General features: G+C 62.7%; 51 protein-coding genes and 1 tRNA gene (1 of these 52 only partly in view). 36 read left to right on the top strand and 16 right to left on the bottom strand.

All coding sequences use genetic code 11. The annotated features are described in order from the left end of the window. Positions 1-135 precede the first annotated feature (135 nt). On the top strand, positions 136-378 hold the full coding sequence (locus K3136_RS05845) for a hypothetical protein (RefSeq protein ID WP_221431935.1): 243 nt from the start codon (positions 136-138) through the stop codon (positions 376-378). Positions 379-1,055: 677 nt separating this feature from the next. On the opposite strand, the gene K3136_RS05840 is transcribed toward K3136_RS05845, so the two are convergent. The 3 genes from K3136_RS05840 to K3136_RS05830 form a co-directional block, all read right to left on the bottom strand. Continuing rightward, positions 1,056-1,940, bottom strand: coding sequence for an ROK family protein (locus tag K3136_RS05840; protein WP_221431934.1), 885 nt, complete (start codon positions 1,938-1,940; stop codon positions 1,056-1,058). After that, the gene (locus tag K3136_RS05835; protein ID WP_221431933.1) at positions 1,937-3,028 is read right to left on the bottom strand and encodes a glycoside hydrolase family 68 protein; all 1,092 of its coding nucleotides are present in this window, start codon (positions 3,026-3,028) and stop codon (positions 1,937-1,939) included. Before K3136_RS05835 ends, K3136_RS05840 begins: the two co-directional genes overlap by 4 nt. A gap of 90 nt (positions 3,029-3,118) precedes the next feature. Continuing rightward, a complete protein-coding gene (locus K3136_RS05830) occupies positions 3,119-5,593 on the bottom strand; it encodes a TonB-dependent receptor (RefSeq protein ID WP_221431932.1) in 2,475 nt (824 codons plus the stop codon). Between the two features lie 179 nt (positions 5,594-5,772). Between K3136_RS05830 and K3136_RS05825 the strand changes: the two genes are divergently transcribed. The 14 genes from K3136_RS05825 to K3136_RS05760 all read left to right on the top strand — a co-directional run bounded on the left by K3136_RS05825 (position 5,773) and on the right by K3136_RS05760 (position 21,531). Then, positions 5,773-7,107, top strand: coding sequence for an MFS transporter (locus tag K3136_RS05825; RefSeq protein WP_221431931.1), 1,335 nt, complete (start codon positions 5,773-5,775; stop codon positions 7,105-7,107). A gap of 14 nt (positions 7,108-7,121) precedes the next feature. Then, on the top strand, positions 7,122-8,147 hold the full coding sequence (locus K3136_RS05820; protein ID WP_221431930.1) for a LacI family DNA-binding transcriptional regulator: 1,026 nt from the start codon (positions 7,122-7,124) through the stop codon (positions 8,145-8,147). A 243-nt stretch (positions 8,148-8,390) separates the two neighbouring features. Further along, complete coding sequence (locus tag K3136_RS05815) at positions 8,391-9,428, top strand: FUSC family protein (RefSeq protein WP_221431929.1); 1,038 nt, start codon at positions 8,391-8,393, stop codon at positions 9,426-9,428. Between the two features lie 178 nt (positions 9,429-9,606). Beyond that, entirely contained in the window at positions 9,607-10,314 is a 708-nt protein-coding gene (locus K3136_RS05810) for a DUF6629 family protein (protein WP_221431928.1), read from the top strand. A 101-nt stretch (positions 10,315-10,415) separates the two neighbouring features. Continuing rightward, positions 10,416-11,597, top strand: coding sequence for an NAD-binding protein (locus tag K3136_RS05805; protein ID WP_221431927.1), 1,182 nt, complete (start codon positions 10,416-10,418; stop codon positions 11,595-11,597). A 207-nt stretch (positions 11,598-11,804) separates the two neighbouring features. Beyond that, complete coding sequence (locus tag K3136_RS05800; RefSeq protein WP_221431926.1) at positions 11,805-12,425, top strand: hypothetical protein; 621 nt, start codon at positions 11,805-11,807, stop codon at positions 12,423-12,425. Positions 12,426-12,448: 23 nt separating this feature from the next. Beyond that, complete coding sequence (fumC, locus tag K3136_RS05795; RefSeq protein WP_221431925.1) at positions 12,449-13,885, top strand: class II fumarate hydratase; 1,437 nt, start codon at positions 12,449-12,451, stop codon at positions 13,883-13,885. Beyond that, positions 13,882-14,277 carry a succinate dehydrogenase, cytochrome b556 subunit gene (gene sdhC, locus K3136_RS05790; RefSeq protein ID WP_221431924.1) on the top strand — a complete coding sequence of 132 codons (396 nt, stop codon included), beginning with the start codon at positions 13,882-13,884 and terminating at the stop codon, positions 14,275-14,277. The genes fumC and sdhC overlap by 4 nt, the downstream gene beginning before the upstream one ends. 12 nt (positions 14,278-14,289) lie before the next feature. Next, entirely contained in the window at positions 14,290-14,799 is a 510-nt protein-coding gene (gene sdhD / locus K3136_RS05785) for a succinate dehydrogenase, hydrophobic membrane anchor protein (RefSeq protein ID WP_221431923.1), read from the top strand. A 1-nt stretch (position 14,800) separates the two neighbouring features. Next, positions 14,801-16,606 (top strand): succinate dehydrogenase flavoprotein subunit, encoded by a 1,806-nt coding sequence (gene sdhA, locus K3136_RS05780; RefSeq protein ID WP_221431922.1) that lies wholly within the window; start codon positions 14,801-14,803, stop codon positions 16,604-16,606. 31 nt (positions 16,607-16,637) lie between these two features. Continuing rightward, on the top strand, positions 16,638-17,417 hold the full coding sequence (locus tag K3136_RS05775) for a succinate dehydrogenase iron-sulfur subunit (protein WP_221431921.1): 780 nt from the start codon (positions 16,638-16,640) through the stop codon (positions 17,415-17,417). Position 17,418: 1 nt separating this feature from the next. Continuing rightward, entirely contained in the window at positions 17,419-18,735 is a 1,317-nt protein-coding gene (locus tag K3136_RS05770; protein ID WP_221431920.1) for an NAD(P)/FAD-dependent oxidoreductase, read from the top strand. After that, positions 18,719-20,407, top strand: coding sequence for an NAD-dependent malic enzyme (locus K3136_RS05765; RefSeq protein WP_221431919.1), 1,689 nt, complete (start codon positions 18,719-18,721; stop codon positions 20,405-20,407). The genes K3136_RS05770 and K3136_RS05765 overlap by 17 nt, the downstream gene beginning before the upstream one ends. 263 nt (positions 20,408-20,670) lie before the next feature. Continuing rightward, on the top strand, positions 20,671-21,531 hold the full coding sequence (locus tag K3136_RS05760; RefSeq protein WP_221431918.1) for an aldose 1-epimerase: 861 nt from the start codon (positions 20,671-20,673) through the stop codon (positions 21,529-21,531). Here the strand turns inward: K3136_RS05760 and galK are convergent. The 4 genes from galK to K3136_RS05740 are packed head-to-tail and all read right to left on the bottom strand — an operon-like array spanning position 21,528 to position 27,191. Continuing rightward, positions 21,528-22,607: a galactokinase gene (gene galK, locus K3136_RS05755; protein WP_221431917.1), complete on the bottom strand. Its 1,080-nt coding sequence runs from the start codon at positions 22,605-22,607 to the stop codon at positions 21,528-21,530. The genes K3136_RS05760 and galK overlap by 4 nt on opposite strands. Beyond that, positions 22,604-23,611 carry a UDP-glucose--hexose-1-phosphate uridylyltransferase gene (locus tag K3136_RS05750; RefSeq protein WP_221431916.1) on the bottom strand — a complete coding sequence of 336 codons (1,008 nt, stop codon included), beginning with the start codon at positions 23,609-23,611 and terminating at the stop codon, positions 22,604-22,606. The genes galK and K3136_RS05750 overlap by 4 nt, the downstream gene beginning before the upstream one ends. Next, positions 23,608-25,704 carry an alpha-galactosidase gene (locus tag K3136_RS05745; protein ID WP_247711447.1) on the bottom strand — a complete coding sequence of 699 codons (2,097 nt, stop codon included), beginning with the start codon at positions 25,702-25,704 and terminating at the stop codon, positions 23,608-23,610. Before K3136_RS05745 ends, K3136_RS05750 begins: the two co-directional genes overlap by 4 nt. Further along, positions 25,701-27,191 (bottom strand): sodium:solute symporter family transporter, encoded by a 1,491-nt coding sequence (locus K3136_RS05740; protein WP_247711446.1) that lies wholly within the window; start codon positions 27,189-27,191, stop codon positions 25,701-25,703. The genes K3136_RS05745 and K3136_RS05740 overlap by 4 nt, the downstream gene beginning before the upstream one ends. Positions 27,192-27,251: 60 nt before the next feature. On the opposite strand from K3136_RS05740, the gene K3136_RS05735 reads away from it, so the two are divergent. From K3136_RS05735 to K3136_RS05705, 7 genes are all read left to right on the top strand, one after another. Then, positions 27,252-29,114, top strand: a complete 1,863-nt coding sequence (locus K3136_RS05735) for a beta-galactosidase (protein WP_221431914.1) — start codon at positions 27,252-27,254, stop codon at positions 29,112-29,114. Positions 29,115-29,223: 109 nt separating this feature from the next. Further along, the gene (locus K3136_RS05730; protein WP_221431913.1) at positions 29,224-30,633 is read left to right on the top strand and encodes a TolC family protein; all 1,410 of its coding nucleotides are present in this window, start codon (positions 29,224-29,226) and stop codon (positions 30,631-30,633) included. 5 nt (positions 30,634-30,638) lie between these two features. After that, positions 30,639-32,360 (top strand): type I secretion system permease/ATPase, encoded by a 1,722-nt coding sequence (locus K3136_RS05725; protein WP_221432234.1) that lies wholly within the window; start codon positions 30,639-30,641, stop codon positions 32,358-32,360. Continuing rightward, on the top strand, positions 32,357-33,712 hold the full coding sequence (locus K3136_RS05720; RefSeq protein WP_221431912.1) for an HlyD family type I secretion periplasmic adaptor subunit: 1,356 nt from the start codon (positions 32,357-32,359) through the stop codon (positions 33,710-33,712). Before K3136_RS05725 ends, K3136_RS05720 begins: the two co-directional genes overlap by 4 nt. A 125-nt stretch (positions 33,713-33,837) precedes the next feature. Further along, on the top strand, positions 33,838-36,273 hold the full coding sequence (locus K3136_RS05715) for a M10 family metallopeptidase C-terminal domain-containing protein (protein WP_221431911.1): 2,436 nt from the start codon (positions 33,838-33,840) through the stop codon (positions 36,271-36,273). Between the two features lie 25 nt (positions 36,274-36,298). After that, a complete protein-coding gene (locus K3136_RS05710; protein WP_221431910.1) occupies positions 36,299-36,655 on the top strand; it encodes a hypothetical protein in 357 nt (118 codons plus the stop codon). Positions 36,656-36,815: 160 nt separating this feature from the next. Then, complete coding sequence (locus K3136_RS05705; protein ID WP_221431909.1) at positions 36,816-39,557, top strand: M10 family metallopeptidase C-terminal domain-containing protein; 2,742 nt, start codon at positions 36,816-36,818, stop codon at positions 39,555-39,557. A gap of 133 nt (positions 39,558-39,690) precedes the next feature. Here K3136_RS05705 and K3136_RS05700 read toward each other — a convergent pair. Next, positions 39,691-39,782, bottom strand: a tRNA-Ser gene (locus tag K3136_RS05700). 229 nt (positions 39,783-40,011) lie between these two features. On the opposite strand from K3136_RS05700, the gene K3136_RS05695 reads away from it, so the two are divergent. The 4 genes from K3136_RS05695 to K3136_RS05680 all read left to right on the top strand — a co-directional run bounded on the left by K3136_RS05695 (position 40,012) and on the right by K3136_RS05680 (position 44,506). Then, positions 40,012-40,797: a DUF1134 domain-containing protein gene (locus tag K3136_RS05695; RefSeq protein WP_221431908.1), complete on the top strand. Its 786-nt coding sequence runs from the start codon at positions 40,012-40,014 to the stop codon at positions 40,795-40,797. 88 nt (positions 40,798-40,885) lie between these two features. After that, positions 40,886-42,067 carry an amino acid aminotransferase gene (locus K3136_RS05690; RefSeq protein WP_221431907.1) on the top strand — a complete coding sequence of 394 codons (1,182 nt, stop codon included), beginning with the start codon at positions 40,886-40,888 and terminating at the stop codon, positions 42,065-42,067. Between the two features lie 6 nt (positions 42,068-42,073). Continuing rightward, positions 42,074-42,619, top strand: a complete 546-nt coding sequence (locus K3136_RS05685) for a GNAT family N-acetyltransferase (RefSeq protein WP_221431906.1) — start codon at positions 42,074-42,076, stop codon at positions 42,617-42,619. Positions 42,620-42,811: 192 nt separating this feature from the next. Then, on the top strand, positions 42,812-44,506 hold the full coding sequence (locus K3136_RS05680; RefSeq protein ID WP_221431905.1) for a sialate O-acetylesterase: 1,695 nt from the start codon (positions 42,812-42,814) through the stop codon (positions 44,504-44,506). Between the two features lie 61 nt (positions 44,507-44,567). Here K3136_RS05680 and K3136_RS05675 read toward each other — a convergent pair whose 3' ends face one another. Genes K3136_RS05675 through K3136_RS05650 form a run of 6 tightly spaced genes read right to left on the bottom strand, consistent with a single transcriptional unit; the run spans position 44,568 to position 48,456 of the window. Next, positions 44,568-45,194 (bottom strand): riboflavin synthase, encoded by a 627-nt coding sequence (locus K3136_RS05675; protein WP_221431904.1) that lies wholly within the window; start codon positions 45,192-45,194, stop codon positions 44,568-44,570. 15 nt (positions 45,195-45,209) lie between these two features. After that, positions 45,210-46,157: a bifunctional diaminohydroxyphosphoribosylaminopyrimidine deaminase/5-amino-6-(5-phosphoribosylamino)uracil reductase RibD gene (ribD, locus tag K3136_RS05670; RefSeq protein WP_221431903.1), complete on the bottom strand. Its 948-nt coding sequence runs from the start codon at positions 46,155-46,157 to the stop codon at positions 45,210-45,212. 10 nt (positions 46,158-46,167) lie between these two features. Continuing rightward, positions 46,168-46,638, bottom strand: a complete 471-nt coding sequence (locus K3136_RS05665; RefSeq protein WP_221431902.1) for a hypothetical protein — start codon at positions 46,636-46,638, stop codon at positions 46,168-46,170. 32 nt (positions 46,639-46,670) lie between these two features. Further along, positions 46,671-47,393, bottom strand: a complete 723-nt coding sequence (locus tag K3136_RS05660) for a M48 family metallopeptidase (RefSeq protein ID WP_221431901.1) — start codon at positions 47,391-47,393, stop codon at positions 46,671-46,673. After that, positions 47,390-47,848: a YcgN family cysteine cluster protein gene (locus K3136_RS05655; RefSeq protein WP_221431900.1), complete on the bottom strand. Its 459-nt coding sequence runs from the start codon at positions 47,846-47,848 to the stop codon at positions 47,390-47,392. Before K3136_RS05655 ends, K3136_RS05660 begins: the two co-directional genes overlap by 4 nt. Further along, a complete protein-coding gene (locus tag K3136_RS05650) occupies positions 47,836-48,456 on the bottom strand; it encodes an SCO family protein (RefSeq protein WP_247711445.1) in 621 nt (206 codons plus the stop codon). Before K3136_RS05650 ends, K3136_RS05655 begins: the two co-directional genes overlap by 13 nt. A 102-nt stretch (positions 48,457-48,558) precedes the next feature. On the opposite strand from K3136_RS05650, the gene K3136_RS05645 reads away from it, so the two are divergent. From K3136_RS05645 to K3136_RS05615, 7 genes are all read left to right on the top strand, one after another. Further along, positions 48,559-49,140 (top strand): ankyrin repeat domain-containing protein, encoded by a 582-nt coding sequence (locus K3136_RS05645; RefSeq protein WP_221431899.1) that lies wholly within the window; start codon positions 48,559-48,561, stop codon positions 49,138-49,140. Beyond that, complete coding sequence (locus tag K3136_RS05640; protein WP_221431898.1) at positions 49,140-49,811, top strand: COQ9 family protein; 672 nt, start codon at positions 49,140-49,142, stop codon at positions 49,809-49,811. The genes K3136_RS05645 and K3136_RS05640 overlap by 1 nt, the downstream gene beginning before the upstream one ends. A gap of 86 nt (positions 49,812-49,897) precedes the next feature. Then, positions 49,898-50,824 carry a sialate O-acetylesterase gene (locus K3136_RS05635; RefSeq protein WP_221431897.1) on the top strand — a complete coding sequence of 309 codons (927 nt, stop codon included), beginning with the start codon at positions 49,898-49,900 and terminating at the stop codon, positions 50,822-50,824. A gap of 53 nt (positions 50,825-50,877) precedes the next feature. After that, complete coding sequence (locus K3136_RS05630; protein ID WP_221431896.1) at positions 50,878-51,117, top strand: FeoA family protein; 240 nt, start codon at positions 50,878-50,880, stop codon at positions 51,115-51,117. Beyond that, a complete protein-coding gene (gene feoB / locus K3136_RS05625; RefSeq protein WP_221431895.1) occupies positions 51,114-52,961 on the top strand; it encodes a ferrous iron transporter B in 1,848 nt (615 codons plus the stop codon). The genes K3136_RS05630 and feoB overlap by 4 nt, the downstream gene beginning before the upstream one ends. Before the next feature lie 93 nt (positions 52,962-53,054). Next, a complete protein-coding gene (gene ssb / locus K3136_RS05620) occupies positions 53,055-53,588 on the top strand; it encodes a single-stranded DNA-binding protein (protein ID WP_221431894.1) in 534 nt (177 codons plus the stop codon). 23 nt (positions 53,589-53,611) lie between these two features. Continuing rightward, positions 53,612-54,424, top strand: coding sequence for a hypothetical protein (locus K3136_RS05615; protein ID WP_221431893.1), 813 nt, complete (start codon positions 53,612-53,614; stop codon positions 54,422-54,424). Position 54,425: 1 nt separating this feature from the next. On the opposite strand, the gene K3136_RS05610 is transcribed toward K3136_RS05615, so the two are convergent. Both K3136_RS05610 and K3136_RS05605 read right to left on the bottom strand, forming a co-directional pair. Further along, positions 54,426-54,959 carry a YceD family protein gene (locus K3136_RS05610; protein WP_221431892.1) on the bottom strand — a complete coding sequence of 178 codons (534 nt, stop codon included), beginning with the start codon at positions 54,957-54,959 and terminating at the stop codon, positions 54,426-54,428. Continuing rightward, complete coding sequence (locus tag K3136_RS05605; protein WP_221431891.1) at positions 54,956-55,474, bottom strand: ubiquinol-cytochrome C chaperone family protein; 519 nt, start codon at positions 55,472-55,474, stop codon at positions 54,956-54,958. The genes K3136_RS05610 and K3136_RS05605 overlap by 4 nt, the downstream gene beginning before the upstream one ends. Before the next feature lie 174 nt (positions 55,475-55,648). Here K3136_RS05605 and K3136_RS05600 point away from each other — a divergent pair, with 174 nt between their 5' ends. The 3 genes in view from K3136_RS05600 to hslU are tightly spaced (at most 53 nt apart) and all read left to right on the top strand, a layout consistent with a single transcriptional unit that may run on beyond the window. Then, positions 55,649-56,113, top strand: coding sequence for an outer membrane protein assembly factor BamE (locus K3136_RS05600; RefSeq protein WP_221431890.1), 465 nt, complete (start codon positions 55,649-55,651; stop codon positions 56,111-56,113). A gap of 53 nt (positions 56,114-56,166) precedes the next feature. Beyond that, positions 56,167-56,727: an ATP-dependent protease subunit HslV gene (hslV, locus tag K3136_RS05595; protein ID WP_282100037.1), complete on the top strand. Its 561-nt coding sequence runs from the start codon at positions 56,167-56,169 to the stop codon at positions 56,725-56,727. Between the two features lie 8 nt (positions 56,728-56,735). Continuing rightward, positions 56,736-57,671, top strand: the 5' portion of a protein-coding gene (hslU, locus tag K3136_RS05590; protein WP_221431889.1) for an ATP-dependent protease ATPase subunit HslU. The gene runs 363 nt beyond the window's last position; 936 of the gene's 1,299 nt are visible here — the first part of the coding sequence; it begins with the start codon at positions 56,736-56,738; the stop codon falls past the right edge of the window.

Below are 57,671 nucleotides of genomic sequence, written 5' to 3'. Positions count from 1 at the left end.
CGAACGAGTGCAACCGCGGCCGCAGACTGATCGCGAAAATTAATTTACCCTATTGTCGTTGGCATCCTTCTTCTGATCTGGGCACGCGCTACGCGTGCTCGGCGCGACAATTAAAAAATTGGGTGGGAAGGTGCGATGCGGGCCAGGCAGTCCGCAATCGGCGGGGCCATTGGCGGTGCCTTCATTCTGATTGAGATTCTTTTGATCCTACCGGCGTTCGTTGGTGCGAGTATCATCGACTGGATGCTTATCGTGGTTCCGAATCTGATCGACACAGTGCTTTGCATCTTCACGAACGGTCTGATTGCGTCGATCGCAGCGCATGCATTTCATAATGCCATCATCGTTCTCATCATTTTGTTTCAATATGTGAACTGAGGCGCGGCGCGACACGGCAAATTGAGGTCGGATCGGAATGGGCCAGTCTTGTTCAATCCAAAGCGTCCAGAAGCCGCACGGCAAGTGCCTCTGCATTACCGGTCATATCGAGGTCAAAGCTGAGCCAGGCGCGCTGCTGCAAATTGTGGATAAGGAATGCCTTGGCTTCAGGAGAGGCTCCCAGATGCCCGAGTCAAGTTGCTGGCGACCGTTGGCCTTGCACGTCAATGATCAGAACTCCCTAGCCGAAGTCTGCGCTACTGGAGAAGATTGGGATCAGATCGTCCGCTATCGGCGAATTCCCTACTTACGAATAACCCATAGTGGGGTCGTTTGCGGACTGTCGGCTTCCCAACCGCTTGCAGATAAAACCAGACGGTCTCCTAGCGGCCCAAAAATGGTCAATTAGGAGGATTGGCTGAATGATCGCTTCCCACCCACAAGCGGTCACTGATCTTGCCTTTGATGGCTGCCGAAAGCTGACAGAGCTGTGGACATTCGGTCAGTCAAATCCGTAGTATTGGGGGCACTGCCCAGACCTCTCTAGAACAAGCATAACTAAATCAGTTACATAGGTATCATGTGCGGGTCACGTAAGCGCACCACTTTCCGCGAATGGCCGAAAGCAGCCCATCTGCCCAAGCATCCTCGGGGGATGGCTGATGTTGAGGGCGAAGCTAGCTCTGTTCTCCTCGGAGCGCAGCTTCTGCCAGCAGCAAGGTTCCAGTCAGGCCAGCCCTATCGCCAAGCGCGGGAGGGAGGATCTTGTGGTTTTGCCGGCGGGGGAAGTACCCTGCGCCGAGTTCTTCCGCCCGATTCACGATCCGGTCCAGTAGGCCCGGTGTCTTGATGACCCCTCCGCCCAGCACGATGATCTCGGTTGCCATGGAGGCGTAGATGCTGTGGCACATCTGGGCGAGATAGCCGGCCACCAGCTCATGGGCTTCGTGATCTTCGGGTAGCTCGGAAAGCGTCGATCCCCAGCGGGTGTGTATGGCCGGGCCGCAGGCCAGGCCTTCGAGGCAGTCGCCATGGAAGGGACAGAAGCCGGGAAACTCATCATCGCCGGGCACGCGCCGCGGGTAGATATGGCCCAGTTCGGGATGACCTGCGCCGTGGACCAGCCGGCCGTCAACGATCGTCCCTCCGCCTATACCCGTTCCGACCGTCACATAAGTGAGCGAGGAGGCTCCCCTTCCGGCGCCAAGGTGATACTCGGCAAGTGCAGCGCCGTTGACGTCGGTTTCAAAGCCGACGGGTACCGAAAATGCCTGCTGGAAATATCCCGCCAGGTCGCAATCGGACCAGTGCGGCTTCGGTGTCTTGAGGATATGGCCCCATTTGGGTGAAGCGGGGTCGAGTTCGACAGGTCCGAAGCTGGCGATCCCGATCGCGCTCAAATTACCCTGCCCCTCGAACCACTCGCGTGCCTCGGCAAGGGTCTGTGACGGTTCACGTGTCGGGATCGTGTGCGCGGCGTGTACCCGCGTGGGGCTTTCGCCAACTGTCAGGACGAACTTGGTCCCGCCAGCTTCGATCCCGCCGAGCAGGCCTTCGCTCATCTCATCGTCTCCATACCAACCGGTCTGGCATCTCTTGCCTCGTTGCCAATGTCCAGCCTGGCGAGAGGAGCGGGAGCGCCTGCAAATTCGCTGCAATCATCGTCAGCGCATTCGATAAAGCTGGAGACGAGCAATTCGCGCGTCACCGACCAGCTGTAGGCCTGCGCGGGGCGGTCTTCAGGATTGGCAAGCACCAGTCCCGATCCGTTGAGCGGCTCGTACGGTCCGCGAAGCGCCTTGGCGGACATTCCGTAAAGCCCGGTCGGGGCATGCTGCAATTCGGGCGCGAAGGTGCTCGACTGGGTCGCCCAGAAGGCCAGATAGTTTCCTTCGTGAAAGACGATGTGCGCGCGTTCCAGCTCGTTGTTCAGGCCGCCGGAATGGATGATGGGCGGCAACAGGGTCCACGTTCCATCGATGTTTTCGGCAAGTCCGATCGCACCGGTGTATTCGCTTTCGCCGGAGGGGCGTGACGCGGAAAAGAGGAGATATTCGCGCCCGTCGGCCGGGTCCCTGAAATAGGCCGGATCGCGATAGGCCTTGATACGCCCCGCTTCGCCCTCATGGGCATCGGCGGCAATGTAATCCGATGTCAGCTCGGTCAGGATGGGTCGCGGAACGCTCCAGCCCTCGGGAAGTCCGTCCTGGTCCGTTTCCGCAGTGGTTTCGAACAAGGCCTGTTGGTAGCCGCCTGGCGACGTCGCCAGTCCGGCGCCGGTGAACCAGAGCGTAAATTTCCCCTCGCTCCAGATCGAGGAGCCGGACCATTCGCGCTCGTATGGGCCTCCGAAGTCGGGCAGGAGAGGGCCGAGATCGATCCAGTTCGCATGTTTTCGTTCGAGCAGGTGGATCTTGGCCTTGAAGTGGCGTCCCGCTGGATCGCCATCGTCGGGTGCGGTCAGGATCATCCAGAACTCGCGGCCCGCAATCTCGGCGATGTTTCCATCCCGGTCCTGCACCGGCCACATATCCCAGTAATAGAGTTCGGGCCGGGGGCGCACGACCTCGGTCGCGGCGAACTTCGGCAGGCGCGCCACCTGCTGGCTGGCGATGGTTTCGACGTGTGTTCTGGTCCAGGCAGTGGTCACAAGTTCACCCAAAGTCTTGCATCGGAAGAATTTGGCCGGCGAACCAAGGAGGATCGGTTCGCCGGCCAGTCAATCTGATCGAAGGGAGGATCAGAAATCGATGCGAACCGAGGCCGTCAGCGTCCTGCCCGCAATCGACCTTGCACGTACGATGCCGTTGCCCGGGATCGAACCTTCCTCGGCTTCGGTGTAGCCGAATTCGTCGAACAGGTTGTTCGCATTCAGCGACACTTCCAGCCGCTCAAGCGGACGGAAGGCCAGGAAAGCATTGACCTGCGTATAGGCCGGCAGGACAAGCTCGTTATTATCCTGCGTGAAGCTTTCGGTCGTGCCGATGAGGTTGAGACCGGCGGTCAGGAAATCGTCCTCGTATTGCGCGGTCCCCTGGTAGACGAAGTCGGCCTGCCTGCGGGGCGTGTTTCCGATCACCGCCGCGTTGAGCGCGTCCACGATTTCGGAGTCGGTGTAGGTAGCACCGCCGGAAACCGAGAACGGACCGAAGGAATAGCTGCCTTCCAGCTCCAGGCCGAACGCTTCGTACTTGTTGTCGGTCAGCTGGAGCGGGGCGATCTCGACATTGGTTTCAGCCGTCTTGGCGTAGAAGGCCGTGCCGTAGAGCCTGAGGCCGCCGCCCTGATATTTCACGCCGCCTTCGAGCTGGTCGACTTCGGCGATGACGCCGCTGTCGTCGCCGCCGGGAAGGCTGCCGTCCAGCGTGCTCACGGCTGGCGAGAACAGGCTGCGGTCCGCCGTGTGACGGCCGCCCTGGCTGTAGCGGGCGAAGACCGAAAGGTCGTCCGTCAGAAGGTAATTGGCGCCGAGCGAGAAGCTGAAGTAGTCAAAGTCGTAATTGACCGGGCGCGAATTGCCGAGCGGCAAGACCGCGGTCGAAGCTTCTGCCGGGCTGATCGTGCCGTCATTGTCGAAATCGAAGCTGGTAATGCCGTTGCCGTAACCGCTGTCCGATCCGGTGATCGAGCCATCCGCGCTACCGTAATCGTAGCGGATGCTGGCATCCAGCGTCAGGGCGCCGCTTTCGAACGCTAGCGAGGCGAAGGGCGCATAGGTGTCGTAGCGCACATCGTAACTGCGGCGGCAGCAATTGCCGAAGAAGCTGGCGCTATACCCGACCACGCCATTCTGCGTGACGGTGTCACCGTTGGCATCGACGATATCGACAAGCACCGAATTCCCGTCACCCTCGATCGTCTGGACGTGCGAGGTCCACAACCAGTCGGTGTCGACGTTCTGGCGGCTGGCATAGAAACCGCCGGTGAAGCTGAGCGCGCCCCCGCCGACATCGAAATCGCGCGAAATGCGAAGATCGTTGGCAATCAGTCCCAGATCGTTGAGGCGCGTGTTGAAGTTGACGATGTTGGTCAGCAAGCCGTTCCCACCGATGGTGGATGGCGTTGCGGTCTGCCCGGCGTTGGGACCGGTCGCGAAGACGATCGTCGAGCCTGCCCCGCCGATGGCGTCGGCAATATCCTGCGCGTCGCCCGCACTGGCCGGGAACGGCGAGAGGAAGGCGCCGGAATTGTCCGAGTAACGGAAGCGGTTCGTGGCCGTCCATCCGGGTGCGAATTCGATCTCCGCCTCGACCCCGAACGCTTTCGACTTCACCGAAAGTCCGTCGTGGAAGTCGTAGACCGCCGGATTGTTGCCGCCGTCGAGCGTCACCACATTGTTGATGTAGCGGCTGTAGAGGGAATCGTCGCGCGGATCGAAATTGTCGATCGCCTGATAGTCGGGGTCGGAGTTGCTGCCACCGACGAAGACGGGCTGCGGCAGGATCGCGGGCGTCTTGTCGTCCAGGTACTTGCCGAAGAAGCGGATATAGCCGCCATCGAATTCCTGCGTCAGGTTCGCACGGATCTGGCCGCCGTTGCTGCCGTTATAGCCGATGTCGCGCGGGCCTTCACCCGTGCGATAAAAGCCGCCGACATGGAAATAGGTGTCGTCGCCAAGCGGGGCACCGTAATCGAAGTCGAGACGATAGGTTTCATGGTCGAGCCCGATCGAGCCGACGACCGCGCCGCCCTGCTGCTGACCGGTCTTCGAAACGAAGTTGACGATGCCGCCAGGCGAATTGGAAGCGAAGGTCGAGGCCGAACCGCCGCGAACAGCCTCGACGCGGCCGACATTGCGATCGGCACGGATGAAGTTGTCCGAGTTGCCGAAGATGATGTCGCCGAATTCGAGGACCGGAAGGCCGTCTTCCTGGAGCTGGATATACCGCGCGCCGCCGGTCGATACGGGGATACCGCGCACCGCGATATTGGCGTTGCCTTCGCCGCCCGACGCTTCGGAGCGAATACCCGGGATCTGGCGAATGAGGTCCGCCGACGAACGCGGGTTGAGATCGGCGATGGATTCAGCGTCGACGACGCTCAGCGAAACCGAGCTCTCGAGGCGGTTCTGCGCGCGCGCCACCCCGGTCACGATGATGACTTCTTCTACCAGAACCGGCTCGCCATCCGCGGCAGGTGCCGCGTCTTGCGCATAGGCGGTGGTCGAAAGGGCCGAGAGGGCAACGCCCACGGCCAGAACTGCACGAAACTTCATGGCATCCACTCCTTATCCCAAGATCGCGGCGCTCTGTCGGCCCGCGATTCGCTATAAGGCATAGGGCGATTGCAATCGTTTGCAACAGATTTCTGCAAACGTTTGCAATAATGCCGGATTCGTGTCAGTCCATGACATGGAGCAGGCTTTAGATCTGCCGGGAAAGAGGATTGGAAGGTATGCAAAGCATCGCAAAACCGCGGCTTTCGCTGTTGCGAATCATCGAAATGAACATCGGCTTTTTCGGCCTGCAGTTCAGTTTCGGGCTGCAGCAGGCGAACATGGGGCCGATCTACGGCTTCCTTGGAGCGGAAGAGGCGACCATGCCGCTGCTCTGGCTGGCGGGACCGATGACCGGTTTGCTGGTGCAGCCGATTATCGGCGCGATGAGCGACCGCACCTCCTCGCGTTGTGGCAGGCGCACTCCCTACTTCCTGATCGGCGCGATCATCTGTTCGATCAGCCTGTTCCTGATGCCCTATTCCAGCACGCTCTGGATGGCGGCCAGCCTGCTGTGGATCCTCGATGCGGGCAACAACATTACGATGGAGCCTTACCGCGCCTACGTCGCCGACCGCCTCGTGCCCGACCAGCGTTCGGTCGGCTTCCTGACCCAAAGCGCCTTCACCGGACTGGCGCAGACCCTGTCCTATCTCGCCCCCACCTTGCTCACAAGTTTCGTCGCGCGCGATGTGCTGGATGCCAACGGCATTCCGGTGGTGGTGAAAATCGCCTTCATCATCGGTGCGATCCTGTCGATCAGCACGATCGTCTGGTCGGTGTGGCGCGTGCCTGAATTGCCGATGACCGATGAAGAGAAGTCGGCTTTGGCCGACAAGCCGCTGACCCCTGCGGCGACGCTGGCCGATATCGGTACGGCGATCCGCGAGATGCCCAAGGCGATGCGCCAGCTCTCGCTCGCCATGCTGTGCCAATGGTACGCCATGTTCGCTTATTGGCAGTATATCACCTTCGCCGTCGGACGCTCGCTTTACGATACCTCCGACCCGTCCAGCGCGGCGTTCCGCGATGCGACCCTGACGACGCAGCAGGCCGGGGCGCTGTATAATTTCATCGCTTTCCTGGGGGCGCTGGTCCTCATTCCGGTCGTCAGGAACCTGGGCGCGCGGCTGACCCACGCCTTCTGTCTCACCGCCTCGGGCATAGCCATGCTGCTGATCCCGGGCGTCGAGACACCGGCTTCGCTGTTTGTCCTGATGCTCGGCATCGGGATCGGCTGGGCCGGCATGATGGGCAACACCTATGTCATGCTCGCCGACGCGATCCCGCCCGAACGCAACGGGATATACATGGGCATCTTCAACATGTTCATCGTGATCCCGATGCTGATCCAGACACTGACCATGCCGCTGTTCTACGGACCGCTGCTGGGCGGCGATCCGCGCAATGTGCTGCTGCTTGGCGGAGGCCTCATGATCCTGGGCGCGATCGCCACCATGTTCGTCGATGCGGGACGTCCGGTGCCAAAGGTGATGCAGCCGGAGGCAGGTTGAGCTAGGAGGCAGAAATGCCCGCAGACCGCAAGCCCGACGACCGCCCCGTTCGCACGATCACCGATCTTGCGAAACTGGCCGGTGTTTCGCCGGGCACCGTGTCGCGGGCGCTGGCCGGTAACAGCCTGGTCAACGCGAAGACGCGCGAGAAAATCGAAGCCATCGCGCGCGAACACGGCTTCCGCCCGAACCAGATGGCCAGCCGTCTGCGGCGCCAGAAAACCGGGGTGATCGGCGTCATCATTCCGCTCGGCCACGAGCAGAAGCAGCAGGTCTCCGACACCTTCTTCCTCACCCTGCTCGGTCATCTCGCCGACGAGCTGACCGAAAAGGGCTACGACCTCATGCTCCGGCGCGTGGTGCCGGCGAGCGACGAGGACTGGCTCGATCCCTTTATCGGTTCGGGCATGATCGACGGGGTCATCGTTGTGGGCCAGTCGGACCAGTTCGAGCACCTCGAAGAAGTGGCCGACGGATACCGGCCAATGGTGGTCTGGGGCCAGCACCGCGAAGGACAGCGCCATTGCGTCGTCGGATCGGACAATCTGCTCGGCGGGAAGCTTGCCATGCAAAGGCTGGTGGCTGCGGGCGCGAAGCGACTGGCATTTGTCGGCGACACCAACGCACCGGAATTCGCGGCACGTTATTCCGGGGCGAGCCAGGTGGCGCAATCCTTCGGCCTGGATCTTGCCGAGCTGCCGGCCCATCTCGCGACTTCGGGTATGACGACCGAGATCGCCGCTCTGATGGAAGAGGCAGCTGGCAAGTTCGATGGTCTTTTCGCCGCGACCGACCTGCTTGCGCTGGCGTGCCTCGGCGAACTGCGCAAGCTTGGCCGCGACGTTCCGGGCGACATGAAACTCGTCGGGTTCGACGATCTGCCGATCGCCCAGCAGACAATCCCGCCGTTGACCACGATACGGCAGGATATCGCGGGCGGTGCCCGTGCCATTGTCCAACTGCTCCTGAGGCGAATTGCGGGCGAGGAAACCGAAAGCATCGTGATGCCGCCGACGCTTATCGTTCGTGGGACCGCTTGACCGGAAGGGCTGCTCCACTTCGCGATCTATCGGCGTGAATTTCCCTTTGATGACCGCACGTTGCTCACCCGCATCTTGCCGCCCGGCCGGAACTCGCTAAACACGCCGGCGGTCGCCATCGATGTTCGAATCAGTGTTGCACTGGGCATTGGAAAAAAGAATGATGAGCACGACCAGCCCGAAGCGGGCCTTGTCCGACCAAGCGCGCGAAACCAGCCTCCCGATCGTTGAGGTTCCCACCGCGTGAACAATCCGCAGAACAATAGCGAGTTCCAGCAGGAGCTGGACAAGTCCGTACCCCGGCAAGACCTGACTTCGCTGGAATTCTGGCTGGTCGATGGCGATGCGACCCCGTGGAAATCGGTTGCGGTCAATTGCCTTGCCATCCTGGTGCCTCCGCTGGTGCTCGGCCTGTCCTTCGGCATGATCGCAGGCATCGGTGGCTTCATGGGGGCATTCCCCGGAACGATGGGAGCGCGGCGGGCCGGGGCGTTCTACACCGCCCCCTTCGTTCTCCTGGCGATTGTTGCCGGTTATTTCACGCTGCATCACGAAGCCTGGGCGCCGGCGATCGGCGCGGTGCTGGCGATGGTTGCCGGCCTCGCGGGTCGTCGCGGCGTTTCGATGCCGGCGATCATCTCGATGGTCGTGTGGACAATCTATACAGGTTCGATCCTCCCGGTCGAAAAGGACCTCGTGATTGCCGGCGCCCAGATCGCCGGACTGGCATGGAGCCTGACCATAATCAGGCTGTTCGGAGGGGGCGGGGACCAGACCGATTCAAAGCCGTCGCGCGCCTATGCGCTGATTTTCGGTGCGCTGTTTGCTGTCGGCATCGCTTTTTCCACCTGGGTGGGACAGAATTTGCTGGCCGGTCACGGGTTCTGGTTTCCCCTGTGCCTCGCGATCCTGAGCCTGCCGCCGCACACGCGATATTTCACCCGGGCAGTGAAGCGCGTCATCGGCACGGCGCTGGGGTGCACGCTGGCCTATCTGATCGGCAGCCTGACCCCGCCGCCCTTGCTGGTGGGTGCGATCGCGATCACGGGTTTTGTCTTCACCCAGCGATACATTCCCAAAAGCCAGATCTTCGGCTCCGCCTCGATAACCATGGCGATCATCCTGATCATCAGCGAACACTCTCCGCTCAAACAGCTCGCCGTTGCGCGATTGGTGGACTTCGCAGCCGGAGCGGGACTGGCGGCCTTGCTGGCGCTATGCGGGGTGGCTTTGCTCTATCTCTCCGACAAGGAAGCGCTCAGAGCCTTGCAGCAACGCTGATGGCAATTGCCGGAAAGGGTTGCGCGTGCATCATCCCGATCTCAGCTGCACCGGTCCCCGCAAGGAAGGCCTTGGCCGCGCAAATATTTCCGGCGACCTGTTGCAAAGACTTTTGAAGGCGTTTTATCGAGGCAGGGTGAGCGGGGGGCTCCTGCGAAAAGCAGAGTAGGGGGCATAGATGTGCATTTCAGCAGAAGTGAATTTCGCGGCGGCAGCGGTTATCGGCACTGTCGGCATTGCGACCCTGCGACACGCAGAGCATCCGCGTGAAGTCCTGCTTGCAGCGATGCCGCTGCTGTTCGCGCTTCACCAGTTCATCGAAGGGTTCGTCTGGCTCGGGCTGGATGGCACGATTGGCGATTTGGCGCTGCGCAACTCGGCGCTCCTGTTCGTCCTCTATGCCCAGGCGATCCTGCCATTCCTGATGCCTCTCAGCGTGTTGTTGATCGAGCGACCGGGCTGGCGCCGCAATGTCATAAGCGTGATCGTCGCCATCGCTTTCGGGCTGATGATTTACATGACCTACGGTGTGATGGGTTTCCAAACGCAAGTCGCGGCCGAGCATCATTCGATCGCCTATCGCAATCCGGAAACCGAGAGCCTCGTGACCGGCGCGCTCTACATATTCGTGACCTGCGGCGCTCTGGTCCTGTCCGGACACAAGGTGGTTCGCTGGTTCGGCATTCTCAACCTGATCGGTCTGACCGTCGTTGCAATCGTGAAGCAATATGCGTTTTCATCGGTCTGGTGCCTCTATGCCGCCATCATCAGCGTGATGCTGTACTGGCAATTCAGCAAGGGCAACATTCGCTGGCTGCGATACCGCGCCGAGGGCGAAGCGCGCGGCGCTGATGGCGTGGGTGCAACGGCAAGCCAGAGCGCATGAGCGATATGCGCCTTGGCACTTGGAATGCACGCATTGCTTAAGCCACGCCATTCGCAAGCGGCCTGAGAGAAAGCCCCATGCACCTTGAGCACCTCAAGCCGATGACCGCACTTTCGCGCTTGCGCGAGCTATCGCATTTCGTGATCGCCGCAGCCGTGCTCGCGATGGGGATCTTCCAGCTGGGAAGCTTGTGGGCAGAGCTTCGAACCGGCGGATTTACGCTCGATACGCTGCAGAAGCTCCCCCAGATCGTCGAATCCGGACTGGTATCGGGCGGCAACAGGATGGTGTCGGGCGTGTTCATGGTCATCATGGCGCCGGGACTTGCCCTGCGGTCGCGCCTTGCGTGGGTCGTGGTGACCATGCTGGTCGTCATCGATATCGCGCTGTGGCTGACTGTTTCCCACACGCATTTCCTGTTCGGCAGTCTCGAACTTGTGCTGCTGGCCGCGCTCTATCTGTTTCGTGCGCAATTCAGCCACACCAGCATTGCGGCCGCGTCGATCTTCTCCACCGGGAGCCTGTTTCTGGTAATCGCCTATGGGGTGCTCGGAAGCCTCATCATGGGCAGCCAGTTTTCCACCCCGATCACCGACATCGGTACGGCTTTCTATTTCACCATCGTGACCATGTCGACGGTGGGGTATGGCGATATCTACCCGACGAGTGCGGACGCCCGGCTGTATGTAATTTCGCTTATCATTCTGGGCCTGACCGTGTTCACCGCCGCAATCAGTACGGTGTTGCTGCCCTTCTTGCAGAGCCGTCTGCACGATTTCCTCGCCGGAAAGGAAAGAGCCATGAAAATGTCTGGTCATTATGTCATCACCAGCAGGTCGAACCTTGCGCTCAATACGTGCCGCGAGCTGCACGAGCGCGGAGAGAGCGTTATCTTCATCGTCGATACCGCGGGCGAAGATCTGCCCGGCGATGCGCAGGTGGTTACCGGCAACCCCACCGACATCGAAACGCTGAAACACGCATCGGGCAAGACCGCGAAGGCCATCATGGCGCTGGGCGAAGACGATGCCACCAATGCCTTCGTCGTCCTGGCGGCGAAGGAATTACAGGGGTCTGCGCAAACCGTGGTGGCGGTCAACAACACCAAGAACCTGGCCAAGGTGCAGCGGGTCCAGCCCGACATGGTGATCGCGCCGACCATCCTGGGGGGCGAATTACTGGCCATGGCGCTGACCGGCGAAGACGTGTCGGACCAGAGCCTGATCGATCGGCTGATCAAGACGGGTAGAACAGATGGCGACGACCAGGTTTCAGATTCCTGAGCGCGTATGGACCTGCCTTGCTTGCGACCACGCTCCATTCATTCGGGACAAATCAGGGACTTGCATTGTGATGATCTCTTGCGCTAGCTGACCCGCGCATCGGTGCGGAGCCGCAAGGCAATTCCCTTACCGGCGCCTCGATATCGGCAAAGTCGCATGGTCGCGGCGGCCAATGCCTCGGTAGAAAAAAACAACCGGGAGTTTCGCATGTCGCAGCTTTTTACCCAATCCACATTTGCGCCCGTTGCGCTGGGCTTTTTCGGTCTCGCCATCGGTTATCTGATCGTCGGCGGGTCGCAGGTCCTGCCCGCACCGAGCCGCAGCCGCCTCGACCAGGAAGCGGCGGGCGCCCTCGATCGCGCTGCCGGAGTGTGGATGTTCTGGATGCCGGGCTTCCTCCAGTTCCTGACCGGCATGATCCTGATGATCGGGCTGACCTGGTTCGACGTGTTTGAAAAATCGCCGCCGCTCTACATGGCGGCGCTGGCCTTCACCGCCTATGGCGTTCACTGGTTCGCGCTGGGCTATCGCCGGTGGAGCGGGGCCAGCGAGTTTCCCGAAGGGTTCATGGCGCTTGGCTATATCGTTCTGTCGATCCTGGGGGCGGCCGTGTTCTTTATTGGCGGGCGCGATGTTCCGGTGGCGATCCTGTTCGTGCTGCTGTCGATCATCTACCTCGTCGAAGCGCCGACCAAGCTTGGCTTTATCGGCCGCGAAGGAGGGGAGAAGATCATCGCCTGGGTCCAGGTCGCGACCGGTCTGTGGCTGCTGTACCTCGCCAGCGCCTTCACCCTGAACGTCACCAGCAACGCGGGGTGGTGGGTCTGAGATAGCGCAATCGGGAGAGCGGCATGACCAAGGCCAAGCCACCGATCGGTATCGACGAAACAGGCTCGCGCGAAGAGTTCGATTCAATGGGCACGGTAGAGGTGCCTGCGGACAAGTACTGGGGCGCGCAGACGCAGCGCAGCCTCCAGCATTTCGCGATCGCAAATGACCGGATGCCGATCGAAGTCTATCGCGCCTATGGCACGGTCAAGAAGGCCTGCGCGCTGGTCAATCAGGACCTGGGCGAGCTCGCCGGCGACAAGGCCGTGGCGATCATCCAGGCCTGCGACGAGATTATCGCTGGCGATCTCGACGAGAATTTCCCGCTCTACGTCTGGCAGACCGGATCGGGCACCCAGTCTAACATGAACGTCAACGAAGTGGTCTCCAACCGCGCGATCCAGCTGCTGGGTGGGAAGCTCGGCTCGCAGGAGCCAGTGGGTCCGAACGATCACGTCAATATGAGCCAGTCGTCCAACGACACATTCCCCACCGCGATGCATATCGCGGTGGAGCAACAGGTCAGCGACCGATTGCTGCCCGAACTAGGCAAGCTGGTCGATGTCATGGAAACCAAGGCCAAGGGCTGGATGGAGGTCGTCAAGATCGGCCGCACCCATCTGGAAGATGCCGTTCCCGTCACCGTTGGCCAGGAATGGATGGGCTGGGTCGGGCAACTAAGCGGCGCAATCGATGCGATCGAGCAGGCTCGCGATGGTCTGTATGAACTCGCTTTGGGCGGTACGGCTACCGGTACTGGTCTCAACGCACCCAAAGGCTTCTCGAAGAAATCTGCCGCCAAGATTGCCGAGCTGACCGGCAAGCCCTTTGTGACAGCGCCGAACAAGTTCATGGCTCAGGGCTCGCTCGATCCGATGGTACGAGTTTCTGCTGCGTTGCGCGGCCTCGCGGTCGCTCTGATGAAGATCGCCAACGACATGCGCTGGCTTGCCTGCGGGCCGCGCTGCGGAATTGCCGAACTGAAACTGCCCGAAAACGAACCCGGCAGCTCTATCATGCCCGGCAAGGTCAATCCGACCCAGTGCGAAGCCATCGTGATGATTGCGATCCAGGTGATCGGCGAAGATACGGCGACCGCTTTCGCCGGCAGCCAGGGCAATTTCGAACTGAACGCGATGCGCCCGATCATCGTCAACAACGTGCTGCACTCGATCGCCATCCTCGCCGATGGCTGCGAGAAATTCCGCACCTATTCGGTCGAAGGCACTCAGCTCGACCGCGATCAAATCGATTCATACGTCGAAAATTCGCTGATGCTGGTCACCGCGCTGTCGCCCCATATCGGATATCAGGCAGCCGCGAAGATCGCGGAAGCCGCGTCGGAAAACGGCACGACCCTGCGCGAGGAAGCGATCAAGTCGGGCGAGGTCGACGAGGATGAATATGACCGGATCATCGATCCGCAGGCGATGACAGGGAAAGGATTGGCCGGGGCATGAGCGAACTATCACGCATGACGAGCGAAAGGCCGCTCTCACCGCATCTGGCGCATTATCGCTGGGAGGTCGGCCAATCGACCTCGATCATGCACCGCGCGACCGGGATTGCGCTGGCGGCTGGCCTGCCGGTGCTGGCCTGGTGGATCGTCACCGTGGCGGCTGGCGGCGACATGGCGGCATGGTGGAACGGCTTTTTCGCCAGCTGGCCGGTCAAGATTGCGCTGTTCGGCTGGACCGTGGCGATCTGCTTCCACCTGCTCAACGGCCTGCGCCACCTCGGCTTCGACAGCGGACACGGTTTCGGCGTTCCCACCGCGCGCAAGAGCGGGTGGCTGGCGATCGTCGGTGCGATCATACTCGCGCTGATCGTCTGGGCTTTCGTGATCTTCTAAAGGGGCGGGACCATGGCAAAAGATAAGAGCGAGAAAACCGACGCTCAGGACAAAGATGGCGGAAAGTCGGAAAAGGACGACGAGATCAAGGTCGCCAAGACCGAGACCAACGCCGCCCTGCTGACCCAGCTCTACCAGCGCGAGGCCTTCCGCCGGTCCAAGGGCTATGGCGCATCGGGCACCGGATCGCGCATCTGGCGCGCGCAGCGGCTGACCGCGCTGGCGCTGATTCCGCTCGCGATCTGGTTCGTGGTGTCGCTGCTGGCCAGCATGACCGGGACGGGCGCCGATCCGGCCGCATGGCTGGGTTCTCCGATCAATGCGATCCTGCTGTCGGCCTTCATCGTCATGGCGCTGCGTCACGCCACCATCGGGCTGCGCGTGGTGCTGGAAGATTACGTGCACAGCCGCGCCGCTCTGACCACCGCCACGCTGGCGCTCTACGGTGCGGCATGGCTCACCGGGCTTGCGGCCATCGGCGGCTTGCTGACCCTGTTCTTCAAATCTGTGGGAGGCGCCTGAAATGGCCCGGGCCTATCAAGTTATCGAGCATGAATTCGATGTCGTGGTGCTGGGCGCCGGCGGTGCTGGCCTGCGCGCGACGCTGGGCATGGCAGCACAAGGGCTGTCGACCGCCTGCGTGACCAAGGTCTTCCCCACCCGCAGCCACACGGCCGCGGCCCAAGGCGGGATCGCTGCGGCGCTGGGCAATATCAAGGAAGACGACTGGCACTGGCATATGTACGACACCGTGGCCGGATCGGTGTGGCTCGGCGATCAGGATGCGATCGCCTATATGTGCCACGAAGCGATCCCCACCGTGATCGAGCTGGAACATATGGGCGTGCCGTTCAGCCGCACCGATGACGGACGCATCTATCAACGCAAGTTCGGCGGCCACACCACGCACTGTGCGGAAGGCGAGATGGCGGCGCGCAGCTGCGCAGCGGCCGACCGCACCGGCCATTCGATCCTGCACACGCTTTACCAGCAGTGCCTGAAGCACAAGGCCCTGTTCTTCGTCGAATATTTCGCGACCGACCTTTTGATGACCGAAGACGGAGAATGCCGTGGCTTCATGGCTTTCAGCCTGGTCGATGGCACCGTCCACCGTTTCCTTGCCAAGCAGACGGTGCTCGCCACCGGCGGCTATGGCCGCGTGTTCGAAAGCTGCACCAGCGCGCATACCTGCACCGGCGACGGGATCGCCATGGCGCTGCGTGCGGGCATTCCGATGCAGGATGGCGAGTTCGTCCAGTTCCACCCCACCGGCCTTCAGGGTCCGGGCGTTCTGATCACAGAGGGGGCACGCGGGGAGGGCGGCTATCTGCGCAACAAGGATGGCGACCGGTTCATGCCGAAATACGCCCCGCACGAGAAGGATCTGGCGAGCCGCGATATCGTCAGCCACGCCGAAGGCGTCGAGATGCGCGAAGGGCGCGGCTGCGGCGAGGATGGCGATTATATCGAACTGTGCCTGATGGACCTGTCCGACGAGGTGTGGGAGACCAAGCTTCCCGGCATCCTGGAAACGATCAAGACCTTCCGCGGGATCGATGCCCGCAAGGACCCTGTACCGGTCGTGCCGACCGCGCATTATTCGATGGGCGGCATTCCCACCAATATCCACGGACAGGTCATCAACCCGCGCCTTGGCGGCAAGGATGCGATCGTGCCCGGCCTGATGGCGATCGGCGAAACCGCCTGCGTCTCCGTCCACGGGGCGAACCGGCTCGGCACCAACAGCCTGCTCGACATCATCGTGTTCGGGCGCGCCGCTGCGATCAAGGCGGGCGAGATTGTGGACAAGGATTCCGATCCCGCCCCTGCGCCAAAGGAGGCAGTGGAGGCCTCGCTCGATCGGTTCGATGCGCTGCGGTACAACGAAGGCGGGTCGAATGCCGGTGAAATGCGCGCCAAGTCGCAAAAGGTGATGCAGGAGCAGTTCGGCGTGTTCCGTAAGGAAGATACGATGCAGGAAGGCGTGGACGCGCTGGCCGATATGGCGGGCGATGTCGACGATATCGGCTGCACCGATCCGCATCTGGAATGGAACATGGAGCTGGTCACCGCGCATGAGGTGAAGAACCTCTACGAACAGTCGGTCGTGCTCGCCGCCAGCGCGCTCAACCGCCAGGAATCGCGCGGCGCGCATATTCGCGACGATTACGAAGAGCGCGACGACAAGCACTGGCTGAAACACACGGTCGCCTGGCTCGACCGCGACAAGGCCGGCAAGCGCGAAGTGGGGATCGATTACCGCCCCGTCCGGCTCGAGACCGGGCGCGACGATGCCAAACCCTTCCCCCCGACCGAGCGCAAGATCTGAGGCCGTGAGCCGCTAAGAAAGGAGAGGTCCCATGGCCGAATTCAGCCTGCCGAAAAATTCCCGGATCGTGGAAGGCAAGAGCCATCCCGCGCCCGAGGATGCCAAGGATCCGCGCACCTTCCGGATCTATCGGTGGAATCGCGAGCAGGGCGGCCAGCCCCGCATGGACAGCTACACGATCGACCTCGAAGACACCGGCAAGATGGTGCTCGATGCGATCCTCAAGATCATCGACGAGGTGGATCCATCGATCGCCCTGCGCCGTTCGTGCCGCGAGGGTGTGTGCGGATCGTGCGCGATGAACATCAACGGCAAGAACGGCCTCGCCTGCCTCACCCCGATCGAGGAACTGGGCGATGGCGACGTCGAACTGACCCCGCTGCCGCATCTGCACGTGATCAAGGATCTGGTCGGCAGCCTGGAACAGCTCTACGCCCAGTACGAACTGATCGAACCGTGGATGAAGTCGGACACCGCCGCGCCCGAGCGCGAGCGGCTGCAAACGCCTGAGGAGCGGCGCAAGCTGGACGGGCAGATCGAGTGTGTGCTGTGTTTCTGCTGCTCCACTTCCTGCCCCAGTTACTGGTGGAACTCGGACAAGTATCTCGGCCCCGCGATCCTGCTCAACGCGCATCGCTGGATCGTCGACAGCCGCGACGATGCCACGGGCGAGCGAATCGACGAGCTTGACGATCCCTTCCGCCTCTATCGCTGCCACACGATTATGAACTGCACCTCGGCCTGCCCCAAGGGGCTCGACCCGTCCAAGGCGATTGCCGACATCAAGCGGAAACTCGCGGAACGTGCCTGACATGACGCGGGATGCTGTGATTGCGTCCAAACATCGCGTGGTCGTCGTCGGCGCCGGGTTCGGCGGCCTGAGCTTTATCGACGGTATTGCGTCCGGTACGGCCGAAATCACGCTGATCGACAAGCAGAACCACCACCTGTTCCAGCCGCTTTTGTACCAAGCGGCGACGACCGTGTTGCCCATTTCCGATATCGCCTGGCCGATCCGCATGTTGATGCGAAAGCGGCGCGATGTGCGCGTGGTCGAGGGCGAGGTCTGCGGGGTGGATACTTCGAGGAAGCTCGTCCGTACCGCCCGCGGCGATACCTATCCCTATGATACGCTGCTGCTCGCGCCCGGCAGCCAGCCGAGCTATTTCGGGCACGAGGAATGGGCAAGCGCCGCCCCGGGGTTGAAAACTGCCAGCGACGCGCTCGCTCTGCGGACGAGAATCCTTGCCGCGTTCGAGGAGCGCGAGCGTGAGGGCAAGGGGCGCGCTCCGGTCATCGCCATAATCGGCGGTGGACCGACCGGGGTCGAGCTTGCCGGCATGATCGCCAACCTGTGCAGCAGGGACCTCGTCCGGGATTTCAGGACCCTCGACACGGCGCAAACGCGCATCGTTATCATCGATGCTGCCGATCGGATCCTCTCCTCCTTGCCGGATAATCTGGCCGGTTATGGCGAAGAGAAGCTGAGGAAGATGGGTGTCGAGCTGAAGCTGGGCGAAACCGTCACCGGCTGCCACCGGGATCACGCCGCGCTGAAGAGCGGCGACTTCGAATGCGACGTCACGATCTGGGCCGCCGGGACGAAGGCCGTTCCTGTTGCCGAATGGCTGGGCGTGGACGCGGGCCGGGACGGGCGCATCGATGTCGAACCCGATCTCAGCGTTCCCGGCCAGCCCGATGTCTTCGTCATTGGCGATGCGGCAAAAGTGGGCTGGACGCACGACAAAAGCGTTCCGGGCCTCGCCCCTGCCGCCAAGCAGGAGGGCGCCTATGTAGCCCGCGTGGTCAGTCACCGCCTGCGCCAGGGAAGCGATCCGGGCGCTTTCGCCTATCGGCACCAGGGAGATTTGGCGACCATCGGCCGAAACGCCGCTGTGGTGCGACTGGGTTCGATGGATTTCACCGGCAGGATCGCCTGGTGGCTATGGGGGCTGGCTCATATCTTCTTCCTGATTACCATGCGGAGCAGGATCGCGGTTCTCCTCCATTGGTTTGTACTCCAGTTCCAGGCTCGCAGCGACGCGCGCCTGTCCTTTTCGGACGATGACGTTGCGAGCCGAACCGGCCCTGCGGCGAGCGAGGAAAGCGATAATGACGAAACCGACTGACACGAATCGCTCCGGGCATGCCGGACTGGATACCCTGCTTGATCCCCTGACCAACAAGGGCACGGCGTTCAGCGAGGAAGAGCGTGATGCCCTCGACCTGTGGGGGTTGCTGCCACCGCATGTCGAAACGCTGGACGCGCAACTCGAGCGGGCAAAGGCGATGATCGCGGAGGTCGACAAGCCGATCGAGAAGTACCTGCGCCTGCGCGACCTGCAGGATGATAACGAGGTCCTGTTCTACTCTCTTGCTGCCGACGACCTGCCCGGCACCCTGCCGCTGATCTATACCCCCACCGTGGGCGAAGGCTGCGTGGAATTCAGCCGCCATTACCAGCACCCGCGCGGCCTGTTCCTGACCATTCCCGAACAGGACAAGATCCCTGAAATCCTGGCTCATCCGCGCTTCGACGATATCGAAGTAATCGTCGTGAGCGATGGCGAGCGGATCCTTGGCCTGGGCGATCAGGGCGCCAACGGGATGGGCATCCCAATCGGCAAGCTCTCGCTTTACACAGCATGCGGCGGCATCGATCCGGCCAAGACGCTGCCGATCCTGCTGGACACGGGCACCGACAACAAGGACCGGCGCGAAAATCCCACCTATGTCGGCTGGCGCCACGAGCGGGTTCGCGGGGACGATTACGATGCCTTCCTCGACGCTTTCGTCGATGCCGTGAAGGGCCGCTGGGACCACGTGCTCCTGCAATTCGAGGATTTCGCGCAGGCGAATGCGCTGCGTCTCCTCAATCGCTATCGCGACAAGCTTTGCACCTTCAACGACGATGTGCAGGGCACGGCTGCGATCACGGCGGGACTGTTGATGGCCGTGGCCAAGTCGGCTGGCCAGAAACTCGGCGAGCAGACCTTCGTCATCTTCGGTGCCGGATCGGCAGGGTGCGGTATTGGCCGCATGCTGGTCAGCCTGATGGTGGATGAAGGCATGGATGAAGCCGAGGCCTATGCGAAGTTCTACGCGATCGATTCCAGTGGGCTGCTGATGGATGACGGGGACCTCAAGGATTTCCAGAAACCTTTCGCGCGGTCTGCCGACGATCTGAAAGACTGGGACATGTCGGCCGAAGAGGCTTCGTTGCTGGATGTGGTGAAGAACGCCGAGGCAACGGTCTTGATCGGCACATCGGGCCAGAGTGGCTCATTCACCGAAGACGTGATCAAGGCGATGGCCCAGCATACCGATCGTCCCATCGTGATGCCGCTGTCCAATCCGACCGCCAACAGCGAGGCGGCGCCGCAGGACGTCCTAGACTGGACCGACGGCAAGGCGCTGGTCGCGACCGGAAGCCCCTTCGATCCGGTATGCTGGGACGGCAAGGAATACACCGTCGACCAGGCCAACAATGCGTATATCTTCCCGGGTGTCGGACTTGGAGCGATCGCGGCGCGCGCCGCCAAGGTGACGGATGCGATGTTCGTTGCAGCAGCCCGGAAGCTCGCGGAAATCGAGGACACGAACACCGATGGCCCTGGCCACTTCATTCCGCCCCGGGAAAAGCTGCGCGAAGTGGCACAGGCAATTGCCGAGGCGGTGGCCAGGCAAGCCGTGAGCGACGGTGTTGCGCAAGTGGATTTCGCCGATGATGGCGAGCTTTCGAAACGGATCGAAGAGCGCATGTGGAAACCGCATTACGAGCCATCGCAAGGCGGCGAGTGAACCTTCAGTCGCTGCCTGACCGGCTTGCCGGGCGGGCTATTTATGTCGCAACCCCCTGTAGCCTTAGGCCATGGAGCTTCGCAGGCTGGAAGCCGGCACTGCACTTGTGCCGTCCTCTCACCCTCGTCATCGAGGCTGGGGCAGCCCAAGAGTGTCGGCTGACAAAGGAGCTATCATCCGCAAGCTGTCGTTCCTCCGTGAAACGTTGGCGCGGGAGATGGATTTCCCCTAGTCGCGCGTCTTGCGCTGTGGGAGCTTGAGGCATGATCCGACTGGAATCCGGTCCTTCGACACTGGAGGTCGATCCTGTGCTTGGCGGCTCGATCCTTTCGGCGCGCTGGCATGGCATGGACATCATGCGGCCCATGCAGGGCGACGATGTCCTGTCCGCGTCGTATTTTCCGCTCGCGCCCTATTCCAACCGCATCGCCGGGTCGGCATTTTCATGGCGGGGGGATGAGGTCGTTCTGCGGCCCAATCATCCGGGCGATCCGGCAAGCCCGGCAATCCATGGCGTGGGCTGGACGAGCGAATGGGTTGTGAACGACCTGGGGCCCGCTTCGGTCTCACTCGACCTGGAGCACGAGGCCAACGCGGATTGGCCGTGGACCTTCGTGGCACGGCAGGACTTTGCCCTCGCGCGCGACGGACTGTGTCTTTCCTTGTCGCTCCGGAATATGGGTGAGAGTGCCATGCCGGCAGGGCTGGGTTTCCACCCGTACTTTCCGCGCAGTTCGAGGACGCTCTACCGCGGACTGCACAGCGGGGAATGGGAGACCGATGCCGGATGCATCCCGACACGGCTTCACCGCGCACCGCAACCGCAGGACTGGTGGCAGGGGCTTCCCGTCGCGACGCGCATCGTCGATACGGTCTATACCGGGCGCAATGGACCGCTGACGATCGAATGGCCGAAGCGCGGTATCGGCCTCATCATGACACCCTCCGACGATCTGGCGTTCACGACCGTCTATGTCCCCGCAGGCGAGGATATCTTCTGCGTCGAGCCGGTCACGCACATGACCGATGCTTTCAATCGTGATCGGCCCGATAGCGGGATGCGATTGCTGGAGGCCGGAGAAAGCTGGTCGGTCGATCTGACGCTGGAATATGTCCGGCTCTAGATGACCCGCAGCGCCCGCCCTGCGTAATCCTGCATGATGCGATCCACCTTGTCGCCGGGCATGACGGCGACCACCGATCCGCCGAACCCGGCTCCCGTCATGCGCACGCCGCCGACTTCCCCGATGGCTTCCTGAACCCGCTCCACGAGCCGGTCGACCTCGGGATGCGAAACCTCGAACAGGTCGCGCAGCGAGGCATGGCCTTCTCGCAGGATGCGCCCGAAATCGGAGAGGTTCGCGTCCGCGATTGCCGCCCTTGCTTCGCGAACCCTCGCGATCTCGCCGATGACATGGAGTGCGCGGTTCTTCTCCGGTTGCGGGAGCTTGGCGTTCTCGACCATGTCCAGGTCGGCATCGCGCAGGCTGGTCACCCCGAGCGCACGTGCCGCAGCCTCGCATTGCTGGCGGCGGGCGTTGTATTCGCCGTCGACCAGTCCGCGTGTGACCCCCGATTCTATGACCACCACGCCCCAATCGTCAGGCAGGGCGACATGGGAATAGGAGAGGTCGCGGCAATCGAGCAGCATCGCCTCTCCCGCTTTGCCCGCCGCGACTGCCATCTGGTCCATGATGCCGCAGGCGACGCCGGCGAAATCATGCTCCGTGTGCTGCGCCCGGCGGGCAAGCGTGGTCGCATCGACCGCAAGGCCGCCAGCTTCTGCAAAAGCACGGCCCGCCGCGATGCAGAGCGAGGCCGAGGATGAAAGGCCCGATCCCTTGGGCAGGTCTCCGGTGATCGCCAGCTGCATTGCCGGCAGGCTGCCGCCCATCTGTGCCGCCATCCCGCGAATATAGGATCGCCAGTCGACGCCTTGCGGCTTCTCGGGATCATTCGCGGTGAAGCTATCCTCCTCGCCGAAATCGGCAGCGAATGCGTCTATCCGGTCGCCATCAGTCTGCGCCCAGGCGATCGCCGTTCCCGCAGAGACCGGCATCGGCAGGACAAGGCCGTCGTTATAGTCGACATGTTCGCCGATCAGGTTGACCCGCCCAGGTGCGAAAACGACACCATCAGGCTCGCGCCAAAAATGCTCGCGGAAACATGCCTTGGCCTTTTCGTGGAGTTGCCCGGTCATTCGATAAGCTCCCGCAGCCTTTGCGCTGCCGCTTCGGGTGTGAGGTCGCGCTGCGTTTCGGCGAGCAGTTCGAAGCCCACCATGTGCTTGCGTATTTCTGCCGAGCGCAGAAGCGGCGGATAGAAATGCGCGTGCAGGAGCCAATGCGCGGTGTCCTCGCCCGACCCGTGAGGTGCGCCGTGCCAGCCCATGGAGTAGGGAAAGTCGGTCTGGAACAGCGCGTCATAGGCGCGCAGCACCTGGCCCAGAACCTGCGCAAGCGCCCCGCGTGCAGCCTCGCCCAGTTCTTCGAGCCGCGCGACCGGCTCGAGGGGGAGGACCAGCGTCTCGAACGGCCAGGCGGCCCAGTGCGGCACCACCACAAGCCAGTACCCGTTTCTCGCGACGATCCTGTGGCCCGCCTCCATTTCCGCGGCTGCCACATCGGCCAGAAGCGGCCGGCGTTGCGTGGAATAGTAATCCCGCTGGCGATCGTCTTCGCGCTGGACCAGCGTTGGCACGAAATCGCCCGCCCATACCTGTCCGTGCGGATGCGGCGATGAAGCGCCCATCATCGCGCCCTTGTTCTCGAACAGCTCGACATGGGCCCAGCGCGACCCGAGCTCCTGCGAAAGCTCGCACCAGCTGTCGATCACCTTCCGGCGTCCGGCGTCGTCCATGCGGGAAAGCGTCTGGGAGTGGTCCGGCGAATAGCAGATGACGCGGGCTTCGCCCGTTGCAGCGCGCTCGACGAACAGGCCGCCGTCATCGACTTCCTCGCTGCGATCGAGAAGCGCGGGAAAGTCGTTCGGGAAGACGAATGTGCCGTCGTAGTCGGGGTTGGTGGCTCCACCGCTGCGCTCGTTGCCCGGGCAGAGGTAGCACGACGCATCGTGCGGGGGACGCTGCTGGGTGGCGGAAGGCTTCACCTCGCCTTGCCACGGGCGTTTCATGCGCTGCGGCGAAACGAGTACCCATTCGCCGGTCAGCAGGTTCTGCCTGCGATGTGGCAGGTCCTTGGTCATAAGGCCTCCAGATGGAAGATCGCGGCGGTCTCTGCAGCAAGGGCAGGAAGCGGCAGACCGGCCGATGCAAGCCAGCTTCCCGTGTAGCGGACCGGATTGTCCCGATCCGGACCATAGACCAGCCCGTCCTGCGCGGCGAGCACGTGGGGGTGACCTGCCTTTTGGAGCAGGCGGACATTCCAGTCGCGGCCATCGGCAAAAGGCAGGGCGAGCGGTCCATCGCGTTGGTCGGGTGTGGGGTGCGCACGGATTACCCAGAGCAGGTATGTGTCACCATCGCCCTGCGCCTGCCAGCCAAGGCCATGCGGCGCTTCTCCGAGATGGACGCGCCCGCCGTGGATCAACTCGCGCCATTGCTTGTAGAATGCGGTCCAGTGAACGAGCCTTTGCCGGTCCCTCCCGTCCAGCGCATCGGGATCGAGCTCGATACCGAAATGGCCCTGGCAGGCGATTGCGGCGCGAAAAGCGAGGGATTGGCTGCGCCCAGTCGCATGGCTGGGGCTGGCACCGACATGTGCGCCCATGACCTCGGGCGGCATGAAGGCAAGGAAGCCGCGCTGCATCTCGTTACGCGAGAGCGCGTCGATATTGTCGCTGGTCCAGAAACGGTGCGTGTAGCGTGCAATACCCGCATCGATCCTCCCGCCGCCGGCAGCGCAGGCTTCGATCTCGACATCGGGATGGGCTTCGCGAACGCGAGCGAAGAGCGCGTAGCTTCCCTCGATCTGCGCGGCGCCACCTGAAGGTGCGTGAGCGCGGTTGTGGTCCCACTTGAGGTAGTCGATCGGCACCTCGCGTAAGAGCGTATCGAGGCAGCCGACCAGGTAGTCCCGCACCTCTTCACGGCGCATGTCGAGTACCAGCTGGTTTCGCGAAAGCGGCGAGGAGCCGAGCACCCAGTCCGGATGGTCGCGATAGAGATCGCTATCCGGATTGACCATTTCAGGCTCGACCCACAGCCCGAACTGCATGCCGAGTTCGCGGATACTGTTCGCGAGCGGCGCGAGGCCCTGCGGGTATTTGCGCGGATCGGGTGTCCAGTCGCCAAGGCCCGCCCTGTCGTTGCCCCGGCCCTTGAACCATCCATCGTCGAGGACAAAGCGCTCGGCGCCCACGCTGGCGGCGGCCTTGGCAAGCTGCGCAATCCTTGTCTCGTCATGACCGAAATAGAGCGCTTCCCAGCTGTTCAGGTGCGCCGGACGCGGTTTCATCGTTCCGTCCGGCCATTTCAGCACTTCACGAACCATCGAATGCTGGCGCGCCATAACCCCGTTGCGGCCCGACGAGCTGATCGCGAGATAGACGCGCGGCGGCGAGTAGGTTTCGCCCGGCTCGAGCCGCTTTTCTCCTGCCGCGAGAAGCGCCTCTGCCGAGAAAACGGCAAACCCTTCGTCCGTCTGCTCGATGGCGAGGCGGCTGTCGCCTGACCATGCCATCTGTGCCGACAAGGCAAGCCCGCTATGCCGGTCCGCATTCCCGCACAGGATTTCAAGCGCTGGGGGACCGCCATGCCCGGTCAGTCCCTGCCGCGTGGTCCGCTCCCATCCGTGCGCGGGCATTGCTTCGCGGTGCTCCGACAATTCGCCCGCATGTCGTCCGCGCCGCGAGATGATTTCGCGCGCTGACGGGGGAAGGGGAAGCTGTGCGCTGACCAGCCGGTCGATCGCAAGCGGGGCGGACCCGATATTTCCAAGATGCGTCTGGACCAGGAGCCCATCTGCGCCGAAAGGCTGGAAGTCGACGGTCAGGCAGATACCCTTTTCGCGGTCCTCCAGCCTTATCGTCAGGTCATCGGACGAGGAGAAGACCCTCGAGCTGTCGAAGCAAGGGGCGATGCCGTTCCCCGCCGCATCGCGCACCGAGAGGACGGACGGTCCGAACCAGCCTGCTCCGGCAATCGGCAGGACCGGCATTGCAGGCTCACCTTCGAGCGAGAAGGTCGTTTGTCCCCTCAACCTGGTGAGCGGTGGCAGGGCGCCCGGGGCGAGCCTCGCTCCGAGGTGCCGCCATGCTATCTGACCGTTGCCTTGCTCCTCGAGAACGAGGCTCCACTCTTCGCCGTGAAGCGCGTGCAGCTTTGCGGCATCGCTCACGCCGCGACGCCTTCCTCGCCCTTGCCGCGGAAGAGCTCGAACCCGATCCATTCCGCCTTGCGGCCCAGCGCGAAGCGATTGAAGGCAAGCGCTGCAAACACCGAGGTGAACAGGGTCACGACCATGAAGTCGATATAGTGGATGCCGATCGCTGCCGCGAAGCCTTCGTTGAAGGTGAACAGCGCATAGAGGCCGATGCCCCAGACCACGCCTGCGATCGCAGAGCGCGCCGCGACATTGCGGAACAGCAGGCCCACGATGAAGGCCGACAGGATCGGCATGGAGGAGAGGCCGTTTAATTGCTGCAGCAGGTTGATGATGCTTTCCGCATTCATGAAGACGGGCACCATCACGATGGCGAGGACGGTCGCAAACGCGCTCATCATCGCGCCCAGCTTCCAGTGGTTTTTCACCTCGCCGATGAACTGTTCATGGAAGTCGACCGCATAGAGCGCGACGGTGGAGTTGAGCACGGCGCTGAAGGTCGTGATCACGGCGGCGGCGACCATTGCGGCAAACGCGCCCGACAGCCAGGTGGGCAGGACTTCCGCGACCAGCCTGCCGTAGGCCGCATCACCGACATCGCCGAACAGCTTGTAGGCGACCACGCCGGGGATCACCACGATCGGCGGCACCACGAGGATACGGATAGCGGCGGCAGCGAAGACGCCCTTCTGCGCTTCCTTTACTGTCGGTGCGGCCATCGCCTTCTGGGTGATGTTCTGGTTGGTCGACCAGTAGAAGATCTGGATGAACGCCATGCCGGTGAACAGCGTGTGGAAGGGGATCGGGCTGTCCGCCGCGCCCACCATGCTCAGCCGTTCGGCTGGAACGCCGGTGACGATATCGAAGTCGACTGCGGCCAGCGCGAGGAACACGATCAGCAGCGCAAGCGCGAGGATGCCGATGCCGGAAAACGTGTCCATCACGGCCACCGCGCGCAGGCCCCCGAGCACGGTATAGGCCGCGCCCACCAGGGCAAGGCCGAGCGAGAACCAGATCAAGGGTATCTGCGCTCCGAACAGCGACTGCAGGAACAGCCCGCCCGAATAAAGCGCGGCCGGCAGGTAGATCAGCAGGTTTCCGGCAATGAAGATCGCCGAGATCAGCGTGCGGATCGAACGTCCGTCATAGCGCCGTTCGAGAAGCTCGGTGACCGTGGTGCAATTATAGCGATAGTAGAGCGGCACGAAAACGAAGGCCAAGGTCATCAGCCCGACGAAGCCGGCAATCTCCCACCAGGCGAGCAGCAGCATCTGGTTGCCGTTCATGCCCACCAGCTGGTCGGTCGAGAGGTTGGTCAAAGTGATTGCGCCCGCGACAAAGACCCAGCTCAGCCCCTTGCCGGCAAGAAAGACGTCTTTCTCCGACCCGTCGTGCTTGGCGCTGCGGACCTTCCACCAGGTTAGCAGGCCGACGAGGGCCGTCAGGCCGATAAACACCAGCAGCTGCGTCGCATTGCCGAATTGCGCCGTATCGCCGATCAACAGGTCTCTCCCTCAAATCCCTCTGGCTTCCATCGCAGAAACAGGGATAGACGCAAGCGCATGGAACTGGGTGTCTGCTATTATCCCGAACATTGGCCGGAAGAGCGCTGGGCCGAGGACGCGCGCCTGATGCGCGAGACGGGGCTTGCTCGCGTGCGCATAGGGGAGTTCGCATGGAGCCGGATCGAACCCGAGCCCGGACGCTTCGACTGGGGCTGGCTCGACCGCGCGGTGGAAACGCTCCACGAAGCCGGCCTCGGCATCATCATGGGCACGCCCACTGCGACCCCGCCCAAATGGCTGGTCGATACCATGCCCGACATGATCGCTATCGACCGGGAAGGGAAACCGCGCGGATTTGGTTCGCGGCGCCACTATTGTTTCAGTCATGCCGCCTATCGCAAGGAAGCAGCCCGCATCACCCGCGCAGTCGCCGAGCGTTATGGCGAGCATCCGGGGATCGTCAGCTGGCAAACCGATAATGAATACGGCTGCCACGACACCGTGCAGAGCTTCTCGCCTGCGGCCGCCGAGGCGTTCCGCGAATGGCTGGCAGATCGCTATGGAACCGTCGACGCGCTCAACGAAGCGTGGGGCAACGTATTCTGGAGCATGGAATATCGCTCCTTCGACGAGGTCGAGCTGCCCAACCTCACGGTAACCGAGGCCAATCCCGCGCACTGGCTGGTGTTCCGGCGGTTCTCGTCGGATCAGGTCGTGTCCTTCAATCGCGCGCAGGTCGATATCCTGCGCGAACTCTCGCCGGGGCGTGACGTCACCCACAACGCGATGGGCTTCTACACCGGTTACGATCACCATGATCTGGGCAGGGATCTCGATGTGCTCGGCTGGGACAGCTATCCGCTGGGCTTCCTCGAGATGTTCCGCTTCACCGAAGAGGAAAAGCGGGCTTACGCGCATCAGGGGCATCCGGACATCGCTGCCTTCCACCACGATCTCTACCGAGGTTGCGCCAAGGACGGGCGCTGGTCGGTGCTCGAACAGCAGCCGGGTCCGGTGAACTGGGCGCGCTACAATCCCGCGCCGCTGCCCGGCATGGTCAAGCTCTGGACCATGGAAGCCTTCGCCCATGGAGCCGAGCTGGTGAGCTATTTTCGCTGGCGCCAGTTTCCCAAGGCGCAGGAGCAGATGCATGCAGGACTTCTGCGCCCTGATGCTCAGCCCTCACCGGCGCTTGCGGAAGTGCGCGATGCTGCGGGGATGCTCGAAGAATTGGCCGACGCCGGTCCCACGGCGAAGCAGGCGGCGCTGGTCTTTTCCTATGATGCGGAATGGATCACCCAGATCCAGCCGCAGGGGCAGGGGCGCTCGGCATTATGGGCTGCCTTTTCAAGCTATTCTGCCCTCAGGAAGCTGGGTCTCGACGTCGATATCGTCTCGCCCGATGCATCGCTCGACTTCTATTTGCTGGTCGTGATCCCCTGCCTGCCGATCGTCAGCGACGACTTTGCTGGCAAGCTCGACGCCTTCGAGGGACAACTTGTCATCGGTCCACGCACCGGTAGCCGGACCGAGGACTTCGCCATTCCCGAAAATCTTGCACCGGGCCCGCTGGAAAGGCTTGTCGGCGGCTCGATCACGCTGAGTGAAAGCTGGCCTGACCGGCTCGCCACCGATGCCGGCGGCCTGGAAGCAGGCGGCTGGTACGATCACTATTCGGGCGCGGCGGAGGCGGAATTCACGACCGATGACGGCAAGGTGCTGTGCTGGAAGGCAGACAATGTCAGGCTTTGCACGATCTGGCCCGAGGGTAGCCTGTTCGACCGGATCGTACGTGATGCTGCACGCGATGCCGGGCTGCCTCACGAGCCATTGCCCGAAGGTATTCGCCGCCGACGCCGCGGAAGCTACGGACTTACCTTCGATTATCTGCGCGGCGAGGTTTCCGTCAATGCGGATTGAGGAGCGATTTTGCTCAAGAAATGTTAATGCCTTGTGGTTAACGACCTGCTAGGGCCAACAGGTCGACGGGATCATGACGGGTAGAAAATCGCCTTCCAGAATTGGCGCAATGACGCTTACAAGCGTGCTGGCAATGGCCGGCGCGGTGCCTGTTGCTGCGCAGGACGAAGCGATCCAGGCCGGTGAGGATGCGTCGCTTCCCGAACCGGAAATCAAGCCGCTGGCCATCGATTTCAGCGCCGATCCCGTTCTCGCGCTTGGCAATGCGACAGCGGAACCTGAAACTTTCCGCATCATCATCGTCTCCGCGCTCGAACAGAGCCCGGTCGATCGCGAATTCCGCGCTCGCGAAGAGGTCGCACGTGCCGGTGTTGCCGAGGCGCGCAGCGGATACCTGCCGACGGTCGATGTCGGCCTGTCGGGCTTCCGCACCATCGACCGAAATTTCAGCAATGATCCCCAGAACCTGATCGAGCGTTCGCGCCCCACCAAGCGGGTCGATTTCACGCTCGGCTATTCGCAGCCGCTGTTCGATTTCGGCGCGCTCAACGCCAATGCCCGCGCGGCCAATGCCCGCCTGCGTGCCGCCGGTTTCGACCGCCAGGCGCGGGCCGGCGAAGTCGCGGGCGACATGGTGATCGCATGGACCCAGGTCTTCGGCTACCAGGCGCTGGTGCGGCTGACCGAAGGCTTCCTGGCCGCGCAGGACGGACTGGACCAGGCCGTCGAAACGCGCATCGAGCGCGGTGTGTCGGCCGAAGGCGACCGTGCACGCGTGGCATCCTTGCGCGCGCAGGGGCAAGTGCAGCTCGCGCAGGCCCGCCGCCAGCTTGCCGGTGCCGAGGCGCGTTTCGAACAGTTGAGCGGTTTTGCAGCGCCCGACCGGCTGCTGCGTCCGCCGCTGCTCGATCCCACCCGTATTTCCCGCGAGTACGCCGTGATGGCGGCCGAGAATTCCGCCATCGTCCAGAGCGCCGAAGCGGTTGCCGATGCGCGCGAGGAAGAAGCTAGCGTCGCAGACAAGCAGAAGCTGCCCAATCTCACCGGACGCCTCGATGCCGGGCGTTACGGCATCTTCGAACACGATCGCGACGATTACGACGTGCGCGGCACGCTCAATCTCAATTGGCGGGTATTCGGCGGCGGCGTTTGGGCCAGGGCCCGTGCAGCCGATGCCGAAGCCGAGGCCGCCGACGCGGTAGCCGATCGTATCCGCGAAGAGGCGATCCGCGACGCATCGGTTGCATGGTCCGATGTCCGCGCCATTGAGGAACAGGTTGCTGCCCTCGAAGAAGCCTACAAGGCTGCGCGCCAGTCGCGCGATATCGTGGTGGCGCGCTTTGGGGCGCTGCGCGGTTCGCTGTTTGATGTGGCTGATGCGCAGAATGTCTATCTTAATGCAGCGACTGCCTATATCCGCGCCCTGACGGAGCTGGACCAGGCCCGCTACATCCTGCTCCTGCGCACCGGGCGTTTGCTCGACGTGCTCGAAATCGAGGAAGAAGAGGTGCCGATTTGAGCGATATGTCGCTCATTGCGATCCCGGAAAAGCGGCTGGCCGACTGGCTTGCCGAACCGATCAAGCGCAACTGGCGGACCTATTCCAAGGTCGCCATCGCCGCTGCGCTGATCAACATCTTCGGGCTTGCCAGCGCGCTGTTCACCATGACGGTCTATGATCGCGTGGTGCCGAACGCAGCCTATGGTTCGCTGCTGGCGCTGTCGATCGGCCTCGGCATCATCCTGCTGTTCGATTTCATCCTCAAGCTGCTGCGCGCCTATTTCGTCGATTTCGCCGGCGCGCGGATCGACGAGGAAGTGGGCGAGGACGTGTTCCAGCGCCTGCTCGCCATGCGCCTCGAACTGCGCAAGGGTTCGACCGGTCAGCTTACCGGCATGATGCGCGAGCTGGAAACGATCCGCGACTTCTTCGCCTCCGCGACGCTGGTGGCCGTGGTCGACCTGCCCTTCATCATCATCACCCTTGCCGTAGTCGCGATCATCGGCGGCTGGGTTGTGGCCGTACCGGCTGCCATGGTGCCGCTGGTCATCCTCGTCGGTCTCGGCGCGCAGCCTGCGCTCCAGCGCATCGCCGCAAAGACCCTCGGACAGGGCCTGCTCAAGCAATCGGTGCTGGTCGAGACCGTCGGCAGCATCGAACACGTGAAGGTGTCCGGCGCCGACACCATGCTGCGCCGCCGCTGGAAGGAGGCTGTGCGCGAGCATTCGCAGAGCAATCTTCGCCAGCGCCTTATCTCTTCCATCGGGACGACCTTCGCGACCACCGCTGGCATGATCAGCTATGCCGGTGTGGTGATCGTTGGCGTGTTCGCGGTGGCGAACCAGAACCTGACGCTTGGCGGTCTGATCGCCTGCTCGATCCTTGCAGGGCGCGCGATTGCGCCGCTCGCGCAGATCAGCCAGCTGCTTGGCCGCATTACCTCGACGCGCACCGCCTATCGCCAGGTTCGCCAGCTCATGGAACAGCCAGTCGAAGGACCTGCAACCGAGCCTTTGAAGATGGGTTCGACTTCCGGCTCGATCGAGCTGCGCGACGTGACTTTCGCTTATCCCGGCGGGACGGAGCCAGCGCTCGAAAAGGTCAATATCAAGATCAATCCGGGCGAACATGTCGCGCTGCTGGGCCGCGTGGGTTCGGGCAAGTCGACCATCGCGCGCATGATGCTCGGCCTCTATCCGCCGCAAGATGGCATGGTGCTGGTCGACGGCATCGATATCGCGCAATTCGATCCCTTCTCGCTGCGCTCGCAGATCGGCTCGGTGCTGCAGGAGCCCGCGCTGTTCTCCGGTTCGATCCGCGAGAATATCGTGCTCGAAAGGCCTTATATCGACGACGATGAGATGCTGCGCGCATCGCGCGTGTCGGGCACCGACCTCTTCGTATCGCGGATTTCGAACGGTTACGATCTCACGCTGGTCGACCGCGGCGAGGGGCTTTCGGGCGGCCAGCGCCAGTCGATCGCCATTGCACGCGCTCTTGCAGGCAAGCCGCCGATCGTCGTCATGGACGAACCTTCGAGCGCGATGGATGCGCAGACCGAAGCCGACCTCATCAACCGTCTCGAAGACGAGCTCAAGGGGCGCACGATGGTCGTCGTGACCCACCGGCAGCCGCTGTTGAAGCTGGTCGATCGCATCATCATCATGGATCGCGGCAAGGTCGTGGCCGACGGTCCGCGCGACAAGGTTCTCGAAAAGCTCGCACAGGGTAAGAAGCAGCCATGAACATGGTCCCCGCAAACCCCCAGCACGAGCCCGAAGTGATCGAGGCACAGGAGCCCGAGCGCCATATCGAGGACATGGTCGCCGAGATCGAACCGGGTGCGGCCTCCAAGGTCCTGTTCTGGGGGATCACGATCTTTTTCGCGGTCTTCCTGATCTGGGCAGCCTTCGCCGAGATCGACCGTACGGTGCGCGGTATGGGCCGCGTTATTTCAAGCAGCGAGCTCCAGGTGGTTTCGAGCCTGGAAGGCGGTATCCTCGAGGACATCCTAGTGAGGCCCGGTGACACGGTCACGGCCGACCAGCCCCTGCTCCGCCTCGATCCGACCGAGACCGGTGCGAACCTTGGCAGTACATCTGCAACCGCTCTCGCGCTCGACATGAAGGTCGCGCGCCTCACTGCCGAAGTGACGGGCCGTGCGCCGCGCTATCCCGAACCGGCCAATGCGGAGGCGGCTCGCCAGCTGGAGGTAGAGCGCTCGCTCTACTCCTCGCGGCAGGCGAACCTTCGCAGCGCGCTATCTGCCGGGCAGGCGCAGTTGGAGCGCGCCCGCCAGAGCGTCGCGGAGGCCGAAGCGGCGATCGCATCGCGCCAGAGCACGCTGACCCGCGCCGAAAGCGAACTGGCCGCAATCCGGCCGCTGGTCGAAAACGGTATCGAACCGCGCATGACGCTGACCCGGGCCGAGGCGGACGCTTCGAGCGCACGTAGCGATCTTGCAGGCGCACGGGCCATGCTCGGCCGCGCACAGGCCCAGGTCGCGGAAGCCGGGGCCAACCTTTCCCGCATCCGTCAGGACTGGCGCGAGCAGGCCGCAAGCGAGCTGGCTGCGACGCAGGCAGAGTACGAGGCCCGCGCGAGCACGCTTCCCGCCCTGCAGGAGCGCCTCCAGCGCACCACGCTGCGCGCCCCGATCGACGGCAAGGTCAGCCGCGTACTCGTCACCACGCGCGGAAGCCCGGTCAATCCGGGCGAGCCGCTGGTCGAACTGGTGGCCGACGAGGACAGCCTGCTGATCGAAGCGCGCGTGTCGCCGCAGGACATCGGCAACGTCCGCATCGGACAGTCCGCGAAGGTCGGGATCACGGCTTACGACCAGGCGGTCTACGGCTCGCTCGAGGGCGAGGTCACGACCATCTCCCCAGACTCGATCCAGGATCCGCAATCGGGCGAGATCTATTATCTCGTCCGTGTCGCAACGCAGGCCAATGCGCTGGAGGGGCCGGGCGGGCAGGAACTGGCGATCGGGCCGGGCATGATCGCCGACATCAGCCTGCTGGGGGACAAGCGCACGGTTCTTCAGTACATCCTGACGCCGATCACGCGCCTTAGCGAGACCGCCTTCCGCGAATAGGGGCCTGCTGCAACCATAGTCGCGGCAATTCATGATAGTGTAATCGTAAAAATGCGATAGGATGACCGTGAGGGTCATTTGCCAAGTGGCGAGTGACTCGGGTCAACTATTCAGGGATTGCAGCCATGAATTATCTTACGCGCGCCGCGGAATTCGATTTCGCGGACTATGCAGACATCGGTTTTCGTGGCCTGCTTCTCGAACAATCGCCGGTTGTCGCGCAGTGGCCCGCAATGGATGCACCGCAGCATAACCAGGGTTGTTCCTGCGCCGCATGCTGTGCCGACAAGAGCGACAATGCCAATGGCGGTACCGTCATGGCCGGCGGCGTCGACATCCCCGGAGATTCGACGACGACCGCGACCATTGCAGTGGGCGATTCGCTTGTCGACGAGCTCGAAACCGTCGGCGATACCGATTGGTTCAAGATCACCTTGTCCGCTGGCGAGAGTGTCCTGATTTCGCTCGAGGGTAGCGGAATTACCCCTGTCAGCGACACCTATCTGCGCCTCTACGATGCCAATGGAAACCTGGTCGCTGAGAACGATGACGGCGGCAGCGGTCTCAATTCCCTGCTGCGCTTCACTGCCAACAATCCCGGCACCTATTACATCGAAGTGGACAGCTACGCGAACAACAAGACCGGCGAATACACGCTCTCGGTCGAGGAAGCGCAGCCGCTCGAAGTGTTCACCGTCGACCAGATTGCCGACCAGCTGACCGCCGGATACTGGGGCGGGACCGAACGCTCGTTCGATGTCGGTGCCGACGGCTCGTTGACGGTGGACTTTTCTGCCCTGACCGCTGCCGAGCAGGACCTGGTCGCGGAGGCGCTGGCGCTGTGGACCGACGTCACCGGCATCCAGTTTGTCAGCGTTTCGTCGAATGCCGAGATCACCTTCCAGAACACGGAAGACGGCGCCTATTCGCAGTCTTCGCGCAGCGGTTCGCAGATCACCTCGTCGATAGTGAACGTCGGAACCGACTGGGTGAACACTTACGGCACCACGCTCGATAGCTACACCTTCTCGACCTATATCCACGAGATCGGCCATGCGCTCGGTCTTGGTCACGGGGGCAATTACAACGGCGGCGCCAGCTATGCGAACGACGCGCTCTATCTGAACGACAGCATCGCCACCACGGTGATGAGCTACTTCACCCAGACCGAGAACACCTATTTCGCGCAGCAGGGCTTTTCCTTTGCGGAAACGACCACGCCGATGATCGCGGACGTCGTGGCGATTACCAACCTCTACGGTTTTGCCACCAGCACGCGCCTTGGCAATACGACCTACGGCTTCAACAGCACGTCGGACAGGGCGATCCACGACGCGACCCAGTTCGCGAATACGAGCTACACCATCGTCGACAGCGGCGGCACGGACACGCTCGATTACAGCGGCTTTACGGCGGACCAGCTCATCAACCTCAACCCGGAGATGTTCATGAACATCGGCGGGCTTACGGGTAATGTGACCATCGGACGCGGTTCCGTGATCGAAAACGCGATCGGCGGTAGCGGCGCGGACATCATCATGGGCAACGGCGCGGTCAATTTCCTTTTCGGCAATGCCGGTGACGACGTGATCGACGGTGCAGGCTTTGCCGACGTGCTCGAAGGCGGCGACGGAAACGACGTCCTTCTGGGCGGGGCTGGCAGCGACACGATGCGCGGCGGCAACGATAACGATACGCTCGACGGCAGCTTCGGCTGGGACAATCTCTTCGGCGGTGCGGGTAACGACAACCTGTCCGGCGGCAACGGCATTGACAAGTTGTTCGGCGATGGCGGTGACGACACGCTCGACGGCGGTATCGGCAACGACCTGCTGCGCGGCGGCGGCGGCAAAGACACCATTCTGGGTGGTGACGGCAATGACGTCATCAAGGGCGAATGGGCCAACGATACGCTTCGCGGTGGCGATGGCGACGACCTTATCCTCGGCGGCGTAGGCCTCGACACGATCTGGGGCGACAACGGAGCCGACGAGATCTGGGGCCAGGCCGGACAGGACACTATCAACGGTGGTGGCGGTGACGACACGATCTATGGCGGCAATGATGCCGACACGATCCGCGGCGAATCCGGCAATGACACGATCGATGGTGGCGCTGGCGACGACTGGATTTATGGCGGTACCGGCAACGATATCCTGACCGGCGGCCTCGGCGACGATGTCTTCGTCCTGTCGGTCTTCGGTGCGGACAACGTCGATACGATCACCGACTTCAGCGCGGGCGACAAGTTCGGACTGGATCGCGAGCAGCTCTTCGGAACGATCGAAGAGGAAGGGCTGCTGTCTGCATCGGCGTTCCGCTATGGCACCACCGCGCAGGATGCCGACGACCGCATCCTGTATCAGTGGTCGACCGGCAAGATATTCTACGACCAGGATGGTGTTGGCGGCAGCGATGCCGTGCTGGTGGGGCAGGTCGCCCCGCAGACGGCCTTGTCGGCAGCGTCCTTCATCGCCTTCGGTGAAGCTCTGCCCCCGCCGTTCTTCGCGCCTGAGCCCAAGGACGATCTGTCCGCCAATTCCGACATGTTGCTGGTCTGACGCGATGTTGCTTGCCGCACCCCGGATGCTGGGCCTAGCGATCCTGCCGGCATTGGCGCTGGCAGCATGTGCGGCGAACACGAACCAGGAAGGACTGGCGATGGACGACACAATCGCATGCACGCTGAAGGGTGAGGAATTCGCCGGCGCAAAGCCGGATGAAATCTGCTCTGCCTTCCTCGAAGTCCTGCCTTCTTCGGGGCGAGACGACATCGGTCGGATCGAACTCGAAGCGACCAGCAGGACCGATGCGAAGGCGCGGATCACCGACGGTTCGGGAAGTGTGCTCGTCGAGATGGACCATGCCATCATGGACAGGGAAATGTCGCTCGACAGCTGGCGGGTCTTCGCCAGGTCCGTCGCCCGCCAGCTCGGCCGTTAGGCGCACCGTTGTCTTTGCAGGACAAAGGGCCGTTTTATTTAATGCGCGGGTAAGGGAATACTGATAGTCTTAAAGGGTCTGCGGGGGTTGTTCACCAGCCCTCCAAGCCGGGATCGAAATTGCCCAAGTGCGGGCTGCTTGACTGTTGAGGGACTATTTAATGACTTTGCAATCCATCGGGGGTGAAGGTTTCCTGCGCCTCGAGCCCGTTTCTATCCGGGATTTCGAATTCAACGCTTCCGACTTCGAAGTGGTCGTGCAGCATAAGTGCGCCGGTGGATGCTTCCACGAAGTCTCTCCGGTATCGGGCAACCTCGATGACGGAAACGGTGTCACTGCGACGTTCGCTTCGGGAACCAGCGGGCCGCTCTTCATCGACACGCCCGGCGATGCCACGACGACGATCAATATCGCGCCCGGTGGCTCGGTTACCGATACTCTCGAAGTGGCCGGCGACCGTGACTGGTTCCGCATCGAGCTGACCGAAGGCCAGACGATCACCATCACCTTGGAAGGCAGCGGCATCGATCCGCTGGCCGATCCTTACCTGCGCGTTCGCGACGCGGACGGGAATCTCGTCGATTTCAACGACGATTCCAACGGTCTGAATTCGGCTCTGACATTCTCGGCGAGCGTCGCCGGAACCTATTATATCGAGGCCGGCGCCTATGCCGACGCCTATGCGGGCGAATACACGATCACCGTCGACACATTCGAAGTGGCCGGCGACAGCTCGACCACGGCGACGATCGGCAAGACCGACCTTGTCACCGGCCTCATCGACGACGCGGGCGACCATGACTGGTATGCGATCGAACTCAACGAAGGCGACGGGATCGACATTTTCCTGCGCGCGGCCGGCGCCAACCCGCTGTCCGACCCCTATGTCCGCGTCTATGATGCGAATGGAAACCTGGTTGCAGAGAACGACAATGACACCGGTTCGCTCGACTCGTTCCTGAACTTCGTCGCTTCGAGCGGCGGCACCTATTACATCGATGCCGGTGCATCCGATGGCACCTCGACCGGTACTTACGAACTCGAAACCGTTCGCACCAATTTCCCGGTCTTCGATTACGACCAGATCGCAGACCAGTTGACCACGGGCTATTGGGGCAGCGGACCACGTGCCTGGGATATCAGCGATGGAATCGTTACCTACAACATCGACGGACTGACCGCTGAAGGCCAGTATCTCGCCGTGCAGGCACTCAACCTGTGGAGCGACTTTACCGGTATCCAGTTCGTCGAGGAATCGAACGTCAACCAGGCCGAAATGATCTTCGATGACGAGCAGTCGGGAGCCTATGCCTCGACGAGCCGCAGTGGGGGGACGATCACGAGTGCGGATATCAACATCAGCACCGACTGGCTGAACAGCTACGGCACAACACTCAACAGCTATTCCTTCCAGACCTACATCCACGAGATCGGCCATGCGCTCGGCCTCGGCCATGCAGGCGGCTACAATGGTTCTGCCGGCTATCCGGACGATGCGGACTACCAGAACGATAGCTGGGCCACGACGGTCATGAGCTATTTCAGCCAGACCGAGAACGACTATTTCTTCGATCAGGGCTTCACCTACGCCTACATCAACTCGCCGATGGCTGGCGACTATGTGGCGGTCCTGACCCTTTACGGCGGTGCGAGCGATACGCGCACCGCGAACACGGTCTACGGCTTCTTCAACAACAGCGGCCGCGACATTTACGACGCCACCCAATACCCCGATGCGGCCTATGCCATCGTGGACAGCGGCGGCATCGACGTGATGAACTACCGCGGCTTCAGTGCAGACCAGGTCATCAACCTCAACGAGGAAACCTTCTCCAGCATCGGCGGGGAAGTGGGCAACGTCACGATCGTGCGCGGCACGGTGATCGAATGGGCGCGCGGTGGTTCGGGCATCGATACGATCTACGGCAACGCGGCAGATAATGTTTTCTGGGGCTATGACGGAGCCGACGTCATGTTTGGCGACCTCGGCATCGATACCGCTTACGGCGGCCTCGGCGATGACGTCATCGAGGGCGGCGATGGCAACGATCTCCTCTACGGCCAGGCCGACAACGACACGCTTCGCGGCGACGCGGGTGATGACGATCTTCGCGGCGGCAGCAACAACGACCTCATCGAGGGCGGTGAGGGCAATGACGTGCTCTACGGCAACCGCGGGTCGGACACGATCGATGGCGGCGCGGATAGCGACACCATCTACGGCGGCGAAGGCATCGACTTCATCTCGGGTGGCGACGGCGACGATTTCCTCTACGGGGAAACGGGCCGTGACTACCTCTATGGCGGCCTTGGCAATGACTGGCTCGAAGGCGGCTCGCAGAATGACGATCTCTACGGCGAAGAGGGCAATGATACGCTCTTTGGCCTGAACAATGACGATTCGCTTGTTGGCGGAACGGGCAACGACTGGCTGGAAGGCGGCGATGGCGACGACCAGCTGCGCGGCGGTGGCGACGACGACATGCTTATCGGCGGGAATGGCAACGACACCATCTGGACGCACGGCGGTTCGGATGTGGTCCGGTTCTCGGAATACGGCACGATCCACTTCGACAATATCGTCGACTTCGGTGGTGCCGATGCTATCCACCTCGACACCTCTGTGTTCGACATCGCCGACGGTGCGCTCGATGCCTCGGTCTTCGTCCTCGGCACCGACGCGCAGGATGCCGATGATCGCATCATCTACGACCAGTCGACCGGTGAACTCTGGTATGACGAGGATGGCAGTGGCGCGATCCAGAAGAAGCTGATCGCAGTCCTCGACAACAATTTCGGGCTGCAGGCATCGGATATCCTCGGCTTCGGAACGAGTGTTCCTGCCGAGCCGATCAAGCCGATGCTCATGGACCTTGCCTCGGTCGACCAGATGGTCGTCTAGGCGCGCCAGACCATCCGGCAGAGCTTACGCCGTCCGGCCTCACAGCGAGGCCGGGCGGCGTTTTCGTTGTGCGCGGGCACGCGCGAACGCGGACCGGGAAGGTCCGACACCGTCCATCGATGCAAGAAGGAGGTGGCGGAGACGGAGGGATTCGAACCCTCGATACCCGTTACCAGGTATGGCTCCTTAGCAGGGAGCTGGTTTCAGCCACTCACCCACGTCTCCGCGCGCGTGCCTATCGGCTGCGAGGGGCGCGCTATAGCCAGCACTTCACGGCCCTACAAGGGAAGAATTGCCCGTGACGCGAACGAGCCGCTGCAAGGCGGGACCGGACTCGGCTCGGCGTAAATTGGATTCGGTTCATCGCCGTTTCATTGCGAGGCTGCTCGAATGGGATTCTGCTCATTGCGCAGCTGTTTGCGCGGATTGCGCAAGGCTCCACGAAGGGATCGATATGAATACCGCCAGGACATTTGCCGCCGCCTTATTGGCCGCCTTCTCGCTTGCAGCAGCGCCGCTCGCTGCGCAGGTCGAATCGGTCGATCCGGACGCGGCCTACGACGCGCCTATCGACGGCGATCTCGAATCGGCGGAAGGCGAATTGCCGGCGGTCACGCCGGACGATGCCACAACCGCTGAACCGGGCTTTACCTATGAAGCACCTGCGGAAGAAGCTGCAGCGCCCCAATGGTCCGAACAGGACGCCGAGGCGGCTGCTTCCGATGCCGTTTCCGGACCGCAGGTCGAAAACCCCGACACCACCTACCGCGAAGACGACCTGATCGGTGCGGCCGAGGGTGTGTTCGGAAAGGGTGCGGAAGGCGTCGCCAAGATGATCCGCAAGCTGCTTGCCGACCAGGGTGAGCCCAACGGCTATATCGTCGGCCGCGAGGCGGGCGGTGCCTTCGTCGTCGGCGCGCGTTATGGGTCGGGCACGCTCTATCACAAGGTCGAGGGCGAGCGTCCGGTCTACTGGACCGGACCATCGATCGGGTTCGACGCGGGCGCCAATGCCGGCAGCACCTTCGTGCTCGTCTACAACCTCTATGACACTGAAGAACTCTACTCGCGCTTCCCGGCAGCAGAGGGCCAGGCCTATGCGGTCGGCGGCCTCAATGCGAGCTATGTACGCAAGGGCGATATCGTCCTGATCCCGATCCGCGTGGGCGCCGGCCTTCGGCTGGGCGTCAACGCAGGTTACATGAAGTTCTCCAAGAAGCAGAAGTGGCTGCCCTTCTGAGAAGGCATACGAAAACAAGCCGTATTTGAGGGGCCGCAATCTCGTTTGAGGTTGCGGCCCCAGCCATATCTGCGCAAAGAGCGCAGCCATGCTCGACAAACTTTCTGCGCAAGCACCCGACGCCCTTCTCGCCCTGATCAAGATGCATGCGGCCGACCCGCGTGAGGACAAGATCGACCTTGGCGTTGGCGTTTATCGCACAAACGAAGGCGGCACCCCGGTTTTCCGCGCGATCAAGCAGGCCGAGCAGCGGCTTCTCGATACGCAGGATTCCAAGAGCTATCTCGGCCCGGAAGGCGACAGCGGCTTCGTGAAGGCGCTGATGCCGTATATCTTCGGCAAGGACAGCACCCTCGGCGATCGCGTCGAAGGGATGCAGACCCCCGGCGGCACCGGAGCGGTGCGTCTTGCGGTCTCGCTCGCGGCGAAGGCCGGTGTGAAGCGCATCCACCTCGGCATGCCCAGCTGGCCCAACCACGCGCAGATCCTCGAGGATGTCGGCGTTGAAACGGTCGCTTTCGATCATGCCAAAGCCGATGGCACTGCCGATATCGATGCCGTCCTCGGCGCGATCCGTGGCGCCGGCGATGCCGACGCGGTGCTGCTGCATGGCTGCTGCCACAACCCGACCGGCATCGACTACACGGCAGAGGAATGGACCGCGATTGCCGAGGCGTTTGCGGAAACCGGCGTGCTGCCGATCCTCGACATTGCTTACCAGGGCCTGGGGCAGGGCATGGAAGAGGATGTCGAGGGCGTCCGCACCGTGCTCGCCAAGGTGCCAGAGGCGCTGGTCGCCTATAGCTGCGACAAGAATTTCGGCCTCTACCGTGACCGAGTGGGCGCCTTCTACATGATCGCCCGCGAGGCCGATCAGGTTTCCGCCATCGCTTCCAACGCCAATGCGCTGGCCCGCGCGAACTGGTCGATGCCGCCCGATCACGGCGGTGCTTCCGTACGCATCCTGCTCGAGGACGAGGGCATGACCCGCGTCTGGCTGGAAGAGCTCGACGAGATGCGCACCCGCATGCGCCGCGTGCGCGCGCGGCTTGCTGCTGCCGACAACGAAGCGCCGGGCCTCGGGCTTGCCGCGCTGGCCGACCAGAACGGCCTGTTCGCCATGCTCCCGCTCAGCAAGGACCAGATCGCTTCGCTGCGCGAGGACCATGCCATCTACATGGCCGGTTCGGGCCGCATCAACGTGGCGGGGCTTCATGGCGGCAATACCGAAAAGTTTATCGCCGCGCTGAGCGATGTGACCAAGGGCTGAGACGGCATGGCGCTCGACCGGCAACCGACGCTGGAAACCGAGCGGCTTGTCCTGCGCCCCTTGAGCGAAGAGGATCGCGAGGCGCTATACGAGGTCGCCTCCGATCCCGCCGTCTGGGAACAGCACCCGATCCACGACCGCTGGCGCCGCGAGGTGTTCGATGCCTTCTTCGACGAAGGACTGGCGGCTGGCGGCGCGCTTGCAGTCGTCCGCAAGAGCGACGAGCGTATCGTGGGCTCTACCCGTTACGGCCCGGTCGAGGAGGACGAAGGCGGTTTCGTCGAGATCGGCTGGACCTTCCTCATGCCCACCTGCTGGGGCAAGGGCCTCAATCCCGAGATGAAGCGCGCCATGCTCGCCCACGCATTCAAGGAAGTCGGCACGGTCGAGTTCCGCGTCGGCGACACCAACTACCGCTCGCGCAATGCGCTGGAAGCCATCGGCGCGGTGCGGACCGAGCGGTACGAGCTGGAGCGCTACCAAGGCAAGCGCGTGGTCCACCTCGTCTATGAGATCACCCGCGAGGCCTTTGAGGCCGGACCGCTTTCCTGAAGCAGGGCGAATGCTGGACTGCCGCTGTACCGGACTACAGGCTGGAACTCTTGGAACACGGGCTGGGCGCAGGTCTCTCTTTTCTTTGCAATTGTATCGAATTCAGACGCATCCGAAATTGCATTTCTCTTTTCGTTCTGTACCAGTCAGGCGACCGCACTGAATTACAGGAAGACTTAGGGGCAAGTTGGCATGACGCTGTTCGTTGCAGGCCAGAGTAACGTTGGCTCTTTATATCGGTCTCCCCTTTTTCAGTTCCTGAGCCAGAACGTCTCCGAGTTCGACGAGGTATGGCAGGGAGGGACCAGTCTTGCTCCTGACCCATTGGCGCGGGACTGGTATCCAATCGAAGACGGGGATCCGAGCACAGGCGAATTGTTCGAATTGCTGATGACGGCAATCGATCAATCGGCCGACGGTATGACCGGCCTTATCTGGGTGCACGGAGAAAGAGATCGGACTGACCCCGATTCTGCGGCGGCTTACGAAGCAAATCTGACCGCTTTTATCGAGCGGATCATCGATATCGCAGGGCCGATTCCCATTGTCATCGTCACCTTGTCTACCCACGCACCGGTGTTGGAGATACAGTCGGACACTGCCGATGACTGGATGACGGTGATCGCCGCTCAAAGAAGTGTCGCAGATGCCTTCGACAATGTGTTCCTGGTCGATCCCGACCTTGTGGCAGCGCAGAACGGTATCAGCCCTGAGGACATGTTTCGCGACATCCTTCACTACGACTTCGATTTCGCCAGCCTCCTGGTTGAAGCCAGCATGCCCTATTTCAGCGATGTCGCCTTCGACGACCTAACCGGCCAGTACTCGGGCGGATCGGACAGCGAGTATATTTATACCGACAGGGCAGATGATCTGATTGCTGCAGGTGACGGGGACGATCATGTCCACTCATTTGCCGGCAACGATGTTGTTTATGGGGGGCTCGGCTTGGATGTGCTCTCGGGCGGTGAGGGCGACGACCATCTTCGCGGGGAAGCTGGAAATGATAGTCTGCTTGGCGGCGAAGGGTCCGATTTTCTGGACGGCGGCGAAGGCGATGATGTGCTCGATGGTGGAGCGGACAACGACTCTATCGATGGTGGCACAGGCTTCGACCTTGTGTCCTACGCCGCTTCCGGAACCGGAGTGCAGGTCTCGTTGGAAATTCAGGGAAGCGCACAGGATACGCTCGGCGCAGGTTTCGATACGTTGATTTCGATCGAAGGAATCCGCGGTTCGACATTCGCCGACACTCTGATCGGTAGCACGGTCGTTGATCAGATTTTCGGCGATGCCGGGAACGATCAAATCCGAGGCGGGAGTGGGAGCGATATCCTTGAGGGAGGTGACGGCAAAGACTGGCTTTTCGGAGGCAACGGATGGGACATTCTGCGCGGCGGCGAGATGTCTGATGGCTTGCTAGGTGAGAATGGAAATGACCGCCTGTTCGGTGATGCTGGAGATGATCGTCTCAATGGCGGCAAGGGCAATGACTATTTGAACGGCGGCGCAGGCGATGATGTTCTGATAGGAAATTGGGGCGTGGACCAGCTGATTGGTGGGAGCGGGTCGGACATTTTTGTTTTCGACAACGTCGGGCACACAGGCCGGTATTTCTCCAACGCGGATGTCATCGCCGATTTCAGCCAGGCTGAGAACGATCAGATCGATCTTTCAGGAATTGATGCCATTGCCGGCACGGCCAGCAATGACGCCTTCACTTTCATCGGCTCCGAACACTTCTCGGGAACGGCGGGCGAATTGCGTTTCTTCCGCAATGGGGGCGACACCTACCTTGCCGCGGATATCGACGGCGACGGCGGAGCGGACATGTTCATAAAGATCAATGGCGATCTGACCATGTCTGCCGCAGATCTGATTCTTTGAGAATCTCCTCTGTAGAAACAAGCCCTGCCTGGCGCTTTGGTTAGCTACCGGGACAGTCCCGCTAGCCGGCCTGCGCGGTCAGGCTCTGCATCCGCTTGAGATAGCGCGCCAGCACATCGATCTCGAGATTGACGCGATCACCTTCCTTGAGCGCGCCGAGCGTCGTGACTTCGCCAGTGTGCGGAATGATGTTGAGCGCGAAGTCGCATGTGCCATCGCTGCGGTCGCGCACGTCGTTCACCGTCAGCGATACGCCGTCCACCGTGATCGAGCCTTTCTCCGCGACATAGGCAGCGAAGGCGCGACTGATACGGATGGCGAAGTGGAGCGAGCCGCCTTCCTCGCGGCGCGAGACGACTTCGCCGACGGTGTCGACATGGCCGGTGACCATGTGCCCGCCGAGCTCGTCGCCAAGGCGCAGGGCGGGTTCGAGATTGAGCTTGCGTCCTGCTTCCCACATTCCCGGGACGGTGCGCGATATGGTTTCGCCCGACACGTCGAAGCCGATGCGCGCATCGCCCTTTTCGCCCTCCAGCGTGACGACGGTGAGGCAGATGCCCGAGCAGGCGATCGATGCGCCGATATCGATCGCACCGGGATCGAACGGGCAGGCGACCACCACTCGTGTGTCGCCGCGCGTCTCCACGCTTTCGATGTGACCGATTGCGGTAACGATGCCGGTGAACATGTGTTCGAAAAACCCTTATTGCCTGGTGCGGCGATAGGCGGTGAAGAAGTCGCTGCCAAGCTGGCGGTTTTCGGCCAGTGCCCAGCGCCCATGCGCATCGCCGAGGCTGGTCAGCCCGATGTCGCCCAGGGCGGGCTTTCCCTTCCCGATCAGGATCGGCGCGCGATAGATTTCGAGACGGTCGACGAGATCGGCGGCAAGGAAACTCGCCGCAGCGCCTGCACCGCCTTCGACATAAAGATATTGAACGCCTTCGAAGCTGGCGACCTGTGCGGGGTCGTTGATGACCTTCACCCCGTCGGGCGGGACGCCGCGGGTGAGCAGGACGCGGTCGGGGCTGCGCTGTTCGAGCCCTTCGAGGCGAACGTCGAGACGGGGCTTGTCGTGCCGCCAAGTCGCACCGCCCACGACGATCGCATCGCTCATCGCGCGGCGCGAATGGACATGGGCGCGCGCTTCTTCGCCCGTGATCCACTGGCTGCTGCCGTCCTCCATCGCGATACGCCCGTCGAGCGAAAGAGCCAGTTTGAGCGTGATATGCGGGCGACCGCAACGGGCGCGGGTAAGGTATCCCTCGAGGCTGTCCTCGGCGTCCTGCGATGCAAGCACATCGACCGCGATCCCTGTGGACTTCAATCGTTCGGCGCCGCTGCCCGCCGTGCGCGGGTCGGGGTCCTCCAGCCCGATGACAACCCGCGCCACGCCTGCTTCGACCAGCAGGTCGCTGCAGGCAGGGCCGCGATCGGAACGGTGTGCGCAAGGTTCTAGCGTCACATAGGCCGTCGCGCCGCAGGCGGTGTCGCCAGCCTGCTCCAAGGCAACGGCCTCGGCATGCGGGCGACCGCCTTCGAGGGTCCAGCCGCGCCCGACGACCACTTCGTCTTTTACGAGGATGCAGCCAACCGCAGGATTGGGCCGCGATACCGGCCGCCCTCGCGACGCCAGTCGCGCGGCAGCGCTCATCCAGTGATCGTCATTCCGTGCCGGGGGCAACTGTGCTGTCCGCCTGGGTTTGGTCCTCGCCGAAGAGGCTTTCCAGCCGTTCGCGCTCGGCACGTTCTTCGGCGATGCGCTCGGCCTCGGCCTCGGCTTCCATCGAGTCCACGTCGAAGCCGGTTGCAGCGCCCAGCGACTTGTAGAATTCGCGGCGACGCTCGTCGATCGCCTCCTGCTGGGCGCGCAGTTCGTCCTGAACGCGCTGGTTCTCAATGTTGGACTGGCGGATTTCCTCGTCGGTCCGGCCATCGGCGAAGGTAGTGATATATGTCACTTTCGGCACTTCGGGCGGGTAGTAATAATTCTCCTGCGTCAGCCAGAAGAAGATCGTGCCCGTGCACAGGAAAGACGCGGCAAGGATCGGCCAACGATAGGGGTTGGGTCGTTTGAATTCATTCCAGAAGTCGGCAATTCCGCCGACCGGGTTGATCCTGTTCCTGAAGCGCATGATGGTTAGATAATAGCCTTTGCGGCTTTCCGCTAGCTGAAGCTGGTGTAGAGGGTGCGGCCATGCTGCGAAAGCCAGCGGTTCGCATCCTCAATCTCGCCTTCGAAAATGTCATCCAGCAGTGCATGGAAGGCGGGCGAGTGGTCGAAATGGACGAGGTGGGTCACTTCGTGCGCCACGACCGAGCGGCGCACGTGGTCGGGGGCCTGCACCAGCCGCCAGTTGAGGCGCAGCATGCCCTCGCTCGAACAGCTGCCCCAGCGGCGCTTTGCACGGGTGAGCCTCACCGGCGCGGCCGGCAATCCGGCGCGCTCGCAATAGAAAGCGGCATCGCCGGTGAAGAGGTCGAGGGCTTCAGCCTCAAGCCATCTTTGGAGGCGGCGCGCGAGCGTTTCCTGCGGACCGCCGATCTTCAGCTCGTCGCCCTGCGCCACAGGTTTGCGCGGGGCGCTTTCGCTCCAGTCCAGTGCAAGCGTGCGGCCGCGGTAGTCGATCCTGCCCGTCTCGACCGGGTCGCGGGCCTCGGGCACCTTGGCGAGCTGGGAGGCGAGCCAGTCGACGCGGGCATGGGCGAAGGCGATCGCTTCCTTCGATGCGCACCAGCGGGGCAGGGTGACCTTGACTGCGCTGCCGTCGGGCGCGAGGCGCAGGGTGAGCCGTTTGGCCGTCGGATGCCGGCGCAACTCGATCGGGATCTTGCGCCCGCCCAGCTCGATTTCCGGCTTGATATGCTGGTCGCGCAGCCACTCGATCATGCCGCGTCGTCCTCTCCATCGTCCCATTCGACGATGTGGTGCTCAAGCGGCCCCGCCTCGTCCTCGCTGATCACGCGGCCTGCCACAGAGACACCCGCCGCGATCACCGCCTCGCGATCACCCGAAACCAGGTAGTGCCAGCGCGGCAGCGGGCGATCTTCGGCGCGGCGGCGATAGGCGCAGGTGTCGGGCAGCCAGGGTACACGGTCGACCAGCTTCAATGTCAGGCGCAGGCAGTCGGGCACCTTGGCCTTGCGGTTGGGGTAGTCGCTGCACTTCGCGGTCTGGCAGTCGAGCAGGGTGCAGGCGACGTTGGTCTCCTCGATCTCGCCCGTGTCCTCATATTCGACCTTGTGCAGGCAGCAGCGCCCGCAGCCATCGCACAAGGCTTCCCATTCGGACTGGTTGAGATCGGCCAGCGGCCGTTCCCAGAATCGCTCCCTCAGCGCACCCATTTCGCCAGCTCGTCCCGAACGGCGTCGGGCCCTTGATCGGTGGGAAGGGGGGCGAGCGGCTGTCCGTCGGGACCGAACAATAGCGTGAGGCCGGAATGATCGACGAGGTATCCACCGTCGCCGCGGTCTTCGGGGACCGAGAAGAAGACGCCGAACTTGCCCGCGATTTCCTCCAGCGTTTCCGGGTCCCCCGTCATGCCGATCAGGCGCGGGTGGAAGGCATCGGTGAACTCGCCGAGCACTTCGGTCGTATCGCGGTCGGGATCGACGCTGACGAAGAGCGGCTGGACCTTTGCGCCCAGTTCGGGAAAATCTTCCTCGAACCGCTTGAGGCCGGCCATCGCGCGCTGGTTGTCGGTCGGGCAGATGTCCGGGCAAAAGGCATAGCCGAAGTAGATCGTGCGGTACTGCCCGTCGAAATCGGAGAAGCTCACCGGCTCCCCGTCTTCGCCTGTCAGGGTAAAATCGCCCCCGATGCTGGCGCCTTCCAGCGGCGGCGGGCCATCGGGCTGGATCAACTGCGGACCGGCCGGTTCCTGCGAGCACGAGGCGAGGAAAAGGGCGGTAAGGAGGAGAGTTTGAACGCGGGGCATGACAGGATGGTTCATGGTCTGCTAACCGCGCCTATTCAAGGGCTCAAGGCCCGATTACGGCGGAAAAGACAAGCGGAGTGAATAGTGGTGCGCGCACTGGGGATTAAGCAGGGTTTCATGATCGTCGCAGGACTGCTGGCCATGCTGGCAAGCCCGGTGGCCGCCCAGCAACAATCCGATGGATACAAGTTCCTCAAGGCCGTGCGCGACCGTGACGGCGACATCGCGACCCAGCTGCTCGACGAGCCCGGCAACACGATCGTCAACGCTCGTGACATCACCACCGGGGAGACGGCGCTCCACGCAGTCGTCCAGCGCCGCGACCTTACCTGGGTCCGTTTCCTGCTGCAGCGCGGTGCCAATCCCAATATCGCCGACAAGAATGGCACGACCCCGCTCCAGATCGCCGCGCAGCTCGGCTTCATCGAAGGCGTCGAACAGCTGATCAAGCGCGGGGCCGAGGTCGACGTATCCGATTCCACCGGTGAAACCCCTCTGATAAGCGCAGTGCACCGCCGCGACCTCAAGCTGGTCGAAATGCTGATCGCCAATGGCGGCAATCCGGACCGCACTGACAATTCGGGTCGCTCGGCACGCGATTACGCAATGCTGCTTGGCGCACGCGCCGGTGTCATCGAGGCCATCGAGAAGGGCGAGAAGTCCGGCAACAAGACCGCCGAAACATACGGACCGCAATAATGACCAATGAAACGCCCGATATCGCCGACCTGACGCTCGACGAGCTGCGCCTCGCGCTGGCCCCTGCCATTGCCGATGCCGCGATCTTCGATGGCTGGGGCGACGAGGCGCTGGTCATGGCGGCCGAACAGATGGGCGCCGACGTCGATGTCGCGCGCCTCGCCTTCAAGGGCGGCGCGATCGAGATGGTCTTCGCCTGGATCGAGGCTGTCGATGTGGCGATGGCCGCGGCCTTCCCCGAAGACGTGATCGCCTCGATGAAAATCCGCGAGCGTATCCGCAGCCTCGTGCAGTTCCGCCTCGATGCGGTTGCCGGACAGGAAGAGGCGCTGCGCCGTGCGCTCTCCATCATGGCCATGCCGCAGAATGCCGCGAAATCGGCCAGGCGCGGCTGGCAGACCGCCGACCTGATGTGGCGGCTCGCCGGCGACACGGCGACCGATTACAACCACTATACCAAGCGGGCGATCCTCGCCTCGATCTACGGTGCGACGCTTGCCGTGTTCGTCGACGATACCAGCGAGGGCAAGGCCGAGACCCGAGCCTTCCTCGACCGGCGTATCGAGGGCGTGATGAAGTTCGAGAAGGTGAAGGCCAAATGGCTCAATCCCGAAGGCGAGAGCTTCAGCGTGACGCGCTTCCTCGGCCGCCTGCGCTATCCGGCACGTTAGTATACGTATACCGCTTGCGGCAGCGCCAGCACTCTGATCAAATCCGCTCCACATCGGCCGAAAGAGCAGGTGTGAGGGGATGAGGCATGAGATATATCACAGCCGCCGCAATGGCGCTTTTGCTTGCCGGCTGCGCGTATTCACCCGAGCCTGAGGCGGGTACCGGCTCCGTCTACAAGGTCTATTTTCTCAACGGCCAATCCAACATGGAAGGCTTCGGATACTCCGAAGACCTGCCCGATGGTGCGGCCGCACAGGCCGCTGGCGTCCTGATCTTTCACGGGCGGACATTGCAAGATGGCAGCGCAGGAGGCGGCGAGGGTCTCTGGACACCCATGCAGCCGGGTCACGGCTTCGGTTTCGAAACGGATGGCAAAACCAATTCTTATTCCGACCGGTTCGGGCCCGAACTCACGTTTGCCGGCAGCATGTCTGCAGCCCGTGACGGCGAGCGGGTCGCGATAATCAAGTTTACGCGCGGAGGTACTGCGCTTGTCGACGGGGTATCCGGCTATGGTTCGTGGGACCCGGAATATGCCGACGCGACGAGGCGCAATCAACTCGACTACGCGCTTTCATCCATCGAGAGCGCGCTCGCCGCGCGTGACATCGATGGTGACGGTATCGAAGACACTCTCGTACCATCCGGGATCGTCTGGATGCAGGGCGAGGCAGATGCTTTCGACAGCGAGGAGGCTTCCAGCAACTACGCGCAGAACCTTAGGCGGATCATGAGATTGTTCCGCGGAGCGCTGGGGGATGCGGACTTGCCGGTGGTAATCGGCCGCATCAAGGATTCGGGCGATAGCGAAGATTCACGCGTCATGCGCTTTTCGCCTCGCGTGCAGCAGCAGCAGGCCGAATTCGTCGCCCAAGATGAATGTGCCGCGCTGGTCGACGCCACGCGGCACTTCGGCTTCCTCGAGGATGGATGGCACTATCGCAGCGAAGATTACGTCGTGCTTGGCCGCGCCTTTGCCGATGCGATGACGAAGCTCGAAACCGACTGCTGACCGCTATTGATAACCAGTTGCAATAAGCCTGCCGATCTGACAGGGCGGGCGGCATGACACTGGACGGTTTCGACAGCGGGCGCACTGCGCGCATTACATCCGTAAACTGGGCGATTCTTGCCGAAGACGAGGGCAAGAGGCTTCAGGCCCTTGGCGTCGACGAAGGCGCGGAAGTCGCCATCGTCCACCGCGGCGTGTTCGGAACGCGCGATCCCCTCGCCCTGCGCATCGGTAACATGACCATTGCCATCCGCCGCGCCCACGCTGCGGCGATCGAGGTGGAAGCCGCATGAGCAGGAAGCACACTGTCGCGCTCGTCGGAAATCCGAATTCGGGCAAGTCCGCGCTGTTCAACGCGCTGACCGGCGCGCGCCAGAAGATCGCCAATTATGCCGGCGTCACCGTAGAGCGCAAAGCGGGCCGCCTGACGCTGCCGAGCGGTGAACCGGTCGAATTGCTCGACCTGCCCGGCGCCTACAGCTTCGATGCGGCCAGCCCGGACGAAGCGGTCACGCGCGACGTGGTGAAGGGCACGTTCGAGGGCGAGGTCGTCCCCGACGTCCTCATCCTCGTGCTCGATGCTGCGAACCTGGAACAGCATCTCGTTTTTGCGCAGGAAGTGCTCGAGCTCGGCCGCCCAACAATCGTCGCGCTCAACATGGTCGATCTTGCCGAACGCGACGGTCTGACGCTCGATCCCGAAGCTCTGTCCGAGGCGCTCGGCGTTCCAGTCATCCCGACCGTTGCCGTACGCCGGCGCGGGATCACCGAACTGGCGGCAGCGGTGGCCGAGGCCGAGACGCATGCCGACGAGGAAGCGCACAAGCGCTGGCACCTGACGCTGCCCGAACGTCGCCTGTCGGCCAAGCACATGGCGCGCGCCGCGATCCTCTCGAAATCGACCCGCCACACGATCGAGAACGGGGTCGACAGGATTCTGCTCAATCCGTGGATCGGTCCGGTGATCCTGTTCGGCCTGCTCTTCGTGATTTTTCAGGCAGTCTTCGCCTGGGCGACACCCTTTGCCGATGCGCTCGAAGGTGGGGTCGGCGTCCTTTCTGCCGGAGTGACCGATACGATGGCACCCGGTATTTTCCGGGACTTCCTGACCGAAGGCGTGCTCGCAGGCGTCGGTTCGGTCGTCGTCTTCCTGCCGCAGATCGTGATCCTGTTCGCCTTCATCCTCGTGATGGAAGCAAGCGGCTACATGGCGCGTGCGGCATTCCTGATGGACCGGCTGATGGCGGGCGTCGGCCTGTCGGGCAAAAGCTTCATCCCGCTGCTGTCGAGCTTCGCCTGCGCCATTCCGGGCATCATGGCGACGCGCAGTATTGCCGATCCCAAGGACCGGCTGACCACGATCCTGATCGCCCCGCTCATGACCTGTTCGGCGCGCCTGCCGGTTTATGCCGTCATCATTTCGGCAGTCATTCCCGAAACCACCGTCGGTGCTGGTGTCGGCCTGCAGGGGCTGGTGCTTTTCGCGCTGTACGTGGCGGGTATCGTCGGCGCGATGATTGTCGCGCTGGTGCTTCGCCGCACCGTGACCAAGGGCGCTGCGTCGGGCTTCATCATGGAGCTGCCGCGCTACCAGCTGCCGCGCATCAAGGACCTCGCTATCGGCCTTTGGCAGCGCGCGTGGGTCTTCCTGCGCCGCGCGGGCACCATCATCTTCGTCGCGACGATCGCGCTTTGGGTCCTGCTTAGCTTCCCCAAGGCGGACGAAGGCGAGAGTCAGCTCGATGCCAGCTATGCCGGCGCAGTCGCAGACACGATCCATCCGGTCCTCGAGCCGGTCGGTTTCAACCGCGAAATGAGCCTCGCGCTGGTCCCCGCGATCGCCGCGCGCGAAGTGGCGGTTTCGGCGCTCGCGACCACCTATGCGATCAATGCAGAGGACGAGGATCTCGCGGCACAGGGTGTGACCGAGAGGATTGCCGCCCTGTGGACGCTGCCCATGGCGCTGGCTTTCCTCGCGTGGTTCGTCTTTGCCCCGCAGTGCCTGTCGACCATTGCCGTTGCCCGGCGCGAGACAAACGGGTGGAAATGGCCCATCGTGATGGTGGTCTACCTCTTCGCGCTGGCATGGATCGCCGCGGGCGCGACCTACTGGATCGCGGTGAGCCTCGGACTTTAGCTCCGCTCCGGTGGAAACGGAGCACGCGCCCCTAGAACCGACTCGCGCGGGTCGTTAGGCCCGCCTGTAACAAATTCACGAAGGGACGAATCGATGGCCGGTAGCCTCAACAAAGTCATGCTGATCGGAAACCTGGGCGCAGACCCGGAAATCCGCAGCTTCCCCAATGGCGGCAAGGTCGCCAACCTGCGTATCGCCACGAGCGAGCAGTGGAAGGACCGCAACACCGGCGAACGCCAGGAACGGACCGAGTGGCACACTGTCTCGATCTTTTCCGAAGGCCTGATCAACGTGGTCGAACGCTTCCTGCGCAAGGGATCGAAGGTCTTCGTCGAAGGCCAGCTCCAGACGCGCAAGTGGCAGGACCAGCAGGGCAATGACCGCTATTCGACCGAAGTCGTGCTGCGTGGCTTCAACGGCACGCTGACCATGCTCGACGGCCCCGGTGGCGGTCAGGGCGGCGGCTCTGGTGGCGGTTCGGGCGGTGGCTTCGGCGGCGGCCAGGGCGGTGGCGGCTATGGCGGCGGCCAGGCTGGCGGCGGCTTCGGTGGCGGCCAGTCGGGTGGCAACAACAACCAGGGCGGCGGCTCGAACTACGACGATCTCGACGACGACATTCCGTTCTGATCGTGATGCGCCCCGTTTCCCCCGTGATCGCCCTCCTGGCAGGTCTGTCGGCCTGCTCGGGGGCAGCATCTGAACCCTACGAATATGAAATCGTGGAGCTTCCCGGGGGCGGGGCCGATATCGACAATCCGCGGGCACCCTACGATGCCCTGCGCGACCTTGCGCAGGAACGCGCTGCCGAGGAAGCGGGCGACAGCGAAAATGCCTATCGCGATGCGACCTATTTCGGCGCCGATGCCGACAGCCTTCTCGCCTATGCGATCACACCTTCGAAGGGCGTTTTCTACTACCTGCCTCCCGGTCCCTACCCGAGAGAAGGCAATGTCATGCTGGCGCTACCGGAAGTGGTGCCGGTCTGTCGGTTCGTGGTCGAATGGGCCCAGGTGCCGGGCGCACCCTTGATCGGCAGCATGGAAGACATCGATCTCGTGTCGAAGGACTGCGTTCCATTCGAGGCGTCCGACTATCCGCTTGATCCAGTCGATAAGGACAGCACTCTTACCCTGATCGAGGCGGAACCGGTGGAGGGAAAACGCGTCAGCGTAGCTGTCTCCGCCTCGCGGAATTCACGTTTCGACGATGTGCGTGCGTTGTCGCTGGCCGCCGAGGCAGGTGGAGCGCAGCTGGGCCAGTCCGTCCCCCTCAACGCCAATGGCAACACACTGCTGGCCGGCATTTCGGATCAAGGAGATGTCTCGCTACTGATCGAAAGCAGGCGCCTGAAGCGCGGGCAGCGCTGCATCGTCTCGGGACTTGAATGGTCCGATCTTGGCGACACTACCCTGCGCATCGCTGCCGAGCGAAGCTGCGAAGCGGCCGCCAAGGCCCGCAAGTAACCTACTTCTTCAGTCCCCTGAGAGCCTCCGCCAACGGTCCGCTGGGCTTGCGGTCCTCGTCGCTCTCGATTCCCGCTTCTTCGCGCCGTTCGTCGGCATCGGGGCCTTCGCGATAGGGGTCGATGGCCAGGCCCAGTTCCTGCGCGATGGCTTCGCCGAGGTCGAAGGCCTCGCCTTCATATTCGATCTCGTCGAGATCTTCCTCGGTCAGCTCGAACTCCTCGTCTTCCTCGTAGTCGCCCAAGCCTCCTGCAGGCACAAAGCGGAGCGAGAAAGCCTCCGACACATCGTAGGTGAAATCTTCGCGGGTCACGGCACAGGGCTGTTCGAGCGTTGCCGCCAGCTTGCCGTCTGCCAGCACGGCCCCGTCCTTCTCGCCGAATTCGACTTCTGCAGTGAGGGCGTGAATCGCCGTAATGCCGAAGCGTTTGGCGAGCGCGGCGCGCTCTGCCTGGTTCGCCTCGACGGTCATCGTGCCGGCGGGCAGCGCGCGGGGCTTGATCAGGCGGACGAGTTCGTTCGTGTCGGTGCTCATGCGGCAAGCTCCCCTGCGCGCAGCTGATCTGCAGACGTACGGTCGAAGCGCTTGTGCAATCGAATCATGCGTTCGGCCAGCGCTTCGGCCTCGTCTTCCTGCGACATGGTGACATTGCGGCGCAGGGCTTCTGCAAGCTCTGCCCGGTCTTCCTTTGCCAGCGCCTGACGGTAGCTGCCGAGGCGGCCACCCATGCTGCTCATCAGGTTGCCAATCTTCTTGCCGACCGTGGGATCGCCGATGCCCGCTTCGCGCAGCTGGCCTTCCATATCCTCGACGAACAATTCGGTGACGAGCGCGGCATGGGGTGCCAGTTCTTCTTCCCTCTCCATCCGCAGCATCGTCAGGCTGAGGACGAGGGTGATCATGTCGAAGCGCCCTTCTACCGTGTCGGCCACGCCGCACATCCGGTACCAGTCGGGCTCGCGCGCCTGTTCGACGATCGTGTGCCACAGCGGGCGCCACTGTTCGCGCGGGTCGGGCTGGGTGCCGAAAAGGCGGGCGAAAAAGGGCATGTCGGCAAATCTTCCTGTTGGCTCGTTCAGCGGCAATTCAAGCCGCCATCCCCACCGCTCACGCATTGCCAAGTTGCATGCACGCGCGAGGCCGTTTAGGGCGTCGGTCGCGCATATAGGGTGCAAGGCCGCACAGGCCAAGCATGCCGGAGATACGGAGTTGAAGCAGTTCCCATGAGGGTCACCAAAATCCTTGCAATTTCGGTACTGGCTACGGCCGCTTTCGGCACAGCCGCATGCTCCTCCATCCGCGAACCGCGCGGCTATGTCGTCGACAATGCGCTGGTGAACACCGTCCAGCCGGGCATCGACAACCAGCGCAGTGTCGAAATGACGCTGGGCCGTCCGACCTTCACCAGCCAGTTCGGCGAACCGACCTGGTATTACGTGTCGTCGACCACGGGCCGTAAGCCCTTCGTGCGTCCTCGCGTGGAACAGCACCAGGTCCTCGCCGTGAAGTTCGACGCGGCCGGCAATGTCGTTGCAGCCGACCGCAGCGGTATCGACCAGGTCGTCTATCTCACGCCCGATGGCGACGAAACGCCGACCTTGGGCCGCGAGCGTACCTTCCTGCAGGACCTGTTCGGCAATATCGGCACGGTCAGCCAGGGCCTGCCGGGCGGCGGCGGACCGCAGTAGTCATTTGACCGCTCCGGCTTGACCCCCCTGCTGCGCACCCCATATCGCGCAGCATGAGTGATCAGGACAATCGCCACGGGCTGACCCAGTGGCACGGAACCACCATCATCGGAGTGCGCAAGGGCGATCGCATCGTCGTTGCCGGAGACGGACAGGTCTCCATGGGCAATACGGTGATGAAGCCCAATGCCCGCAAGGTTCGCCGCATCGGCGAAGGCGAGAAGGTCGTGGCAGGCTTTGCCGGCGCGACCGCCGACGCCTTCACCCTGTTCGAGAGGCTGGAAAAGAAGCTCGAGCAGTATAACGGCCAGCTGCTGCGCGCCGCGGTCGAGCTGACCAAGGACTGGCGCACGGACAAGTACCTGCGCAATCTCGAAGCGCTGATGATCGTGGCGGACAAGGACAACCTCCTCGTCCTCACCGGCAATGGCGACGTGCTGGAACCGGAAGGCGGGATCACCGCCATCGGCTCTGGCGGCAATTACGCACTCGCCGCAGCCAAGGCTATCGCCGAATATGAAGACGACCCCGAAGTGATTGCACGCAAGGCGATGCAGGTCGCCGCGGATATCTGCGTCTTCACCAATGGCAATGTGACCCTCGAAGAGGTCTGAGAACTACCATGGACAATTTGACCCCCAAGGCGATCGTCGCCGCGCTCGACGAGCACATCATCGGGCAGAAGGACGCCAAGCGCGCTGTCGCCGTGGCGCTGCGCAATCGCTGGCGTCGCCAGCGTCTCGACCGCGACCTGCGCGACGAGGTGACGCCCAAGAACATCCTGATGATCGGCCCCACCGGCTGCGGCAAGACCGAGATCAGCCGCCGGCTGGCGAAGCTTGCCGAGGCCCCCTTCGTGAAGGTCGAAGCGACCAAGTTCACCGAGGTCGGCTATGTCGGCCGCGATGTCGAACAGATCGCCCGCGACCTTGCCGAAGAAGCGATCCGGCTGGAAAAGGAACGCCGCCGCGAGGCTGTGCGCGAAACCGCCAGCGAAGCTGCGATGGAGCGGCTTCTCAACGCGCTCGTCGGCGAGAACGCCAGCGAGGCCACGCGCGAGGCTTTCCGTGAACGCATCGTCCAGAACGCGATGAACGACACCGAGGTCGAGATCGAGGTAAAGGACCAGCCGCAGGGCAACATGGAAATCCCGGGCATGCCCGCCAATGTCGGCATGATCGACCTGTCCGACATGCTCGGCAAGGCGATGGGCAAGTCGAACCTCAAGCGCCGCAAGCTGAAAGTCCCCGACGCGTGGGACCGGCTGGTGGAGGAAGAGGCCGAAAAGCGCATGGACCAGGATGACGTGAACCGCGTCGCGCTGGAAAATGCAGAGACCAATGGCATTGTCTTCCTCGACGAGATCGACAAGATTGCCGTGAGCGATGTGCGCGGCGGTTCGGTCAGCCGCGAAGGTGTGCAGCGCGACCTGCTGCCGCTTATCGAAGGCACGACTGTCGCTACCAAATACGGTCCGATGAAGACCGATCACGTCCTCTTCATTGCTTCGGGTGCGTTCCACGTCGCCAAGCCATCGGACATGCTGCCCGAACTGCAG

The sequence above is a fragment of the Qipengyuania gelatinilytica genome (assembly GCF_019711315.1).
Lineage (GTDB): Bacteria > Pseudomonadota > Alphaproteobacteria > Sphingomonadales > Sphingomonadaceae > Qipengyuania > Qipengyuania gelatinilytica.
This window is presented reverse-complemented; position numbering and strand designations above follow the sequence as displayed.

Excerpts from the sequence above, each read along its gene's own strand:
- K3136_RS05600 (WP_221431890.1), top strand. The coding sequence starts at position 55,649 with ATGAGGGTCACCAAAATCCTTGCAATTTCGGTACTGGCTACGGCCGCT.
- K3136_RS05760 (WP_221431918.1), top strand. The coding sequence starts at position 20,671 with ATGATCCGACTGGAATCCGGTCCTTCGACACTGGAGGTCGATCCTGTG.
- K3136_RS05640 (WP_221431898.1), top strand. The coding sequence starts at position 49,140 with ATGACCAATGAAACGCCCGATATCGCCGACCTGACGCTCGACGAGCTG.
- K3136_RS05750 (WP_221431916.1), bottom strand. The coding sequence starts at position 23,611 with ATGACCAAGGACCTGCCACATCGCAGGCAGAACCTGCTGACCGGCGAA.
- K3136_RS05735 (WP_221431914.1), top strand. The coding sequence starts at position 27,252 with ATGGAACTGGGTGTCTGCTATTATCCCGAACATTGGCCGGAAGAGCGC.
- ssb (WP_221431894.1), top strand. The coding sequence starts at position 53,055 with ATGGCCGGTAGCCTCAACAAAGTCATGCTGATCGGAAACCTGGGCGCA.
- feoB (WP_221431895.1), top strand. The coding sequence starts at position 51,114 with ATGAGCAGGAAGCACACTGTCGCGCTCGTCGGAAATCCGAATTCGGGC.
- K3136_RS05810 (WP_221431928.1), top strand. The coding sequence starts at position 9,607 with ATGTGCATTTCAGCAGAAGTGAATTTCGCGGCGGCAGCGGTTATCGGC.
- K3136_RS05775 (WP_221431921.1), top strand. The coding sequence starts at position 16,638 with ATGGCCGAATTCAGCCTGCCGAAAAATTCCCGGATCGTGGAAGGCAAG.
- K3136_RS05820 (WP_221431930.1), top strand. The coding sequence starts at position 7,122 with ATGCCCGCAGACCGCAAGCCCGACGACCGCCCCGTTCGCACGATCACC.
- K3136_RS05675 (WP_221431904.1), bottom strand. The coding sequence starts at position 45,194 with ATGTTCACCGGCATCGTTACCGCAATCGGTCACATCGAAAGCGTGGAG.
- K3136_RS05765 (WP_221431919.1), top strand. The coding sequence starts at position 18,719 with ATGACGAAACCGACTGACACGAATCGCTCCGGGCATGCCGGACTGGAT.
- K3136_RS05655 (WP_221431900.1), bottom strand. The coding sequence starts at position 47,848 with ATGGGTGCGCTGAGGGAGCGATTCTGGGAACGGCCGCTGGCCGATCTC.
- galK (WP_221431917.1), bottom strand. The coding sequence starts at position 22,607 with ATGACCGGGCAACTCCACGAAAAGGCCAAGGCATGTTTCCGCGAGCAT.
- K3136_RS05710 (WP_221431910.1), top strand. The coding sequence starts at position 36,299 with ATGCTGGGCCTAGCGATCCTGCCGGCATTGGCGCTGGCAGCATGTGCG.
- K3136_RS05605 (WP_221431891.1), bottom strand. The coding sequence starts at position 55,474 with ATGCCCTTTTTCGCCCGCCTTTTCGGCACCCAGCCCGACCCGCGCGAA.
- K3136_RS05830 (WP_221431932.1), bottom strand. The coding sequence starts at position 5,593 with ATGAAGTTTCGTGCAGTTCTGGCCGTGGGCGTTGCCCTCTCGGCCCTT.
- K3136_RS05840 (WP_221431934.1), bottom strand. The coding sequence starts at position 1,940 with ATGAGCGAAGGCCTGCTCGGCGGGATCGAAGCTGGCGGGACCAAGTTC.
- K3136_RS05800 (WP_221431926.1), top strand. The coding sequence starts at position 11,805 with ATGTCGCAGCTTTTTACCCAATCCACATTTGCGCCCGTTGCGCTGGGC.
- K3136_RS05730 (WP_221431913.1), top strand. The coding sequence starts at position 29,224 with ATGACGCTTACAAGCGTGCTGGCAATGGCCGGCGCGGTGCCTGTTGCT.
- ribD (WP_221431903.1), bottom strand. The coding sequence starts at position 46,157 with ATGAGCGCTGCCGCGCGACTGGCGTCGCGAGGGCGGCCGGTATCGCGG.
- K3136_RS05635 (WP_221431897.1), top strand. The coding sequence starts at position 49,898 with ATGAGATATATCACAGCCGCCGCAATGGCGCTTTTGCTTGCCGGCTGC.
- K3136_RS05660 (WP_221431901.1), bottom strand. The coding sequence starts at position 47,393 with ATGATCGAGTGGCTGCGCGACCAGCATATCAAGCCGGAAATCGAGCTG.
- K3136_RS05725 (WP_221432234.1), top strand. The coding sequence starts at position 30,639 with ATGTCGCTCATTGCGATCCCGGAAAAGCGGCTGGCCGACTGGCTTGCC.
- K3136_RS05715 (WP_221431911.1), top strand. The coding sequence starts at position 33,838 with ATGAATTATCTTACGCGCGCCGCGGAATTCGATTTCGCGGACTATGCA.
- K3136_RS05685 (WP_221431906.1), top strand. The coding sequence starts at position 42,074 with ATGGCGCTCGACCGGCAACCGACGCTGGAAACCGAGCGGCTTGTCCTG.
- K3136_RS05770 (WP_221431920.1), top strand. The coding sequence starts at position 17,419 with ATGACGCGGGATGCTGTGATTGCGTCCAAACATCGCGTGGTCGTCGTC.
- K3136_RS05825 (WP_221431931.1), top strand. The coding sequence starts at position 5,773 with ATGCAAAGCATCGCAAAACCGCGGCTTTCGCTGTTGCGAATCATCGAA.
- K3136_RS05720 (WP_221431912.1), top strand. The coding sequence starts at position 32,357 with ATGAACATGGTCCCCGCAAACCCCCAGCACGAGCCCGAAGTGATCGAG.
- K3136_RS05650 (WP_247711445.1), bottom strand. The coding sequence starts at position 48,456 with ATGAACCATCCTGTCATGCCCCGCGTTCAAACTCTCCTCCTTACCGCC.
- K3136_RS05680 (WP_221431905.1), top strand. The coding sequence starts at position 42,812 with ATGACGCTGTTCGTTGCAGGCCAGAGTAACGTTGGCTCTTTATATCGG.
- K3136_RS05695 (WP_221431908.1), top strand. The coding sequence starts at position 40,012 with ATGAATACCGCCAGGACATTTGCCGCCGCCTTATTGGCCGCCTTCTCG.
- K3136_RS05805 (WP_221431927.1), top strand. The coding sequence starts at position 10,416 with ATGACCGCACTTTCGCGCTTGCGCGAGCTATCGCATTTCGTGATCGCC.
- K3136_RS05645 (WP_221431899.1), top strand. The coding sequence starts at position 48,559 with ATGATCGTCGCAGGACTGCTGGCCATGCTGGCAAGCCCGGTGGCCGCC.
- K3136_RS05845 (WP_221431935.1), top strand. The coding sequence starts at position 136 with ATGCGGGCCAGGCAGTCCGCAATCGGCGGGGCCATTGGCGGTGCCTTC.
- K3136_RS05630 (WP_221431896.1), top strand. The coding sequence starts at position 50,878 with ATGACACTGGACGGTTTCGACAGCGGGCGCACTGCGCGCATTACATCC.
- sdhD (WP_221431923.1), top strand. The coding sequence starts at position 14,290 with ATGGCAAAAGATAAGAGCGAGAAAACCGACGCTCAGGACAAAGATGGC.
- sdhC (WP_221431924.1), top strand. The coding sequence starts at position 13,882 with ATGAGCGAACTATCACGCATGACGAGCGAAAGGCCGCTCTCACCGCAT.
- fumC (WP_221431925.1), top strand. The coding sequence starts at position 12,449 with ATGACCAAGGCCAAGCCACCGATCGGTATCGACGAAACAGGCTCGCGC.
- K3136_RS05690 (WP_221431907.1), top strand. The coding sequence starts at position 40,886 with ATGCTCGACAAACTTTCTGCGCAAGCACCCGACGCCCTTCTCGCCCTG.
- sdhA (WP_221431922.1), top strand. The coding sequence starts at position 14,801 with ATGGCCCGGGCCTATCAAGTTATCGAGCATGAATTCGATGTCGTGGTG.
- K3136_RS05665 (WP_221431902.1), bottom strand. The coding sequence starts at position 46,638 with ATGCGCTTCAGGAACAGGATCAACCCGGTCGGCGGAATTGCCGACTTC.
- K3136_RS05610 (WP_221431892.1), bottom strand. The coding sequence starts at position 54,959 with ATGAGCACCGACACGAACGAACTCGTCCGCCTGATCAAGCCCCGCGCG.
- K3136_RS05705 (WP_221431909.1), top strand. The coding sequence starts at position 36,816 with ATGACTTTGCAATCCATCGGGGGTGAAGGTTTCCTGCGCCTCGAGCCC.
- hslV (WP_282100037.1), top strand. The coding sequence starts at position 56,167 with ATGAGTGATCAGGACAATCGCCACGGGCTGACCCAGTGGCACGGAACC.